The organism is Clostridium sp. CS001 (assembly GCF_020443565.1).
Lineage (GTDB): Bacteria > Bacillota > Clostridia > Clostridiales > Clostridiaceae > Clostridium_AD.
The window spans coordinates 173,014-230,684 of sequence record NZ_JAIZZN010000001.1 but is presented as its reverse complement, the minus strand read 5'-3'; the positions used below and the strand labels follow the sequence as shown (position 1 = coordinate 230,684).

Below are 57,671 nucleotides of genomic sequence, written 5' to 3'. Positions count from 1 at the left end.
TTTTGTAGTTTTTGATATAGAAACAACTGGTCTTTCCAGTGAGAATGATAGAATAACTGAAATTGGTGCAGTTAAAATTGAAAATGGTGTAATAGTAGATAATTTTAATGAATTTGTAAATCCAGAAAGAGATATACCATACAAAATTACTGAGCTCACAGGAATAACAAATTCTATGGTTGAAGATGCAGACACTATTGAAGCAATACTTCCTAGATTTTTAGAGTTTATAAAGGGTAGCGTTGTAGTAGCACATAACGCTGCCTTTGATACTGCGTTTATTAAAAAGAATTCTCAAAGATTAAATTTAAAGTTTGAAAATCCAATTATGGATACAATCCCTTTGGCTAAATACTTATTTCCAACTCTTAAACGATTTAAGTTAAATACAATAGCTAAGCATTTAGGTATATCACTGGAAAATCATCATAGAGCTGTAGATGATGCTAAAGCCACTGCAGAGATACTATTACATTGTTTCGGTTTATTAAAAGAAAAGAATATTTTAGATTTAAATACTTTAAATAACGAGTTTTTAGGTGACTTCGATATAAAAAAAGCAAATACTTATCATGTTATTATTCTGGCAAAAGATCTAGTGGGCTTAAAGAATCTTTATAAGCTTATTTCTATATCAAATTTAGAGCATTTCCATAGGAGACCAAGACTTCCTAAAACTTTAATTGAGAAACATAGGGAAGGTCTCATAATTGGATCAGCTTGCGAAGCGGGGCAAGTATATAAAGAGGTGCTTCAAGGAAGTTCTGAAGAAGATATCAAGGAAATTATAAAATTCTATGATTATTTAGAAATACAACCCTTAGATAATAATAAATTCATGATTAGAAATGGCACGGTAAAAGATGAAAGTGAATTGATGGAAATTAATAAAAAAATATGTGATTTAGGGGAAAAAAATAATTTGCCTGTAGTGGCAACAGGTGATGTGCATTTTCTAGAACCTTCTGATGAAGTTTTCAGAAGAATTTTAATGGCTGGAAAAGGCTTTTCAGATGCAGAGGAGCAACCACCACTATATTTTAAAACTACTAACGAGATGCTAAGAGAGTTTTCTTACTTAGGCGAAAAAAAGTGCAAAGAAGTAGTAATTTATAATCCGAATAAAATTGCAGATATGATAGAAGTGATAAAACCAATACCAGATGGGACATATCCACCTAAGATAGAGGGTGCAGAAGATGAAATTCGTGAAATGACATTAGCTAAAGCTCATTCTATATATGGTGATGATTTGCCAGAAATAGTTGAAAAAAGATTAGATAAAGAACTAAACTCTATAATAAATAATGGATATGCAGTACTTTACTTAATAGCTCAAAAACTTGTAGCAAAATCTCTTGAAGACGGTTATTTAGTAGGTTCAAGGGGGTCTGTTGGATCCTCATTCGTAGCCACTATGACTAATATAACAGAAGTTAACGGATTGCCACCTCATTATGTTTGTCCTAATTGTAGAAAAAGCGAATTTATTTTAGATGGATCTATTGCATCGGGTGCAGATTTACCTGATAAGGAGTGCCCAAGCTGTGGCTTTCAATATACAAAAGATGGTCATGATATACCATTTGAAACTTTTCTAGGTTTTGAAGGAGATAAAGAACCGGATATAGATTTGAACTTTTCGGGTGATAATCAGGCTGATATACATAGGTATACTGAGGTGCTATTCGGAAAGGGGTTCACTTTTAAGGCGGGTACTATAGGAACAATTGCAGATAAAACGGCTTATGGATATGTAAAAAAATATTTAGGCGAAAAAAACATTATAGTTCCCCAAGCTGAAATAGATAGACTGACCCAAGGATGTACTGGTGTCAAGAGGACATCTGGTCAGCACCCGGGAGGTATAATGGTTGTACCTAGTGATAATGAAATCTATAATTTCTGCCCTGTGCAGCACCCAGCAGATGATCCAAATTCAGATATTATTACAACACATTTTGATTATCACTCCATAAGTGGACGACTTCTAAAACTTGATATACTTGGGCATGATGATCCCACAGTGCTTCGAATGCTTCAGGATTTAACAGGATTAGACCCAAAGACCATACCACTGTCAGATCCTAAAGTTATAAGTTTATTTACATCACCAGAGGCCTTAGGACTTACCATTAAAGAATTAGGTTGCGAAGTTGGAAGTTATGGACTACCAGAGTTTGGTACAAAATTTGTAAGGCAGATGCTTTTAGATACACAACCTAAGTCTTTTTCAGACCTGGTTCGAATTTCAGGATTGTCTCATGGTACTGATGTATGGATTAATAATGCACAATACTATATTAAGGAAGGATTTACTACACTTAAAGATTGTATTTCCACAAGAGACGATATAATGGTATATCTGATATACAAAGGTCTTCCATCTAAGACGGCTTTTACTATTATGGAAAGTGTAAGAAAAGGTAAGGGATTAACGGAAGACCATGAGAATGTAATGAGAGAAAATGATGTGCCGGATTGGTATATAGGATCATGTAAAAAAATAAAATATATGTTCCCTAAGGGTCATGCAGTTGCATATGTAATGATGGCGGTTAGAATAGCCTACCATAAAGTTTATTATCCAAAGGAGTATTATGCCACTTACTTTACTGTAAGGGCAGATGACTTTGATGCTGATTTAATTGTAAAAGGTGAGGCAGCTATAAGACTTAAGATGGATGAACTAGAGGCACTTGGTAATGATATAGGAACAAAGGAAAAAGGACTTCTTACAACTCTTGAGTTATCCTATGAAATGTACAAAAGAGGGATAAAGTTACTGAATGTGGATCTTTATAAATCTGAGGATGTTAAATTTACAATTGAAAATGATTCCATAAGGCCACCACTTAGTAGTCTTGAAGGTGTTGGTGAAAATGCTGCTAAAAGTATAGTTTTACTTAGGGAGCAAGGAGAGTTCATATCTAAAGAAGATTTAAGAATTCGTTGCAAGGTTTCTAAAACAGTCATTGAAACATTAGATAAACATGGATGTTTAAAGGGGCTGCCCGACACAAATCAATTATCGTTTTTTTAGGAAATGTAATTAACCCTTGAAATAGCAAATTTTATATGATAGAATGATATATATTAGTTATGGATGATAATTGTATTGTAAGAGAGTAGGGTCGTCCTACTCTCTATTTATTGAAACGCAACTCATGGTTGCGTTTTAATTATAATATTATGATTAATTATAGTAATAATTGTAGAAGATATTAATAAAAGGAGGGTGTTAAAATGAAAAATGATACCTTGATACAAAAACTTAGAAAAATAACTGAGCCAATAGTAGAAAAATACAATTGCGAATTATATCATATAGAGTATGTAAAAGAAGCAGGAGAAAATTTCCTGAGAATTTATATAGATAGTTCAAATGGCATATCTTTAGAAGATTGTGAAAAAGTTAGTAGAGCCACAAGTGAAATACTAGATGTAGAGGACCCAATAACAGATAGTTACTTTTTAGAAGTTTCATCTCCAGGAATTGAAAGAATTCTATATGGTGATAATCATCTAGAAAAATACATAGGAAACAACATACTAGTGGATTTAAAAAGTCTATATGAAGGAAAGAAAAAACTTGAAGGTAATTTACTAGGATTTTCTGATGTGCAAATAGAAATTGAATACGATGGGAATAATATAGCTATTCCTAGAGAAAACATTTCTGTTGTGAGTTTGAAGCCAGTGCTGTAAGGAGGAAGTTAAAATGAATCAGGAATTTATTGAAGCATTGAGAGAAATTGTAGACCAAAAGGGCATCAGTGAAGAACTACTTTTTGAAACTATTGATGATGCATTAGTTGCAGCATATAAGAAGAATTTTGCTACTTTATCTAATAATAATCAAAGTGTAAAAGTATCAATGAATAGAGAAACAGGCGAAATACATGTGTATGGACAAAAAACAGTTGTAGAAGAAGTATTTGACGATTCTAATGAAATATCTCTTGAAGAATCTAAAGAATATAGTCCTAAATATCAATTAGGTGATGTTGTTGATATCGAAGTTACACCAAGAAAATTTGGAAGAATAGCTGCACAATCTGCAAAGCAAGTAGTTATTCAAAGAATTAAAGAAGCTGAAAGAAATATTATTTACAATGAATTTATCACTAAAGAATTTGATATTGTTACGGGAAGTGTTATAAGGAAAGATAGAGGAAATGTATTTATTGACTTAGGTAAAATTGAAGCTGTGCTTGGAGCTACTGAGCAAATGCCTGGCGAAGAATATAATTTTAATGAAAAGTTAAAGTTATATATTGTTGAGGTTAAAAATACAACTAAAGGTGCTCAGGTAGGAGTATCAAGAACTCACCCTGGTCTTGTAAAGAGATTGTTTGAACTTGAGGTACCAGAAGTTTTTGGTGGAGTTGTTGAAATAAAGAGTATTTCAAGGGAAGCAGGTTCAAGAACTAAAATTGCAGTATATTCAAATGATGAAGATGTTGATGCTATGGGAGCTTGTGTTGGACCAAAAGGGATTAGGGTTCAAAATATAGTTAACGAATTAAGGAATGAGAAAATTGATATTATAAAATGGAGCAAAAAACCTGAAGAGTATATATCTAATGCTTTGAGTCCTGCAAAAGTATTGAATGTAATGGTTGATGAAAATTCTAAATCTGCAAAGGTCATAGTAGAAGATAACCAATTATCTTTAGCTATTGGAAAAGAAGGCCAGAATGTTAGATTGGCAGCAAGACTTACAGGTTGGAAAATTGATATTAAAAGCAGAACCCAAGCTCAATATAAGATGGAAGAAATTGAAGTTACTCAAGAACAATTTGTTGAAACCATTACTAAAGAGTAGGTGATAGGTTTATGAAAGTTAAAAAAATACCTCAGCGCATGTGTACAGGTTGTATGGAAATGAAATGTAAAAAAGAGTTACTACGTATAGTTCGAAGCAAAGAAGGCGAAATCTCTATAGATTTAACAGGAAAAAAACCCGGTAGAGGTGCATATATTTGTAAGAATATAGAGTGCTTTGAAAAATCTTTTAAAACAAAAAGATTGGAAAGAAACCTAGGTGGAAAAGTAAGTGAAGAAATTTATGGAAGTCTTAAAGACCAGATAAATCAAGAGGAAAAGATAAATTATGAATAATAAATTTTTTCAATTTTTAGGGTTAACTAAAAAAGCAGGAAAAGTTATTGAAGGTTACAATATGTGTGAAGAAGCGCTTTCACATAGAAGAGGAACCCTTATAATTTTATCTGAGGAAAGCTCAACAAATACTAAAGAAAAGTTTCAAAGATTTAGTGTTAAGAATAACATACCTGTTATAGAAGGTGTATCTAATGAAGTGTTAGGTAAATGCTTAGGTAGAGAAGAAATTAACGTTTTATGTGTAAATGATAAAAAAATGAGTGATAAGCTACTTAGCTTATGGAATGAAGATAATGAATAAATTAAATTTCGGGGGTGAATGATTTGGCAAAAGTCAGAATATATGAATTAGCAAAAGAGTTAGATGTGTCAAGTAAAGAATTAATTAGTGTACTATTCGAAGAGTTTAGTATAAAGGCCAAAAATCATATGAGTGTGATTGAGGAAGAGGATGCTGAATTAATAAAGGAACTTTATAGCGATGAAAATTCAGGACTTAAAGATGACAAAAATGAAACGGTAGAACATTACGAAAACTTAGCAAACGAAGATGCTAACAAAGTTGTTATTAGAAAAAGAGGTAGAAAAGGCAGAGATGATAGTGGAAACGGCAACAATGGCGTTGAAGCCATAGATGATGAATTTGTAGTAATTGAAAACACTATAACAGTTAAAGATTTAGCTGATAAGCTTAAGAGGCCTTATGTTGAAGTAATAAAACAACTTATTTTCATTGGCGTTATGGCTGGAATGAATCAAGAAATTGATTTCAATACAGCTGAGAAAGTAATAGAAAAGTATGGTGCAACTGCAGTACTTAAAGATGAGGAAGAGGGAAAAATTGCTAAAGATGAGGACATTGACGTTGATTTAGGAACAGATAAGAAACCAGCAGTTGTTACAGTTATGGGTCACGTTGACCACGGCAAGACATCACTACTTGACTGTATTAGAAAAGCTAAGGTTACTGAAACAGAAGCAGGTGGAATTACACAGCATATAGGTGCTTATACTGTTAATATCAATGGAGAGAAAATTACATTTTTAGATACACCTGGTCACGAGGCATTTACATCAATGAGAGCAAGAGGCGCTCAAATAACAGATATAGTTATACTTGTTGTAGCTGCAGATGATGGTATTATGCCACAAACTAAAGAAGCTATAAATCATTGTAAGGCTGCAAAGGTACCAATGATAGTAGCTATAAACAAAATAGATAGACCAGGAGCTAATATTGATAAGGTTAAACAAGAATTAACAGAGTTTGGTCTTGTTTCAGAGGATTGGGGCGGAGACACAATTTGTGTTCCTGTATCAGCTCATACTAAAGAAGGTATAGATACTTTACTTGAAATGATATTGATAACAGCAGAAATGCTAGAACTAAAAGCAAATGCTAATAGAAGCGCAAAAGGAACGTTAATAGAATCTAAACTTGACAAAGGTCGTGGACCTCTTGCTACTTTATTAGTACAGAATGGTACACTTAAAACTGGCGATTCTATAATAGTTGGTTCAACTTATGGAAGAATAAGAGCAATGTTCGATGATAAGGGTAACAAAATAAGTACTGCAGGTCCTTCTATACCAGTTGAAATACTTGGGTTATCAGAAGTTCCAGCAGCTGGAGATAGATTTAATGTAGTTAAAGATGAGAAAACTGCAAGGATTATGGCAGAGGCTAGAAAAGCAAAATCAAGAGAAGAATATTTCCAAACTAGCAATAGAGTTTCTATGGAAAATCTATATAGCCAAATACAAGAAGGGTCTGTAAAAGAACTTGGGGTAATTGTTAAAGCTGACGTTCAAGGATCTGTAGAGGCTGTAAGACAATCTTTAGAGAAATTATCTACTGATAATGTAAAGGTAAGAGTTATTCATTCTGGAGTTGGAGCTATTTCTGAAACAGATGTTACACTTGCAGCCGCTTCAAATGCAATAATTATTGGATTCAATGTAAGACCAGACAATAACGCTGTCATTATCGGAGAAAGAGAAGGCGTAGAAATCAAAACTTATAGAATAATTTATGATGCTCTTGATGATATAAAATTAGCAATGCTTGGACTTTTGGACCCTGTATATAAAGAGGTTGTTTTAGGTAGAGTAGAGATAAGACAAATATATAAAGTTTCAAATGTAGGAACTATAGCAGGATCTTATGTTCTAAGCGGTAAAATCACTAGAAACAGTAGTGTACGTGTGCTTAGAAATGGAATAGTAATAACTGAATCAACACTCGCTTCATTGAAGAGATTTAAAGATGATGCAAAAGAAGTTGCTGCTGGATACGAATGTGGATTAAGCATAGAAAAATTCAATGATATTAAAGAAGGCGACATCATAGAAGCATTTATAATGGAAGAAATAAAACCAAAACTAACTTAATTAGAAGGAGTGGTGGGTTGTATGGTTAATTATAGAAACGGTAGAATAAATGAAGAAATAAAAAAAGAAGTAAGCAATACAATTCAAAACAAAATAAAAGACCCAAGACTTAGTGCTATGGTAAGTGTAATAAGTGTAGAGACAACAAAAGACTTAACCTACACAAAAGTATATGTTAGTATTTTTGGTAATGAACTTTCTAAGAAAGAAACTCTTCAAGCGCTTAAAAGTTCAACTAGCCTTATAAGGAAAGAAATAGGGCTTCATGTTAAACTAAGACATGTACCTCAAGTTATTATAGAGGTAGATGAAACTATAGAAAAAGCAATACATCTAGAGGGGCTCTTCAATCAGATAAAGGCAAAAGATAAGAATAAGGAAAAAACTGATGAAGAACTATACGAAGATGATGAAGAAGAATATGAAGATGATGAAGATAACAATGAAGATTAGTGATATTGTTAGTAGAATAAAGCTATTTAAAAAAATAGCTATAACTTTTCATACTTCTCCAGATGGAGATTCCATAGGTAGTGCATTAGCATTGCTTATGGGACTTAGAAAGATAAATAAGGAAGTATATATAATTTCAAAAGAAGTTATTCCAGAAGTTTTTAAATTTTTATCATGCTCAAATGAAATTAATGGTGAAATAAATAAACCATTAGAAGATACAGAGTGTGTAATAGTATTAGATTGTGGTGATTTTAAAAGAATTAATGCAGATTTATGTATTGATAATAAGAAATTTGAGCTAATTAATTTGGATCACCATTTATCCAATGAATTTTATGGAGATTTAAATTTTGTGGATACAAGCGCTTCAGCTGCTGCAGAGATTGTATATGAAGTTCTTAGACTTCTTGATGTAAAATTAGATAAGGAAATAAGTGCTTGTCTGTACACTTCATTACTTACGGATACCGGTTCATTTAGACATTCTAGCACTACAGCGGTAACTCATGCTATAGCAGGTGAGCTTATTAATGCCGGCATAGATTTCAGTAATATACATAGGATAATTTTTGAAAATAAAAAAATTGAAAAGATAAAGTTCTATGGAGAAGTTATTGGTAATATGACGTTAGAACTAAGTGGTAAGGTGTGTATTATGTATATACCAAAAGATCTCATTATAAAATATAATTTGATATCTGACGATACATCCGATGTTATTACTTTTGGGTCTTCAATAGAGACCGTTGAAGTTACAGTGCTTATAAAAGAAGCTGAAGATGGGGTTAAAGTAAGTTTAAGATCTAAGTCTTTAGTTAATGTAAGTAAAGTTGCAGAAGGATTTGACGGTGGTGGTCATATTAGAGCGGCAGGGTTTTTCACCAAAGGAAATTTTGCTGAAACTAAAGTGAAGTTGATTGAAATATTAGAAAAAGAGTTGATAAAATGAATGGCATAATAAACATATATAAACCTACAGGAATTACGTCGTTTGATGTAGTGCGTATGGTAAGAAAAATAAGCAATGTAAAAAAAGTAGGCCACGCTGGCACTCTAGATCCTGAGGCTAGCGGGGTTTTACCTGTTTGTATAGGGAAAGCAACTAAGGCTATAGACTATATAATGGGAGATTTTAAGATTTATGAAACTGAGTTAAAATTAGGAGTTATTACAGACACCTATGATAAAGAAGGCAAAATTTTAAAGGAAAGTGATGTTAATTCAAGTGAAGAGGAAATTATACAAGCTATTAACTCATTTGTTGGAGAGATAAAACAAGTTCCACCGATGTACTCTGCTCTAAAGGTTAATGGTAAAAAACTGTATGAGCTTGCAAGGGCTGGAATAGAGATAGAAAGACAGGCAAGACCTATAACAATTTACCAAATCGATATTAGTTCAATAAATATTCCCTTTGTAAAGTTTAAGGTTAAATGTTCTAAAGGTACATATATTAGAAGTCTTTGTTATGATATTGGAGAGCTTTTAAATTGTGGTGGTATGATGTGGAACTTACAAAGAATCGCTACTGGTCAATTTCATCTTGAAGACACTATAAATATAGAGGATTTAAATACTGAGAATATAAACGAGAATTTAATGCCTATAGAAAAAATCTTTCAAGGAAATACAAAGATAACCATTGAAGATAGATTCGTTAAATTCCTATTAAACGGTGTTGTAGTGAAGGACAAGGCACTAGTTTCTAAGTTTCAAGAGGATCTTATATACAGTATCTATAATAACGATAATAACTTTATTGGAATTGCAGATAAAAGTAATGAGGGTATAAGGCTAATAAAGTCATTTATATAGGAGCATATAAAAATGTTAATTATAAAAGATAACTTTAAAACAAAACTCGAGTCCCCAACATATATTGCGCTAGGAAACTTTGACGGCCTCCACTTAGGACATATGAGTCTCATAGATAAAACTGTGAAGCTTGCAAAAGAAAATAATGCTAAAAGTATGGTTTATATTTTTGAAAATCATCCTTTAACCATTATAAATCCGGAAATTTCGCCAAAACTAATAATGAGTAATAAAACCAAGATAAAGCTATTAGAAGATAGTGGTATTGATATTGTTAATTTAGTTAGTTTTGATAAAGAGTTTATGAAGATAACCCCAGAGGAATTCATAAAAAACATGGTTAATTTCTATAATGCAAAGGGTATAATTATTGGGTTCAATTATAGATTTGGATATAAGAACTTAGGTGATGTAGAAATGCTTCAAAGATATAGTAGCATATTAGGATATAAACTTTATATTTGTGAAGCAGTTAGTAAAAACCATGAAGTCGTAAGTAGTTCCAAAATACGTCATCTCATAGCTGAGGGGGATGTAGTTAAAGCAAGGTTGCTTTTGGGAAGGCCAATATCAGCTACGGGAGAGGTTATTAGAGGGAAACAACTTGGAAGGACAATTGGATTTCCAACCGTAAATTTAAATTATAATAAAGGATACATACTTCCTAAGGGAGGGGTATACTTTACTACAATTGAATACGATGGTGTTCTTTATAAAGCTATAACTAATATAGGATATAATCCTACTGTAGAAGGTGGAAAACTTTCAGTAGAAACATATATTTTGGGATTTGATAAACAAATTTATGATGAAGTAATAAAAATTAACTTTATAAAAAGAATAAGAGATGAAGTTAAATTTGATACTATTGAGAATCTAAAGAATCAACTTGAAAAAGATAAAAGGTATGTTTATAATCAAAAAATATAAAAAAATATAAAAATATGTGTTAAATACAAATATTAATTTACAATTTAATTTTAGTTTGTTATAATTGACTTGAACCTTATGCTAAGTTCACCGAATCGCCAACGGTGTACTTGGAATATGGGGATATTATTCGGAGGTGTTGTAAAATGCAAAAGGCTAGAAAACAGGAAATAATGGTTAAACATGCAAGACATGAAGGAGATACTGGTTCTCCAGAGGTGCAAATCGCACTACTTACAGAAAGAATTACAGAATTAACAGCGCATTTAAAAATTCATAAAAAAGATCACCATTCAAGAAGAGGTCTACTAATGATGGTTGGACAAAGAAAAGGTATGTTAGGTTACTTAAAGAACCAAGACATCGAAAGATACCGTGCAATTCTAGTAGAACTTGGATTAAGAAAATAATTCAGAGCGGCTTAGCCGCTCTATTATTTTAAGTATATTAAAACAGCATATACAATTGGATTAATAAAAATATGTATATTAGCAAATAATATTAGTATAAATTGAAGGGAGGCAAATACATGAATCATATTATTGAAACTACTGTAGCAGGTAGGACTCTTAAAGTTGAATATGGTAAAGTAGGAATGTTATCAGACTGTGCAATATTCATGAGTTATGGGGAAACAGTAGTTCTAGTTAATGCAAATGCATCAGAAAAGCCAAGGGACGGTATTGATTTTTTTCCTCTAAGTGTAGAATATGAAGAAAGACTTTATGCAGTTGGTAAAATTCCTGGAGGCTTTATAAAGAGGGAAGCAAGGCCATCAGAAAGAGCAATCCTAACAGCAAGGGGTATAGATAGACCATTAAGACCACTGTTCCCTAAGGGTTATAAGAATGATGTGCAAATTGTATGCACTGTGCTTTCAGTTGAACAAGATAACTCACCTGAGATACTTGCTATGAATGCAGCATCTATGGCATTATGCCTATCGAGTATACCTTTTACTGATGCTGTTGCAACGGTTTCAGTTGGTTTAGTTGAGGGCAAGTTTATATTAAGCCCTACTGTAGAAGAAAGAAATGCTAGTTCTATGAATCTTACAGTTTGTGCAACAAAAGATAATGTAACAATGATAGAAGCTAGCGGACAGGAAATACCAGAGGATGTAATGATAGATGCAATTGATTTTGCTTTTGAAGCATGTAAACAAATTGTAGCTTTCCAAGAAGAAGCTGTGGCTAAGTTTGGAAAGAAAAAAAACATCCCTGAATTATATAAAATAGATGAAGCGCTTCAAAATGAAGTTAGAGAATTCTCATTTGACATGGTGAAAACTGCCATGTACATAATGGATAAAGATGAGAGAAATGCAAAAGTAGATGAAATAAAAGAAAAAATAAATGCTGAATTCAGTGAAAAATATCCAGATAAAAAATCAGATATTGGTGAAATTTTCTATAACACTCAAAAAGAAATAGTTAGAAATATGATGTTAAATGAAAATAGAAGACCAGATGGAAGAGCATTTGACCAAGTTAGACCGATAACTTGCGAAGTAGGAATACTTCCAAGAACTCATGGAACAGGTCTTTTCACAAGAGGACTTACTCAAGTAATGGGAGTTGCTACACTTGGGGCACTAGGAGAAGTTCAAATGCTTGATGGAATAGGCGAAGAAGATTCTAAAAGATATATGCATCATTATAATTTTCCAGCTTATAGTGTTGGAGAAGTTAAACCAATGCGTGGACCTGGAAGAAGAGAAATTGGTCATGGAGCACTTGCAGAAAAAGCAGTGGAGCCACTTTTACCATCAGTAGAAGAATTTCCATATGCTATTCGTGTAGTATCAGAAGTATTAAGTTCTAACGGTTCAACATCTCAAGCTAGTGTAAGTGCAAGCGTTTTAGCACTACTGGATGCTGGTGTTCCACTTAAGAGACCTGCAGCTGGTATTGCAATGGGACTAATTACAAATGCTGACTTATCTAAAGAAAAAATATTGACGGATATTCAAGGTATAGAAGATTTCTTTGGAGATATGGACTTTAAAGTAGCAGGAACTGTTCAAGGTATTACAGCTATACAAGTTGATACAAAGCTTCATGGATTATCTAATTACTGCATTAAAACTGCAATTATGGATGCTCAAAAGGCTAGACTTCATATATTAGAAAAAATGAATGAGTGTATTTCTAAGGAAAGAAGTGAAATATCAATATATGCTCCTAGAATTTACACACTAAACATAGAACCAGATAAAATTAGAGATATAATAGGACCTGGTGGAAAAACTATAAAGAAAATTATAGCAGAAACCGGTGTTAAAATAGATACTTATGATGACGGAAAAGTTGTAATTATGTCAAGTGATAGCGTTTGTGCAAACAAAGCAGTAAAAATCATTGAAGAACTAACTAAATCAGTTAAAGTAGGAGAAATATATTTAGGAAAAGTAACCAAGATTGCTGCTTTTGGAGCATTTGTTGAAATACTTCCTAATAAAGAAGGCCTAGTGCATATTTCTAAACTTGATTTTGCTAGAGTAAATAAAGTAGAAGATATTGTAGCTGTTGGAGATGAAATATTAGTAAAAGTAATGGAGATAGATAACCAAGGAAGAGTAAATCTTTCAAGAAGAGATGCTATGAAAGACAGTGAAACTGAAAAAAAAGATAGTGAATAACAATAGAAGGGCTGAAATGCCTTTTTATTTTTTTAAATAATATTACCTTAAATTGCACATAGTAAATATAAAGTCTAATTAAGGAGGGCATATATGTATAACTTATTTAAATTAGATAATGGATTAAGAGTGGTAGTTGAGAATATTGGATATGTAAATTCCGTAAGTGTAGGATTGTGGGTTGAGAATGGTTCAAGAAATGAAAATGAAATAAACAGTGGAATATCACATTTTATTGAGCATATGCTTTTTAAAGGAACAATTCGCAGGACTGCAAAACAAATAGCTGAAGAGATTGAAGATGTAGGTGGACAAATAAATGCATTTACAGGTAGAGAAGCTACATGTTTTTACATTAAAGCTTTAGATACCCACCTAGACTTATCATTAGATATTCTTTCAGATATGCTTTTTAATAGCAATTTTTTAGAAGAAGAAATTGAAAAAGAAAAAGGCGTAATTGTTGAAGAAATAAATATGAGTGAAGATTCACCTGAGGATGTTTTATCAGATTTACACACAAAGGCAATTTGGGATACAGATTCTATTTCATTACCTATTTTAGGGACTATGGATACTGTAAAGTCTTTTAGTAGGAAAGATATAGTAGATTATATTGCTTCATATTATATACCAGAGAATTCTGTTATATCAATTTCAGGTAAATTTGATATGGATAACATAGAAAAATTAGTAGAAAAATATTTTGGAAAATGGAATTCTGAAAAGAAAAACATTACTAAATATAGCAGCCCTGAAATATCTAGACTACATTATTTTAGGAAAAAAGATATAGAGCAGCTCCATATAAGTCTAGGAATTCCCGGCGTAGGAATTGGAACAGATGATACATATACCTTAATATTGCTAAGTAATATATTAGGGGGTGGAGCATCTTCAAGGTTATTTCAAAAGGTTCGTGAAGAGCTAGGTGTATGCTACTCAATTTATTCTTATGTATCGGCTTTAAAAAATACAGGAATTGTAAGCATTTATGCAGGGCTTAGTCCGCAATATGCGAAAGTTGCTATTAATGCAATAGAAGAAGAGGTCAGTAATTTTGCTAAAAACGGAATTGATAATGAAAGATTAATTAAGGCTAAAGAACAGTTAAAGGGTAGTTATATTTTAGGGCTTGAAAGCACGAGTAGTAGGATGTTTAGCAATGGAAGGTCTGTAATGTTTACAGACAAAATAAATACACCAGAAGATGTACTGCAAAAAATTAATGCAATAGATAAATTTAAAATAAATGATGTAATGGAAAAGACTTTTAAAAAGGGTATAATAAATTCAGCATATGTAGGAAAAGAAAAAGAAATCATTAAAGATATTTTTAAAGGAAATATTATTTCTGTAGACAAATAAATTTCGGTGGAAGAGAAAATTTTTTATAATAATATGGAAATTATGCATAACTCCTTAATATATTCCATAGTATTTTAGGAATATGAAAATAAATAGCAAGTCAAAGATTTATGGATATGTTAAGGAGGATGCTTATATGGAAGATAATATAAAGCTATACAGTGAAATGGAAAGATATGAAATTATCAATATTAATGATGGTGATAAATATAGCAACTTAGGCAGTAATGATGTAGTTATTGATGAAAATGGTCTTTTGAAATTTTTAATTATAAATGAGGGCAGTTCTAAATTTAGCTTTTTTCATAACAATGATATAATAGAGGTGCCTTGGGAATATGTTAAAAAGATTGGCTCTAGAACCATAATAATAGACGTGGACAATGAGCTTTTAAAAAAATCTCATGTGTAATTTTGGAGGAAAGAAATGAAGATATTAGTGCAAAAATTTGGGGGCACGTCCGTTTCAAATAGAGAGAAGAGAAAGCTAGTAGTAAGTAAAGTTTTAAATGCAAAAGCCCTTGGATATTTCCCTGTGGTAGTGGTATCTGCTATGGGAAGAAAAGGAGAGCCTTATGCCACGGATACACTTCTATCCCTGATAGATGATAATTTCAAAGAGGTGAATCCACTAGCAGTAGATTTATTAATGAGTTGTGGTGAAATCATAAGTACTGTAATAATGTGCAATGAACTAACTAATGGGTCTATCAATGCGGTGCCTTTAACTGGCGGACAAGCAGGCATAAATACAGACTGTAATTATACCAACGCAGAAATACTTAATGTTGACACGAAAAGGTTATTAGATATTATGAAAGAAGGAAAGGTGCCTGTAGTAGCAGGATTTCAGGGACAAGATGGAAATGGGTATATTACAACAATAGGAAGAGGCGGAAGTGATGTTACCGCTGCAATACTAGGTGCAGCACTTAATGCAGTAGAGACTCAAATTTACACAGATGTAGATGGTATTATGACAGCTGATCCAAGGATAGTTTCCGAAGCAACTTTAATAAAAAAAATAAGTTATGATGAAATTTTTCAGTTTGCAGATCAAGGAGCAAAAGTAATACATCCAAGAGCAGTTGAAATATCTAAAAAATATAATATACCTTTAGTAATAAAAAATACTATGAATAATTGTGACGGGACTATAATCAGTAGTTTAGGAGTACAAGATTATGAAAATGTAATCACAGGCATTACACACATAAATAATCGAGTTCAAATAAAAGTGTGTAAAAATTCAGAACCTAGTTATGAGGATCTTTTTGATATTTTAGCAGAAAACCTTATAAGCATAGATCTTATAAATGTTTTCCCGAGAGAAAAAATATTTACTATTGATGAAAAGGACTTTAATAAGTTTGAGAATTTAGTAAAAGAGTTTAATATGTCTTATTCCTTTGTTAAAGAATGTAGTAAACTTTCAATTATAGGTTCAAAGATGAGAGGTATTCCTGGGGTTATGGCTAGAATACTTAAAGCATTAACTCGGCAAAATATCGAAGTTCTTCAAACAGCAGATTCTCATATGACAATTTGGTGTCTTGTAGAAACAATGTATGTTGAAAAAGCAATTAATGCTTTGCACAGAGAATTTAAATTAGGCTAAAAGATGTATATAGTTTCTCTTAATGCACAAAATAAAGATGGATTAGGAGGAATGCAAATGTCAAAATCAGAAAAAAATAAAGAAAAAGCAATAAAGCAAGAGAATAAAAAAGAAGAAAGTAAAGAAACTTCAAATGAGCAAATTGAAAATATCACTGAACTAGGGACTACTAACATCGCGACTCAGGATGATAAAATTCAGATTTTATCCATCATAGGTCAAATAGAAGGACATATGATGTTATCTCCTCAAACAAAAACTACTAAGTATGAGCATGTTATTCCTCAGCTTATAGCTATGGAGAGGGACGAAAAAGTAAAGGGTATTCTTATAGTTTTAAATACTGTAGGAGGAGATGTTGAGGCGGGCCTTGCAATTTCAGAGATGATTAGAAGTGTTAGTAAGCCAACTGTATCTTTAGTAGTTGGAGGAGGTCATTCAATAGGTATACCATTAGCAACAGCCGCTAAGTACTCATTTATTTCTCCATCTGCAACTATGATAATTCATCCTATAAGAATGAATGGACTTATAATAGGTGTACCTCAGACTTTTGAGTATTTTAATAAGATGCAAGAAAGAATAACTGATTTTATTATTCGAACATCTCGTATTGATAAGGAAACCGTACAGAGATTGATGCTTCAAACTGATGAGCTTTTGAATGATATGGGTACCATACTTATAGGGAAGCAGGCAGTGGATAATGGATTAATAGATGAGGTCGGTGGTATTAGTGAAGCATTATCAAAATTAAACGAAATGATAGATAATGCATAAAAATAGATATAAATAGGCGGTATAGCCTATTTATATCTATTTTATTGAAGTTTTGCCGAATTACATATAGTGCAATAAAAAAAATGAAAAGTATTAGTTTAAAATTCCTTAATAAATACATTGAAAGTTAAAGGAAATTTATAAAGTTTGTAGAAATACTAAGGATGGAGGTGATACTTTGGCTAGAAAAAAAAACAAATCTAAAGTTTTTAACAGTATGGATGCACATAATGAAATTCTGGGAATTGTATTAATAACAATAGGTATACTAATTTTGTTTAGCATTTTCTCTACTATGTTTTCAATATCAGTTGCTACATCAGGTACCATTGGTGATTTTATTAATCATATGTTTTTTACAATTTTAGGTGTGGGTGCTTATCTTTCTCCCTTTTTTATAATATTTATGGGGGTTTGTTATATTACTAAGAAAGGCAAAATAAATTTCAGTAAGAAGTTTTATGGAATAATAGTTTTTATGACTAATACATTATTATTTATACAAATGTTATCTTTAGATAAGTATTATAGTAAAGGCGAATTTTTTATGGGAATAAACAAGATATACAACTCGAAAAGTATTATGCACGGTGGCATTATTAGTTACTCAATTGATGTTCCAATGCATACACTTTTTGGCGCGGCAGGAAGTTATATAATCTTTGTTGCTATATATGTTATATGTTTAATTTTAATATTAAAAATATCTTTGCATGATACGTTTTCTAATATAAAAGGTAAGTTGAAAATTAAAAGTGAAAAGAGAAAGAATGATAATAAGGAATTACTTATAGAACATAATGATAAAGAGGAAGAGTTAATAATTTCAAATCAAGGGAAAAGTAAGTTTATTAAAGAAATTAGCAATAAGATAAAAATATTGGATTTCGTAAAATCTAATGAAATTGCCTCAGATACTGAGGAGTCTACGCAAGAAGAAACATTAGATAATCTTAAAAATGATGATGTAGGGCACCTAAAAGAGAAGCATATAGATAATTCTATCAAACAAGAATTAGAAAAAGAAATTGAGTTAAACAGTGTGAACATAAAACCAAACTATAACTATGAATGTCCTACTGTAGATTTATTAAATGAAAACACTGCATTAAAAATGAATAAGAATGATAAAAAGGAATTGCTTAATAATGCAAATAAGTTACAAGAAACATTAAGTAGTTTTGGAGTTGAAGCAAAGGTTATTCAAGTTACAAAAGGACCATCGGTAACAAGATTTGAGCTTCAACCAAGTGCTGGCGTTAAGGTTAGCAAGATTGTGAACCTTGCAGATGATATAGCATTAAATTTGGCTTCATCTGGGGTAAGGATTGAAGCTCCTATACCAGGTAAGGCTGCTGTAGGCATAGAAGTTCCAAACAAAGAGCTAAGTGCAGTATACCTAAGGGAAGTAATAGAGTCTAATGAGTTTTCAGCTTCAAATAAAAACCTATCCTTTTGTTTAGGAAAAGATATAGGCGGCAACTGTGTTGTTTCAGATTTATCTAAAATGCCACATCTACTGGTAGCCGGTGCTACAGGCTCTGGAAAAAGTGTTTGTATAAATACACTAATAATAAGCTTGCTATATAAGTATTCTCCAGAGGATGTTAAGCTATTACTAATTGACCCTAAGGTTGTAGAGCTTAATATTTATAATGGAATACCCCATCTCCTTATACCAGTGGTAACAGACCCTAAAAAATCTGCAGGCGCATTAAACTGGGCTGTAAATGAGATGTCAAGAAGGTATAAGGTTTTTGCTGAAAATAATGTGAGAAGTATTGAAGGCTATAATGACTTGGTTAATAAAGGCATGGTGGAAACCAAGTTGCCTTGGATTGTAATTATAATTGATGAACTTGCAGATTTAATGATGGTCTCTGCTAATGATGTAGAAGACTATATTGGTAGACTGGCACAAATGGCAAGAGCTGCTGGCATGCATTTAGTAATTGCCACTCAAAGGCCATCAGTTGATGTTATTACAGGTGTTATAAAAGCCAACATACCTTCAAGAATATCTTTTGCAGTTTCAAGTCAAATAGATTCAAGAACAATTTTGGATTGCGCTGGTGCAGAGAAATTATTAGGTAAAGGCGATATGCTTTTTTATCCTCTTGGAGAATCTAAACCACTTAGAATACAAGGCGCATTTGTATCGGAAGAAGAAGTTGAAAGGGTAGTTAATTTTATAAAAAACCAAAAAACAGAATTAAACTATGAAAAGGAAATAATAGACGAAATAGAAGGTAGTACAAGTAGCCAGGATGGCGGTGCTACTATTGATGAATTGTTAAATGAAGCAATTAGAATTGTTATTGAAAATGGACAAGCATCAACTTCCTTGTTGCAACGGAAGTTAAAAATAGGGTATAATAGAGCAGCGACAATTATAGAACAAATGGAGGAGCGCAGAATTATTTCAGGTAGAAATGGCAGTAAGCCCAGGGAAATATTAATAAGTAATGGTGAATTAGAGGATTGATACAATAATAAGTATTATCTACGAATAGAGATAAACAAGGAGGATGACTTGTGGCAAAATTAAAAGTTGGAGTTATAAATTTAGGTTGTGACAAAAATAGAATAGATAGTGAAATTATAATAGGTAGTTTGAGCGAAAGGTATGATATGACAAATGATCCTAAGTTAGCCGATATAATAGTGGTTAACACTTGTGGATTTATAGAATCCTCAAAACAAGAATCCATAGACACTATTTTGGAAATGTCAAAGTACAAGGAAAAGTATAAGTGCTCAGTGTTAATTGCCACGGGTTGCCTTACACAGCGTTACGGGGTGGAACTCATTGAACTTATGCCTGAGCTTGATATAATGTTAGGAGTTAACGACTATAACAAACTGTTAATTAGTATAGAAGAGGTACTAGAAAAGAATATTAAAGTGCAGCATACGAGTTATAGTGATAATAATATTAATGAAGGACAAAGAGTATTAACTACAGGAACTTACTCTGCTTATATTAGAATATCAGAGGGGTGTGATAATGCTTGTGCATATTGTGCAATACCCAACATTAGAGGAAAATATAGAAGTAGAAGAATGGAAAATATACTGCAAGAGGCTAAAGATTTAAGTGAACACGGTTGCAAGGAAATTATTTTAGTTGCTCAAGATACAACTAGATATGGAATAGATTTATATGGTGAAAAAAATCTACATAAATTAATACGTGAGATTTCTAAAATAAGTGGGATTGAATGGATTAGAGTACTTTACTGTTATGCTGAGGAAATTACCGATGAGATTATTAATGAAATATCAGTTAACGATAAAGTTTGTAAATATGTAGACATACCAATACAGCATATAAGTGACGATATTCTTAAGTCTATGAGACGAAAAGGAAGAAAGAGAATTATAACAGAAAACATAAATAAGATGAGAAAGAGCATTAATGGATTAAATCTTAGAACTACTTTAATTGTGGGTTTCCCAGGAGAAACTGAGGAAAACTTTGAAGAATTAAAACAATTTATTAAGGAAGTAAAATTTGATAAATTGGGAGTGTTTAAGTACTCAATGGAAGAGGGTACTGCAGCTGCGGAAATGGAAAACCAGATTGATGAAGAAATAAAAGTAAGGCGCGAAGAAGAGTTAATGATAATTCAACAAGGTATATCAAAAGAACTAAACAGTAAAAAGATAGGTAAAGTTTACAAAGTTCTAGTTGAGGGCTTTAATGGTAAAACATACTTTGGTAGGAATTATGAAATGGCGCCAGAAGTTGATGGAACTATTTTCTTTGAAGCTGATAAAGTTTATGATAGGGGAGAGTTTGTTAATATTAAAGTTACAGAAGCTTTAGAATATGATTTAATAGGAGTTGTGTGCTATGAATCTTGCTAATAAACTTACAATGTTACGAATCTTTTTAGTACCTATATTTTTAATATTTATAGCTGCTAGAGGAATACCTTATGGAAGAGAATTAGCTACCGCTATTTTCATAATAGCTTCTCTTACAGACAAATTAGATGGATATATTGCTAGGAGCAGAAATCAAATAACCAACTTTGGTAAGTTTATGGACCCCTTAGCAGATAAACTTCTAGTAACAGCTGCATTAGTTTCCTTAGTGGAGCTTCAAATTGTGCATGCATGGGTAGCCATGATTATAATTGCTAGAGAATTTGCAGTTTCTGGACTTCGAACAGTAGCTGCCTCAGAGGGAAAAGTAATTGCAGCTAGCTGGTGGGGAAAAATTAAAACGGTTATTCAAATAGTAGCTATAATTGCAGCGCTTTTAAACCTAACATATGTAAATCCAAATTTAACTATAATAACTGATGTGATTATGGCAGCAGCAGTAATTATTACAATAATATCTGGTGTAGACTATTTTGTGAAAAATAAAGGAACTATTAGAGTTGATAAGTGATTAAGCTTTTAAAAGTTGTTAATAATAGAAATAAAGTACTTTCTACTATGGAAGATAATTTCTTGTTTGGAGAAAGTATTTCTATTATGTAAATAAACGGATATTTTCATTTTGTATGTTGACCGCACAAAATAAATGATGTATACTTAAGTTAGAACAAATGTTCGTTAATAAAGGATGGTGAACCCGAAGGGGAAGTTTATGAATAATGAAAAGTTAAAAGCATTAGAAGCGGCTATGGGTCAAATAGAAAAACAATTTGGTAAAGGTTCTATAATGAAACTAGGAGATCATAGTACTTTAAATTTAGATGCTATTTCCACCGGTTGCTTGGGATTAGATATTGGTCTAGGAATAGGTGGCGTACCTAGAGGTAGAATTATTGAAATTTTTGGACCTGAATCTTCAGGTAAAACAACAGTTTCACTTCATATTATTGCAGAAGCACAAAAGAATGGTGGTACAGCTGCATTTATAGATGTAGAGCATGCATTGGACCCTATTTATGCAAAAGCACTAGGAATTAATATAGACGATTTAATAGTTTCTCAACCGGATACTGGGGAGCAAGCATTAGAGATTACAGAGGCACTAGTTCGTTCAGGAGCTATAGATATTATAGTTTTAGACTCAGTAGCTGCATTAGTTCCTAAAGCTGAAATTGAAGGCGAAATGGGGGACTCTCATGTAGGATTACAAGCAAGACTTATGTCTCAAGCTTTAAGAAAACTTGCGGGTTCTATAAATAAATCAAAATGTGTTCTTGTGTTCATAAATCAGCTAAGAGAAAAAGTGGGAATAATGTTTGGAAATCCAGAAGTAACCCCTGGTGGAAGAGCATTAAAATTTTATTCTTCTGTTAGATTAGATATTAGAAAAATAGATACAATTAAACAAGGCGATCAGTTTATGGGAAATAGAACAAGAATAAAAATAGTTAAAAATAAAGTAGCTCCTCCGTTCAAACAAGCTGAATTTGATATTATGTATGGTGAAGGTATATCTAGAGAAGGCGATGTTTTGGATATAGGAGTTAAAGAAGAAATTGTACAAAAGAGTGGTGCATGGTTTGCCTATGGAGATATAAGACTTGGGCAAGGAAGAGAAAATGCAAAAGTATACTTCAAAGAAAATCCGCTAGTTATGTTAGAGGTAGAAAATTTAATTAGAAAAAAATATGATTTGCCATTATACCAAAATCCTGAAGTTAATAAAGGTACTGAAATTAATAAAAAACAGGAAATGGATAAGAAACCAGAAGTTAATAAGAAAGAATCATAAAAGCAAGTTTTTACTTGCTTTTTTCTTTAAAGTATTGCAAGTTATTATTTAATGCTCTGTTATTTAAAGTAGTTTTAGAGCTCAAAGGTATATTAAAGGGATATATAAGGAATATTAATAATATGCTAGAAAATGTAGACTATTATATTGCACTATACTAAGAGTTTGTATAATTTTTATATAAAATAGAATCAAAATAACTTATTTGATTCTTATAATCTTGACATTAATTGAAAAGTAATATAAAATAAATACAAATACTGGTTTAGCATAATCAAGTTGCTACCAATTGAATAAATATTGCACCTTTTCTAGCTTTCGTATTTACTCTTAAATAGATTCGAAAATAAGCGAAGGAGGTGTTGATAATCAATGGATGCTAAAAATCAAATGATGATTGTAATAGTTTCGGCTATTTTGGTTGTCGTTTTAGTAGGTATTTTTGTTGTAATTTATACTAGAAAAAATATATCTCAAGCAAATATTTCAAAGGCTGAAAAAGAAGCTAAAAGGATTCTTGATGAAAGTGAAAAAGAAGCTGAAACAAAGAAAAAAGAAGCCATTTTAGAAGCCAAGGAAGAAGTTCACAGACTTAGAACTGATTTAGAAAAAGAATCAAGAGAAAGACGTAATGAGGTTCAAAGGTTAGAAAGAAGAAATATCCAAAGAGAAGAATCTTTAGATAAAAAAGGTGACGTGCTAGAGAGAAAAGAAGAAAATCTTAATAAAAAACAACAAGGAATTGAAGAATTAGAAGCAAGTGTACAAGATTTATACACTAAGCAAAGAGAAGAATTAGAAAGATTATCAGAATTAACATCTGAAGAAGCGAAACAAGTTTTGTTAGACGAAATTAGAAAAGAAATTAAACACGATGCAGCAATTATGATTAAAGAAATTGAAACTAAAGCAAAAGAAGAAGCTGATAAAAAAGCAAGAGAAATTATTACTTATGCTATTCAAAGATGCGCAGCTGATCATGTGGCGGAAACAACAGTTCATGTGGTTTCTCTTCCTAATGATGAGATGAAAGGAAGAATAATAGGTAGGGAGGGTAGAAATATCCGAACTTTAGAAACGCTTACAGGGGTAGATTTAATAATAGATGACACACCTGAAGCAGTAATTCTTTCTGCCTTTGATCCAATAAGGAGAGAAGTTGCTAGAATCGCCCTTGAAAAACTAATAGTGGATGGAAGAATTCATCCTGCTAGAATTGAAGAAATGGTAGAAAAGGCTAAAAAAGAAGTTGATAGTGATATAAGAGAAGAAGGGGAGCAAGCAACTTTCGAAACTGGAGTGCATGGTCTTCATTCGGAAATCATTAGACTACTAGGAAGACTTAAATACAGAACAAGCTATGGTCAAAATGTATTAAAGCATTCTATAGAGGTTTCATATTTAGCTGGACTTATGGCTTCAGAACTTGGAATTGACCCAACACTTGCTAAGAGGTGTGGATTACTTCATGATATAGGAAAAGCTGTAGATCATGAAGTTGAAGGACCGCATGCACTTATAGGTGCAGAAATAGCTAAAAAATATCATGAATCTCCTGTTGTAGTTAATGCTATAGGGGCCCATCATGGTGATATGGAATTACTATCTCTTGAAGCAATATTAGTTCAGGCAGCAGATGCAATATCCGCTGCAAGACCAGGTGCAAGAAGAGAAACTTTAGAAGCTTATATTAAAAGATTAGAAAAATTAGAAGAAATAGCGAATTCATATGAAGGTGTAGAAAAATCCTATGCTATTCAGGCTGGAAGAGAAGTTCGAATTATCATTAAACCGGACATAATTGATGATGCAGGTGCTATAGAAATGGCAAGGAATTTAGTTAAAAGAATTGAAAATGAACTAGAATACCCAGGTCAAATCAAAGTAAATGTAATCAGAGAAACAAGGGCTATTGATTATGCCAAATAAAAAAACATAACTTAGAATCCTCTTAAAGTTTAGAAAATTTGTAAACTTTAAGAGGATTTTTATTGTATTTGTAGAATAGTATAAATGTAGCAATTAAATGTAGTAATGGGGGGTTCATTATGGAAGTATTAAAAGTCTCAGCAAAATCAAGTCCAAATTCAGTAGCAGGAGCCTTAGCTGGAGTTCTTAGAGAACAGGGAGTGGCAGAAATTCAGGCAATTGGCGCTGGTGCAATTAATCAAGCAGTTAAGGCTATTGCTATAGCAAGAGGTTTTGTTGCACCAAGTGGTGTTGATTTGGTTTGTATTCCTGCATTTACGGATATCATAATTGATGGGGAAGAAAGAACAGCAATTAAATTAATAGTTCAACCTAGATAACCAGCATACAAAGGGCTTGTAGGACAAGCTCTTTATTTTTTTGTGCAAATTAGATATATGTATTTTATAATAATTTAATTAAAGGTAATGTGCTACCGCTATTTACATTACAAGAAAAAAATGATATATTAAAGACATATGAATTATATCCTTCATTTTTGTAAATAAAGCTAATATTCAATTGTATTATTTTCATTAAATTTATGCAAGGATATATAAATAATGCAAATATCGGAGGTAAGAAAAATGATATTATCTAAAAAAGCGAAACAAATATCACCATCTTTAACATTAGATATAACTGCAAAGGCAAAGAAGATGAGGGCTGATGGTTTAGATGTAATAGGATTTGGTGCTGGTGAACCTGACTTTAACACACCAAAGAATATTCAAGATGCAGCTATAAAAGCAATAGAGCAAGGAATGACTAGATATACAGCTGCTTCAGGTATTATTGAATTAAAACAGGCCATAGTGAAAAAGTTAAAAGAAGAAAATAACTTAACTTACATACCATCTCAAATTATAGTTTCAACAGGTGCAAAACAATGCTTAGCAAATGCTTTTCAAGCAATATTAAATCCAGGAGATGAAGTCTTAATTGGAGTTCCATATTGGGTTAGCTATCCAGAACTAGTTAAGTTAGCAGATGGAGAACCTGTATACGTAGAAACAGAGGAGATACATCAATTTAAGTTAACTGTTGAAAGTCTTAATAATGCGTTAACTTCTAAAACGAAAGCAATAATATTAAATAGTCCAAATAACCCTACAGGGACAGTATATTCAAAAGAAGAGCTTATGGAAATTGCTGATTTCGCGAAAATAAACGACTTAATCATAATATCAGATGAAATTTATGAAAAGTTATTATACGGAAATTCTAGCCACATTAGTATAGCTAGCCTTTCAGAAGATGCATATAATAGAACCATTGTAATTAATGGTGTTTCTAAAGCTTATGCTATGACAGGTTGGAGAATAGGATATGCGGCTGCTAGTAAAGAAATAGTGGCATTAATGTCTAACATTCAAAGTCATACAACATCAAATCCCAATTCAATTGCTCAATATGCGTCAGTTGAAGCATTAAACGGACCACAGGAAGATGTACACAAAATGGTTGAACAGTTTAGGCTTAGAAGGGATTACATGGTAGACAGAATTAATAGTATTAATAATTTATCATGCATAAAACCAGAAGGTGCTTTTTATGTTATGGTTAATATAAGTAATGTTTTGAATAAATCTATAGATGGAACAGTTATAAAGGATTCTCTTGTTTTTTCGGAACTACTTCTTAATAAAGAAAAGGTTGCAGTTATACCAGGTATAGCATTTGGAGTAGATAACTTCATTAGGTTATCCTATGCAACTTCAATGGAAAATATAAAAAATGGGCTTGATAGAATAGCAAAGTTTGTTGAAAGTATTTAAAATTGATTTACTTGCTTTTTAATGATATTATAGTAGCATGAGTTAATATTGTAGCATTTTAGAAAATAATTTAGCTCATGCTATTATTAAGTTATAGAGGTGAAGTGAAATGTTAACAAAAGAAGTTATGGTCAGTAATCCTAAAGGATTACATGCTAGACCAGCTACATTATTAGTAAGGAAAGCAGCGTCTTTCAAATCAGATATAGGTATAGAATATATGGGAAAAAGAGCTAACATAAAGAGCTTAATAGGTATTTTATCACTAGGAGTTGGCCCCAATAACAGTGTAAACGTTATAGCTAATGGTGCTGATGAACAATTAGCACTAGAAGAGATAGTAAATCTAATTAAATCTCTAAAAGAATAACTTGCTTAGAAGAGTGATTAGGATTACAAAAAAATAACATGCCACTGATATATTATGGTCGTATATTTTAAAAAGCTGCTAACTTACTGTTTGCAGCTTTTTAAAATATATGGAAACTTATAAAATATTAAAGGAGAATATAAATGCTAAATAATATTATAGAAATCAATCATGATTCAGATCTAATTTTGCAAAACAAACACTTTATATGTTATTTTATTGAGATTAAATCCAGAAAGAGTATTTATACTTCTAAAAGCTATGAACGTGATATCAAAGATTTTTTTTGTGTGGATTCAATTTCTGAAATTACAATTGAAGATATTAAAAGGGTGTCTATAGTGCATACGCAAAATTATATAACAAAGCTTATGGATAAAAATATGTCCTCGGCCACTATAAACAGAAAGATATCCTCTTTAAGTTCGTTATATAATTGGTTACTAAAATACCAAGATAATTCCAATGATATACATATAATTAAATATAATCCCTTTGGAAATTTAAAAGAAGAGAAACCAGTTGTTAATAACAAGGAAACTGAGTTTTTAACAAAAGAAGAATGCAAAATCCTACTAGATAGCATAGATACTTCCACTATATTAGGCTATAGAAATAAAACTATATTAGCACTTGCTTTAACTACTGCATTAAGAAAATCTGAGATTATAAATATTCAATTAAAGCACATTACTACTTATACAGGTTACGACGTAGTAAAAGTAATAAGAAAAGGTGGTAAAGAAGACATAGTCAAGCTTCAAGAAAATGTACTTGCTATGATTAATGAATATGTTAAATTAACCAAAAGAAATAAATCGGATAACTTTGAAGAATACTTATTTATTGGTCATGGAGTTAATGGTAACAATAGACAAAAATTAGATTCAAGTACTTTAAATTATATGATAAAAAAAGTATGTAAAAATGCAGGTATTGATAAAGAATTGAGAGTCCATTCTACAAGACATACAGCCATTACCCTTGCTATTTTGGCAGGGGCTACAGTAGAGAAAGTTAGGGACTTTGCAGCGCATAAAAATTTAGCTACTACCAATAGATATATTCACTCCATAGACAAACTTAAAAATAATGCTGGAGACTTAATTGATGTATTTTAAATAGGAGTATGGTAATTCCCTTAAAAAAGAACTTGAAAGTTCTTTTTTAAGGGAATTTTTATGTTTTATTATAAAGCTGAATTTAATAAAGGTGTCATATCTAAGAATAGTATTACAACTTTTGGAAATAATATTTACAAAGGGATGATATAGTGGTATTATATGGAATATATTACCAAATACTTAGCATAGTTATTTTAGCTACTATTACTTAATGCTATATGAGTTGTAGATTAAGTGATAACTGACTAAAGTTTAGATTGTAATTGCTTAAGTAGTTTAAATAGAAGGAGATGCAATAATGAGAAAAAATAAAATCAACCTATTAACAGGAATTTCAACTATATTAGTAGTAGTTATTTTTATATTTTCATTTACAATAACCAAAAGAATCAAAGCAAGCATAAACCCCAATGATTACAAAACCACTGAAAAAGTTATTTTGGGGGCTGTTAATTATAAAGGAAAGTGGGGATTTATAGATAAGGATGGCAAGTGGGCTATTAAGCCTAAGTTTAGCGCTGTAGGAAAGTTTTCAGAAGGCCTTGCAAGTGCTGAATATGAAAATAAATATGGATATATAAATGCTGATGGTGAATGGATCATTAAGGCAAACTTTGATAGTGCATTTGATTTCTCGGAGGGGTTGGCATTAGTAACAGTAAACGATAAATATGGATATATAGATAAAACAGGTAATATGATTATAGAACCAAAGTGTAATGTAACATCCCTTGGAAGCTTCATAGAAGGATTGGCAGTGGTTTGTTACGATGGGAAATGGGGATGTATAGATAAGATTGGCAATTTCAGAATTCAACCTAAATTTAATGATATAGGGAATTATTCTAGAAATTTTGAAGTTTTAAAGTTCTCAGAGGGCTTAATACCTGCATGTTATAATGAAAAATGGGGCTACCTTGATAATAAGGGTATGTTCATAATAGAATCAAAATTTAATAATGCACAGAATTTTTTTTGCGGACTGGCTTTTGTGCAAGACGGAGACAAATGGGGCATTATTGGAAAAGATGGCAAGTATTTAGTTGAACCAAAGTTTGACGATGTGGTAGATTTTTCAGATGGGTTAGCTGCGGTAAAGATTAATAATAAATGGGGAATAATAAATACAAAAGGGGAATTTATAATAGAGCCAAAATTTGAAGTTAGTCCTTTCTTTAGGTTAAAGTATTCAGAAGGATTAGCACTAATTCAAAATAATAATAAATGGGGCTATATGGATGATAAAGGCCAATGGGTTATTAATCCAACATTTGATTCAGCTTCGGATTTTTCAGAAGGTGTGGCAGCAGTTAAAATTGATGGCAAGTGGGGGTTTATAAATAAAGAAGGGAACTTTGTTATAAAACCAAGGTTTGATAATGTATTTGATTTTTAATTAATTTATATTTAAATTTAGTTTAATATACAGTAATATAGGGGTAGGAAAGTTATTATACTTTCTTGCCCTTTATTATATGTTTAAAGGATTTATGTAACAATAAAATTTATGCAGGAGGAAAATATGAAAATAGGATATGCATGTATACCACTAACCGTGGATGCAAGAACAAATAGGAGATTAACACTTAAAAACTTTTCAAAAGAGATGTTTTTGCAGGTGCTAGAGCAAAATTTAATAGATTTAAGAATAATACTCGAGAATAATGATAAGTATAACATAAAGTTATTTAGGATAAGTTCAGATATAGTGCCGCTTGGAAGCCATAGTATTAATAAAGTAGACTGGCAAAAGTGTTTTGAAAATGAATTAAATGCAATAGGCGAATACATAAAAGAACGTGGAATGAGGGTCTCTATGCATCCAGGTCAGTATACAGTGCTAAATGCTCAAAAGGAGGACATTGTGGCAAAGGCAGTGGAGGATCTTGAATACCATAGTAAATTCCTTGACTCATTAGGTGTGGATACATCAAACAAAATCATACTTCATATTGGTGGTGGTTATGGAGATAAGGGTGCTGCCATAAATAGATTTATTGAGAATTTTAAAAAATTATCCCCATCAGTTAAGAATAGGCTTGTAATTGAAAATGATGATAAAATATTCAATATTGATGATCTACTTTATATTAGTCATGAAATTAATATACCAGTAATATTTGATAACCTTCACCATGATTGTAATCATAAAATAGATATGCCAATAAAAGAAATAATGACGGAGGTAGCGAAGACCTGGCGGAAGAAAGATGGAGCCATAAAAGTACATTATAGTCAGCAAGACCAAAATAAAAAGATAGGATCTCATTCAAATAGTATAGTAGTTGAAAAGTTTATAGAATACTACGAAGAGATAAAAGAGTTTAATGCTGATATTATGCTAGAGGTAAAAGATAAGGATATTTCAGCTATCAAATGTAATATTGTAACTACTAATAACATTAGTGAAAAATCAAAAATAGGACTTATAGAAAAGCAATGGGCAAAATATAAATATGTATTGATGGAAAGGAATTACAGATATTATAAACATTGCAGTAAACTAGTTAAAGAAAATTGTAGTATAGAAGAATTTTATAAATATACTGATAGCATAATAAGTTTGGATGTAGACAATGGAAGTTTCATAAATACTGCAGAACATGTTTGGGGATATATTAAAAACGATGCTTCAGATAGAGAACAAATGCATTTTAAAAAACTTCTTTTAAATATAGAAAAGAAAGAAAATATTAAGAGTTATTTAAAAAAATTATGCGATAAGTATAATGCGGAGTATATGCTTAACTCCTACTATTTTAACTATTGATTATTGCTTCGGATTCAAAATTTGATGCCTTTGAAAAAATAATAAATTTAATGTTCTAAGAATTTTACGTTAGGGGGATATCCAAATGTCTTATAGTATTGAAGTAATTAGAAAGAAACAGCACAAAACAAGTAATTGGTCTGGTGGTACAACAACTGAGCTGTATATTTACCCTGAAGATGCAGTATATAGCAAGCGGAATTTTAAATGGAGGCTAAGTTCTGCAAAGGTTGAAGTAGAAAAATCTACATTTACTTTGTTACCGGGGATATCTAGGCTTATTATGATTGTTGAAGGAGAGCTAATTCTTGAACATGAGGGACATCATAATGCTACATTAAAGGAATTTCAGCAGGATAGTTTTAGTGGCGATTGGACAACTACGAGCTTTGGCAGGGTTACTGATTTTAATTTAATGATAACAGAAGGTTATAAAGGAAATCTTGAAGAAATTTTAATTAAGGCATTAGAATTTAAAGATATATTCCTATGCAATAATACAAATAATGCTCTAAGGTTTTCTCAAATTGTAGAAGCGTTTTACATTGTAAAAGGTGATGTAGAAATGGACATGATGACAAGTGGCAAGATAAATTTAAATGAAGGTGATTTAGTATTAATAACTAGAACAGGAAAAGAAATTGATTGTGAACTCAAGATTCATAGTAGTAGTGGGGAAGGAACTAGAATTATAAAAGCTTCAATACTATTAAAAATTTAATTTCAAATAATCCTTTTTATAAAAAACTCTTACTTTTCTTGACTAAGTCCAGGAAAGTGAGAGTTTTATTGTTTATCAGCTAAAAAACAAAAAAAAGCAAACATTCGTTTGTATAAAATATAATTAAGTTGTCAATAATTTAAAAAATAATTAAATTAAAAGGAGCGATATTATGAATAATGTATCTTTAATTGGTAGAATAACAAGAGAATTAGAACTTAAAGAGTATAATGAAGGAAAAGGATTTTATACTAGGTTTACACTGGCTATTAATAGGGTATCACACAAGGATTCACAACCAGAAGCTGATTTTATAAATATTGTTGCATGGAGTGGGCTAGCGGAGACGTTATGTAAACATTTAAAAAAGGGAAGTCAAATCGCTATAACTGGAAGACTTTGTAGTAACAGCTATATGGATAAGGATGGAAATAAGAGGTATAGCACAGAGGTTATAGCGGACAGTTTTAAATTTTTGGATAGTAAACAACAAATAGTATAATTTCATAAAGATATTGTTATGATATAATAGAGAAAGATTAACAATACAAAAAAAGTGGGGTGCTTTAATGAAAGATATTGTTGTAGCAGGTGGGTGCTTTTGGGGTGTAGAAGCTTATATGTCAAAAATAAATGGAGTTACTGAAACTAAGGTTGGATATGCTAATGGTACAAAGGTTAATCCTTCATACAATGAGGTTTGTCTTGGAAATACTGGGCATACAGAAGCTTGTTCAATAAGTTATGATGAATCTATTGTATCGCTTGAAAAGATATTAGCAAAGTTTTGGGGAATAATTGACCCTACAGTTTCTAATAGACAAGGACCTGATGTTGGTAGCCAATATAGAAGCGGAATTTATTATAGTGATAATATAGATTTAGATATAATATTAAAAACTAAGGATGAAGTGCAACGTAGATATGACAAGCCAATAGTTACAGAGGTGCAAGTACTTACTTGTTTTTATGATGCAGAAGAATATCATCAAAAGTATTTGCAAAAAAATCCAGGTGGCTACTGTCACATTAATCTAGATGATGATTAAATTAATATTATTAAAATTATAAGGTTACTAATTTGACCATTGAAAACTCCTTTTTCAAGGAGTCTTTTTTGTGCATAAATATTAGTGATAGTTAAAATTATAGTAAGAGTTTTCAAGAGAGAGTTGCTTTAAGGAATTAGACAAAATAAATAGTAATGGGTATAATTAAATAAAATTATATCATAATTCTATGAAAGGGGAGGATTTATTTGGTGGTTAAAAAGCTGATTGGTAATGATGAAGATATAACAAAAAAGTGGGAATTATTTGTTTCAGAGGGAACTTTAAATAAAAGTGGACTTCGGGATATTATCTCGGAGTCTTGGGAAAGAAGTAAGTTATATGGTATAGATCCATTTAAAGATGATTTTTCAATTGAACTTAGTGAAGATGATCTAGAAAAGAAGTACAGGGAATTCCTACCCCTATTAGAGACAGGTAAACCATTTATGCAAACGCTGTACAACTTGATACAAAATTCAGATTTTATTATTCGATTAACTGATAGAGATGGATATGTATTAGAACATATTGGGGAGGATAGCTTAATACGGCAACATAATTTTATGCTGCTGAAATATGGATATAACATAAAAGAAGAAGTGATAGGAACTAACGCTATTGGGCTCTCATTAATAACAGGTGAACCAATACAGGTACTTGGAGCAGAACATTATTTACATAAGTATCATAACTGGACTTCATCTGCTTGCCCTATAAAAGATGAAAAGGGTGAGCTTTTAGGAGTGCTAAGTATTACAGGCAACTATGAATTCGTACATCCACATACTTTAGGAATGGTAGTAGCTGCAGCAAAGGCTATAGAAAAGGAAATGAAATTAGAAGATTCTAATAAAAAGTTAAAAATAGTTAATGAGCAATTTCACCAGATTACAGAATCAATTTCAGAAGGCATTATTAGAATTAATAATCAAGGACATGTAACTAGTATTAATAGATTTGCAAGAAAATTATTGGGGTATAGTATAAAAGATAGTCAAAACATTCATATAAATAATATTTTATCTGCTAGTAGTCAAAAGGATATTATAAGTGATTTAAATAAAGGAAAAGAGTATCAGGAGGAAGAGATAGATTTTATTACAAAAATGGGTAGAAACAAAACTTGTGTAGTTAATCTTACGCCTATAAAGCTTTTTAGTTCAACAGGATTAGGTGGGGGAGTAATTACTTTTAAAGAAAATAAAGTAGTGCTAAGCATGATTAATAAAATTGTTGGAGCTAATGCAAGATTTACCTTTGCGGATATACTTGGGAAAAGTAAAAATATTGAGCGTTCAATAAAACTTGCAACAATTGCTTCCAGGACTGATGCCACTATACTTTTGCAAGGAGAGAGTGGCACGGGTAAAGAAATGTTTGCACAAGCTATACATAATGCTAGTAGGAGAAAACATAGACCATTTGTATTTTTAAATTGTGGTGCTATTCCTCGAGATTTAGTTTCTAGTGAACTTTTTGGTTATGTAGAAGGTGCTTTTACTGGAGCTAGAAGAGGTGGGCATCCAGGGAAATTTGAACTTGCAGATGGAGGAACAATATTCCTTGATGAAATAGGAGACATGCCACTAGATGCTCAGATAAGTTTACTTAGGGTTTTAGAAGAGCGCATGGTAGTTAGAGTTGGAGGTCATGATGTTATACCAATAAATGTTAGAGTTATAGCAGCCTCAAACAAAGATTTGAAAAAAGAGGTTGATTTAGGAAAATTCAGAAGTGATTTGTTTTACAGAATAAATGTTATGCCAATTTATATATCTTCTCTTAGAGAAAGAAGAGATGATATTAAGATATTTATTGACTATTTTTGCGAGAAATTTGCTGAATATAATGATAAACATATAAAAAAAGTTAGTCAAAGCTTTTATGAAGGTATGATTAATTATAATTGGCCAGGAAATGTTCGTGAACTTCAAAATATTATGCAGCTTGTATTAAATGTAGCTGAAAATAATAGTATACTTACAAGTAAAAATTTACCAGGATACATAAGTGAAAAGGAAGATGTTGGAGAAGTAAGTAATGGGAAACAACTGCTTACCTTAGAGCAAGTTGAAAAAAATGCTATTATGCGAACATTGATTGAGGTAAATGATAATATGGCAGCGGCTTCTAGAGTATTAGGTATAGGGAGAAGTACATTGTATAGAAAGATGGAAAAATATAAAATTAGTTAATAAACCAGTTAATTTAACAATGAAATAATGATTAACGCAAAACGTAGTATGTAATACTAGTTTATATAATTATCGATTCTGTACCAATATGAAACATGTGTATCAGTACGACACATATAATTTTTTAATATAATAAAATAGTGTATCAATTTGATGCAATTATAACTCTGTATTTATAGTTTTCTATAAAATTCCACTTAAAATAAAAAAAGTCAAGTTTCTAAACCATTGAAAATCAATGGTTTAGAAACTTGACTTTTTTCGCAATAAAGATTTTGGCATGATTATTGCTAATTAGTATGTAAGTAAGGTAAGAAGAGAATTTATAGGAGGATTTTTAAAATGAATTATAAGATTGTATGGGTATATCTATTATTTTGGATAGTTTTATCAGAAAATGTTAAAGCTCAAACTCTTTGTATTGGTATAATAATAAGTTTATTAGTTACAATTTTAAATAAAAGTTCAATGTGTAAAAATAGACAACTGAATTTTAGAAAAAATATTTTAAATTGGATGTTTTACATAATTATGTTGATAAAAGAAGTACTAGTTTCCAATCTTAATGTAGCAAAGATAGTTTTAAACCGTGAAATATCAATAGCACCACAGATAGTAACAATTAAAACAAAAATAAAATCTGATTTTCATAAAACAATTTTTGCTAATACAATAACATTAACTCCAGGAACTTTAACTATTTCAGTGGATGGAGATAGAATTGCAGTGCATTGTTTAAATGGTGAATTTGCAATGGGATTAACTAATTCAGATTTTGAAAAAATAATTTTGAAAGTTGAGGAAGACAGCTATGAGTAAACTATTAACTTTTTCTATTTTGTTTTTATCAGCTACAATTTTTATATGTATGTTTAGAGCAGTCAAAGGTCCCAGTGCGGCAGACAGGCTTATTGCTATTAATGTTATAGGTACTAAAACCATTGTACTTATTATCATAGTTTCATTTTTACTTAACGAGACTTATTTTGTAGATGTAGCTATAGTATATGCTTTGATTAGTTTTTTATCATCTATTGTAATAGCTAAATATATTGAGAGTTCAGGAGGGAAAAAGATATGAGAGATATTTTTGTAACTATGTTTCTCTTTGGTGGGTTATTCTTTTTCATGGTTGGAACATTAGGTATCATAAGATTTCCAGATGTGTTTACGAGGGCGCACAGCGCTGCTAAATGTGATACCTTAGGGGCTGTGCTATGTTTATCCTCGCTAGTTATATTAAAAGGATTTAGTATGGGCAGTTTAAAAATTTTATTAATTCTTGTATTTGTATGGATTGCAAATCCAACAGCTACACACTTAATTTCAAAGGCAGAGTATATAAGGCAAGCTTCTTTAGAGAAAATAAATGGGGTGAAGAAACATGAAGATATTTAGTGTGATAATGTTGATGTTTTTAATAGGATCAGCAATAGCCGTTTCCACTATAAAAAACTTACTTGGAGCAATAATAGTATTTATGGTTTATAGCCTTATCATGACAATTCTATGGCAACAACTAAATGCTCCAGATTTAGCAATAACGGAAGCGGCAGTAGGAGCAGGTATTACTACAATTTTATTTATACTTGCGCTAAAAAGGATTAAAGGAGTAAAAAAATGAAAAAGCTTTTATCAGTTGTAATTACAATAAGTTTAATTATGATCTTACTTTTGGGAGTTAATGAACTTCCAGAGTTTGGACAATATGATAACCCTGCTAATAATGAAGTATCACATTATTATATAGAGAAAACAACAGAAGAAACTGGTGCAATGAATATCGTCACAGGTATTATTTTAGATTACCGTGCTTTTGACACCTTTGTTGAAGCAAGTGTATTATTCACTGCCTCAATTGTAGTTTTATTACTTCTAAAAAAGGAAGGTAATTCAGAGTATACGGGTGCTGATGAGATTATTATAAAAAGTACTATTTTAAAAGAGGTAAGTAAAGTACTAATACCTTGCATTCAGATTTTTGGAATTTATATAATTTTTTATGGACATCTAAGCCCAGGTGGTGGATTTGCAGGTGGAACAATTATAGGCACAAGTTTTATTTTATATAGAATAATTCATGGTAAAAAATTTACAGATAAAAAGTTACCCTATTCAAGTTTGATAACCTATCTCTGTGGGGCCATTATGTTTTATGGATTACTAAAGGGATATAGCTTTATAACTGGTGGAAATCACTTAGATATGCCGCAACCAAGTTTAGGAATTCCAGGGAATATACTCAGTGGCGGATTTTTATTGCCATTAAACATATTAGTAGGACTTATTGTGGCAATTACTATATACTTTTTCTTTACTTTATTTGACAGAGGAGAAATTTAATTATGGAAGGACTAATAAATAACTATTATGAGACTGGAGCAATTATACTGTTTGGAATAGGGTTTGCAATACTATTGTTACACAACAATTTAATAAAAAAAATAATTGGTATGAATATAATGGATACAGCAATCTTCTTGTTTTTTATTGCAAAAGGATATATTTTAGGACTTGATGCCCCCATTATTATTGGGGCACATAAAGGTGTTCAAAGCTACATTAATCCAGTCCCTTCTGCACTTATGCTTACCGGGATAGTGGTAGCAGTTAGTACAACAGCATTTGCTCTTGCACTAACAATAAAGTTGTATGAAGCATACGGAACCATTGAACTAGATAAAATTATGAAAATGAGGAGTGATTAAAATGAGCCTAATTGAAAGTTTTCCACTTGCTACTATATTGATTTTATTTATTACGGCATTTATGATGCCACTTATTAGAAACACAAAGGTTGTTAAGGGTATTAGTTTAGTATCAATGACTTTTGTAATGATTTTAGCAATAGTTAATTTAAAGTTTGTTATTAATAAGGGAGAATATTTGTATAGAATTGGTCATTTTAATGCGCCTTATGGCATTGAGTTTCGAATTGGAATAATTGAAGCTATGATGGGAGTCCTTTTTACCTTTGTTGCACTTATGATAATTTGGTATTCAATTTATAGTATAGAAAAGGAAATTAAACAATCGAGGCTAGCTTTATATTATTTACTTATAAATATTTTAATAGGTTCTTTATTAGGAGTGGTATATTCTAATGATTTATTTAACTGTTTTGTATTTATAGAAGTGGGAACCCTTGCATCCTGCGGTACTATTATTGTTAAAGACAAAAAAGAAAATATAAAAGCAACTATAAAATATTTGATTATGAGCTGTTTAGGATCGGGTCTTGTACTTATGGGAATTGCCTATTTATATTCAATGACTGGGCATTTAAACATAAACTATATACATGAAGAATTAATTAAAATTCATTTAAATTATCCAAATGCAGTACTAATTGCTATAGTTTTATTTATTGTTGGTCTAGGAGTTAAAAGTGCGATGTTTCCACTGCACAACTGGCTTCCAGATGCTCATTCAAGTGCACCTAGCTCCTCAAGTGCGATTTTATCATCATTAGTCTTAAAGGCTTTTGTATTGCTTTTGATTAAGATACTATATAGAGTTTTTGGAATAAAGATGCTTAATCACTTTGGAGTCTTGAATATTATGTTAGTGCTAGGTAGTTTAGGTATGATAATGGGTTCGATTTTTGCAATATTTCAAAAGGATATAAAAAGAGTTATCGCCTATTCTACTGTGGCCCAAATGGGATATATATTTTTAGGAATAGGTCTTGGAACACATGCAGGAGTTTCAATTGCTATATTTCATATTATCGGACACGCTCTAACTAAATCAGCCCTATTTTTATCAGTAGGGTCAATGATAGAACAAACAGGACATAAAAGCTTAGAAAAGCTAAAGGGAATAGGGAAAGAAATGCCAATAACCTTAGGACTATTTTCTATAGGTGCGTTATCTATGATAGGAATTCCAGTGTTGCCTGGGTTTATAAGTAAGTGGCATTTATCCTTAGCATCTATAGCAGCTGGAGATATAATTTTAATCCTAGTTATATTGCTTAGTAGTTTGTTAAATGCAGTATATTATTTTCCCATTGTTATAAATGGTTTTTTTGGAGAAGAAAATTTGGAAGGTAAAGTATATAAATCTAAAAGCAAACCGTTAAAAGAATTAATGCCAGTAATTTTTCTGATGTTTTCCATGATTTACGTGGGAGTGGCATCCAGAGGCATTATAAATCTAATTAGTTTAGGACTTAAGTAGAGGAGGAAATTATAAATTGAATAATAGCATAATAATACTCCCCATTGTATTTCCATTTATATTGGCGATACTTATAGCAACTATAAAATTTGATGAAAAGCAAAGAAATATTTTTGTCAGCATAGGTGTTATATTAAATTTAATTTTTCTAATTATTATATCTTATTTATTTGGGGAAAGTAGAGTTCATCTATTTAAATTAAATGAATTCTTAGATATTTCTTTTAGAATAGATAAGTTAAGTATACTTTTTTCTTTGTTGGTTGCAATTTTATGGATATTTACTGCTTTCTATGCCATGGAATATATGAAGCACGAAGGAAAGGAAAAAAGATTTTTCATTTTTTTTCTTGCAACACTTGGAGTAACCATGGGAATTGCTTTTTCAGGAAATCTTATAACACTGTATGCTTTTTATGAGTTTCTTACTCTATCAACTTTTCCCCTTGTAATACATACAGATTCAAAAGAAGCACTAAAAAGCGGAAAAAAATATCTAATATACTCTTTTGTAGGTGCTACGTTGGTTTTGCTTGGAATGATTTTATTATTTAGTGTTACTAAGGATACAACCTTTAATGCTCATGGTATTTTATCAGCACTAACAAATGATAATAGAAACATATATATAATTAGCTATGCTTCTATGTTTTTAGGGTTTGGAGTTAAAGCTGCTCTTGTGCCTTTTCATTCATGGTTACCAGCAGCAATGGTTGCACCAACACCAGTTAGCGCACTTCTTCATGCGGTTGCAGTTGTGAAGTCAGGGATCTTTGCTATTATACGGATGAGTTATTTTATCTTTGGAGCAGAAATAATTAAGCAGCTTCACGTAAATGTATTTTTGAGTATTCTCATAGCACTTTCAATTTTAATGGGTTCATTTTTAGCACTTCATCAAGAAAATTTGAAAAAGAGATTGGCTTACTCAACCATTAGTCAATTAGGATATGTACTACTGGGTATAGTTCTTTTAAATGAAGAGGCATTTGTGGGAAGTCTCCTTCATTTAATTAATCATGCAGTAATTAAAATTGTTCTTTTTTTCTGTGTTGGAGCCATAATGTACACCACACACAAAACAGATATTAGCCAGATTAGAGGTATTGGCAAACAGATGCCAATAACAATGGGATGCTTTGCTATAGCTTCTATATCATTAATTGGAATCCCCCCAACAAACGGTTTTGTTAGTAAGTGGTATTTAGCTCAAGGTGGACTTACATCTGGAAAAATGATTTTTCCTGCAATATTGCTTTTTAGTGCATTATTAACTGCTTTATATCTTCTTCCAGTTATAACAGAAGCTTTTTTTAAAAAAGGAGAAAACACTATAGTTAAGGAAGCGCCAATAAAAATGTTAATACCGATAGTTATGATAACCATCCTAGTTGTTTTGCTTGGATTATTTCCTAATATGGTTATCTCATTTATACAGAAAATTGCTAGCGAGGTATTGTAAGAAAGGAGGAAATTATATTGAAATCAACCATGTATTTACTATTCATTTTGATAGCTCCATTAATTGGTTCTTTCCTGGGTTATATTATAGGTAGGAAAAATGAAAGATATAGGGACATTTTTAATATTGTAATGACAGCCCTTGTATTTGCTACAACATCTATACTGTATAAATATGTTGCATCAAGTCCTATAGAGCTATCAATACCTTATGTTATGGGTACTGGTGTTCATTTAAAATTAGATATGTTTAGGTATATCTTTGTTTGGCTTACAACTATGGTGTGGTTCTTAACTACATTGTATTCAACACAGTATTTAATAAATTATAAAAATAGGAATAGATATTATTTATTTTTTATGCTAACCCTAGCAAGTACTATTGGAATTTTTATATCTGAAAATTTTTTAAATTTATTTACATTCTTTGAAATTATGTCTTTTACATCCTATGCATTAGTAATTAACGATGAGGATGATTACTCCCATGATGCAGGCAATACTTATATTATAATGGCAGTTACCGGTGGACTTATACTGCTTATGGGATTATTTTTGCTATATAATTATACTCAAACATTAGATATCAGTGAGCTTAGAGTTGCAGTAAGTAGTTTAGGAGATATAAAGTATCTTATTGTAGCTTTAATGATTATAGGATTTGGTGTAAAAGCAGGGATGGTACCATTACACATATGGCTACCAAAGGCATACCCTGCAGCGCCAACACCTGCAACTGTTGTACTATCTGCGATTTTAGCTAAAACGGGGATATTTGGAATCATATTAACGATTGAAGTGATTATGAATGGAGATTTTATAATATCTATTATTATTTTAATAATAGGTTTTTTAAATATGTTTATTGGTGGGTTTCTAGCCATGATGCAAAGAAATGTAAAGAGAATACTTGCATACAGTAGCATGAGTCAAATTGGTTATATTCTTGTTGGAATAGGACTCATAGGAATTTTGAAAGAGCATAGAACTATAGCTATTTACGGTACTTTGTATCATGTTATAAATCATGGTATTTTTAAAGCTTTACTATTTATGGGTACAGGAACTATATATTTGGTACTAAATGAGCTTAGCATAAATAAAATTGGTGGTTTTGGGATTAAGAAACATGTATTAAAGATAATATTTTTTATAGGAGTTCTATCGGTTATAGGAATGCCTGGTTTCAATGGATTTACCAGTAAAACTATGTTACATGAGGCAATTATTGAAGCGAGGCATATGTATGAGGGTGCATTTTTTAAAATATGCGAAATTGTGTTTGTAATAAGTAGTAGTTTTACCGTAGCTTATTTGATGAAAATATTTGTAGCTGTATTTATAGAAAAAAGTAATCATGATATTGAAAAGGTAAATGCAAGGATAAGCAAAAGAGCCCTTTTACCAATGGTTATATTTAGTGTAATGAGCATTTATATTGGATTTAATCCTAATGTGGTTTTACATGTGTTAGATAAAGCGTTAAAACCCTTTGGAAATCCAAGCACTTTAGCAGTAAGTTTCTACACTTTTAATAACATTAAAAGCTCCATGGTTATAATATTAATTGGTGTATTAATTTATATGGTATTTATACGAGGAGTTTTAAAAAAAGGTGAAGGCGATGATTGGTATTATGTTAATCCAACTTTAAATTGGATAAGCTTAGAGAAGCATATATATAGGCCTTTAGGGAAGGGAATAATTTTTATTAGCTCAGCTATTTTTCGTATCATTGATGGTGCAGTAGTTAATAGTGTTACTTTTGTAGTTAACGGCATTGAATCAATTAGTAAAATGGAAATTAATTATGGAAAGTCTATATTAACAGGAATGAGAAGTGGAATTATTAATTTATTTAAGATTAAGGATATTGCTAAACGAGAAATAAGTAATCATGAAGAAAGTAGAGGAATAGTAAATATCAAAGAGAGAGCGGAAGAAATAGCTCATAATATGAATAGTTTAACTTATTCACTATTTATATTTGGAATCCTACTCATATTATGCCTATTATTTTTAATATTTTAAAAGAGAAGATTGAAAAATGGTTATTATTAGAAAGTTTATAATTTCAAACTATCATTATAAATTTTAAGGATATCTTCTCTTTTTACAACACCCGGATGGTTTTTTAATTTATCACTATTTATGGCCATTTTATCAGTATATGAACATAGGTCCTTATAACTCACACTATTTACATGCCCAAGCATAGAGTTTAAAAAATCACCAAGCTCATCTAAGTTCTCTAATGTTAATAAATATAAAATCTTTCTAACTTTATTTCCATCAGCACAAAACTCTAAGTATGACTTTAAAAGTACGCCATTAGCTTTTCCGTGTGGTACATTGTGAAAGTATGTAAGAGGATATCCCATTCCATGTGGAAGAGATGTACCGGCTTGTGAGATTACCATACCAGCTATAGTAGATGCTACCATTAGCTTTTCTCTTATATGGTAGGAAAAGTCTTTTTCTTTTAGCATAGTTAGACATTCACCAAATAATTTCAAGCCTTTTTCAGCTAGTGCATCGCTTAAGGTATTTGCATTAGAAGATAAGTAACCTTCTATTAAGTGTGATAATGCATCAACTGAAGTATTTATAGTTATATCGTCAGGTAAGAACATTAGATATTTCACATCTAGGAAAGCAATTTCCGGAAATACCTTTTGACATATACCTCTCTTTGTTTGGGCGTGGTCATCAGTAAGTATAGCATAGGGGGTTGTTTCAGTGCCAGTTCCTGCTGTGGTTGGAACTGCAATAACTGGTAATGATTTTAAATGTGGACTATTAAATAAGCTATTTCTTGTAGCTGTAGGATTATTAATTAATATTCCAGCTGCCTTTGCAGCATCGATTGGAGAGCCACCACCAATTCCAATAATAAAATTGGACTTTTTTGTCCTCCCTAGCTCTGCTATATTTTCTACTGTTTGTAATGATGGGTTCTCCTCCACATGGTTAAAGATATCATAGCTAATTCCTTCTTTTTTTAATGCATTTGTAACATCGTTTAATGATCCGTTTACAATTGATGAAGTCTTGCCTGTTATAATTAAAGCTTTTTCTCCATAAGTAGCAAATAGCATACTATTGTTTATTATTACATCCTTATCTAATAAGAACCTTGTTGGCATATAGTAGTTTATAAAATCCATGATTTTTCCTCCTCTTTGATGCAAGTTTAAGTGAGTTATTATTTTCTTTTATAGTGTACACTATACATTATAACATTAAGCCTATTTTTCGGTAGTGATAATAAAACTAAAATGTATTACATATATTTCCAAGGAAATATATTTCAAAAGCATTTGAAGTATATTTAATTTATTAATAGTATTATAAAAATAAGATAAAATTTACTGCAAATGATTTTTTTATAGTATACTTATATAAATCTTAATAAAAACTGATTTATAAATTTACTTAATATCTAAAATAACATTAGGAAGTGGTATAGTGGAAGAACGATTACAAAAATTTATGGCAAGATGTGGTGTGGCTTCACGAAGAAAATGCGAAGAATTTATTACTATGGGAAGGGTAAAGGTAAATGATTCACTTGTTGTAGAGCTTGGGTATAAAGTTGAACCTGACATAGATAAGGTTTACGTAGATAATAAAATAATTAGTTTAGAAGAAAATAAAGTATACATTGCATTAAATAAACCAGAAGGAATAGTATCTACTGTAAAGGATGAAAAGGGTAGAAAAACTATTTTAGATTTAGTAGAAGTGAAAGAGCGTATATATCCTATAGGACGATTAGACTATGAAACATCTGGCTTAATTATACTAACTAATGATGGTGATATATACAATAAAGTAATTCACCCAAGAGAGGTAATAAATAAAGTTTATATGGCTTTGCTAGAGGGTTTACCAACAGATGAAGAAATCTCTAAATTCTGTAATGGCGTTGATATTGACGGATATATAACAGCAGAGGCAGACCTTCAAGTTTTAAAAAGAGTGGGAGTAAATTGCAGTGCTAAAATAACTATACATGAAGGTAAGAATCGACAGATAAGGAAGATGTGTGATGCTATAGATCATTCTGTTATTAACTTAAGAAGAGTTTCTGTGGGTGAAATACTTTTAGGTGATTTAGAAAAAGGAAAATGGAGAAATCTAACCAATAAAGAGGTAGAATATTTAAAGAATTTATAAATTATGAATCTATTTTACTGTAGAAATATAAATGCTAAGTTTATAAGAGTAATTATGCACTGACTGTGTACTAAAGTAATAAAATATCAAAGATTGGTAAGGCGATTTATCAATTTATACTAACAATAGAAAAAATATTGTAAAAAATGAATAATTTATTGAAGTTGTGTTCAATAAATGATAAAATGAAATAAATATTTCATTTTATCATTTATTGAACATTTTTATTTCATTTGCTTGAATTAATATAGAAAGGATTGAGTTGATTATGGAAAATAACAAACAAGATTTAATGAGGGCTATTCAAATCAAGTTTCCACGCTTAAGTAAAGGTCAAAAATTAATAGCAGAATATATTTTAAAACATTATGATAAGGCAGCTTTTATGACGGCAGCAAAGTTAGGAATAAGTGTAGGTGTAAGTGAATCTACGGTTGTAAGATTTGCTAATGAACTAGGGTTTAGTGGTTATCCAAAGCTTCAGAAATCACTTCAAGAATTAATCAAAAACAAATTGACCACTGTTCAAAGAATTGAATTATCTAATGATTTTATTACTCAAGAAAATGCATTAAAGGGTGTTTTAAAGGCTGATATGGAAAACATTAGAGCCACTCTTGAAAAAATTAATCATAAAACCTTTGATGATGTAGTAAATTCACTATTTAAAGCCAAAAAGATATATATAATCGGACTTAGGAGTTCATCAGCACTAGCAGAATTCTTAGCCTTTTATTTAAATCTTATTTTAGATAATGTTAAGGTTGTTGCATATGGTGTAAGTGATATATTTGAACAAATGATTAATGTTTCCGAGCATGATGTAGTTATTGGAATAGGGTTTCCAAGATATGCGGCAAGAACAATCGAAGCTTTAGCCTTTGCTAAAAGTAGAAATGCCGATGTTGTAGCAATTACAGATAGTCTATTGTCTCCACTTGCAGCTAAGGCGGATAGTACATTAATAGCTCAAAGTAATATGGCATCTTTTGTTGATTCATTAGTAGCACCACTTAGTGTAATAAATGCATTGATTATTGCTGTTGGCTTAAGAGAAAAAGAGAAAATTTCAAGCACATTTACTGCGCTGGAAGAAATATGGGAAGAATATGAAGTTTATTCCTATAAAGATAAAGATGAAAGATAATTTTAACAAATTATCTTTATGTAAATGCTTACTTCTTTATTAAAAAAATAAAAATAAATTTTAAATATAAAGAAGGAATAATGGAAAGTATATAGAATATAGTATAGTGTAAAGCAATTTAGTATGCATTTGCATATTAAAATGAAATAAATCATTCATTTTTAGGAGGGTATAATTTATGGAAACTAAAGCTTATATTCAACAGGTATTAGAAAATGTTAAAAAAAGAAATGCAAATGAGCCTGAGTTTTTACAAACAGTTGAAGAGGTATTAGGATCTTTAGCACCAGTTCTAGAACAACACCCAGAGTATATGGACGCAAATATCCTAGAAAGATTCTGTGAACCAGAAAGACAAATTATGTTTAAAGTGTCATGGGTTGATGATGCAGGTGTTACACAAGTTAACCGTGGATTTAGAGTACAATTTAACGGATGCATAGGACCATTTAAAGGTGGATTAAGATTTCATCCTTCAGTAAACGTTTCAATAGTTAAATTCTTAGGATTTGAACAAATATTAAAGAACTCATTAACTGGACTTCCAATAGGTGGAGGTAAAGGTGGTTCTGATTTTGATCCAAAAGGAAAATCAGATGCTGAGATAATGAGATTCTGTCAAAGCTTTATGACTGAACTTTACAGACATATAGGACCAAATGTTGACGTTCCAGCTGGAGATATTGGTGTTGGCGGAAGAGAAATTGGTTATTTATATGGACAATATAGAAGAATTAGAGGATCTTTTGATAATGGAGTTCTTACAGGAAAAGGATTATCATATGGTGGAAGTTTAGTAAGACCAGAAGCTACAGGTTTTGGTATAGCTTATTTCTGTCAAGAAATGCTTAAACATGAAGGAACAGACTTCAAAGGTAAAACAGTAGCTTCTTCAGGTTTTGGTAATGTTGCTTGGGGACTTTGTAAAAAGGTTCAAGATTTAGGTGGTAAAGTAGTAACACTTTCTGGTCCAGACGGATACATATATGATCCAGCTGGAGTACTTGGTGAGAAAATTGATTACTTAGTTGAAATGTTACGTGTAAACAAGGGATCAAGAGTTAAGGACTATGCTGATAAGTATGGTTGTGAATTCCACGCTGGAGAAAAGCCATGGGGTGTAAAAGTTGACATAGTAATACCATGTGCAACTCAAAACGATATTCATATTGAGCATGCTAAACAAATAGTTGCAAACGGAATAGAAATGGTTTGTGAAGGAGCTAACATGCCTTGTACTAATGAAGCAGTTGAGTACTTCTTAGAAAAAGGACTTAAAGTAGGTCCATCTAAGGCTGCAAATGCAGGCGGAGTTGCTACATCAGCACTTGAAATGAGCCAAAACAGCATGAGATTATCATGGTCAGCTGAAGAAGTTGATGCTAAATTACATGGAATTATGGTTAATATATATAACAACTGTAAAAATGCATCAGAAAACTTTGGATTTGGATACAATCTAGTTGCTGGAGCTAATATTGCAGGATTTGCTAGAGTTGCAGAAGCTATGCACGCTCAAGGAAATTATTAATTTTAAAATAAATATTTTAAAGAGAATCCTTTAATTAGGGTTCTCTTTTTTTAATTACATAGGAAACAGCGTGCGGAAGTTACTGTGGATAAAATCTATACGCTATAGGTTGTCACTTTTGCCACTTGCCACGTGCCACGTGGGTGGCACTAATATTAAGCTATGTGTTACAATAGAAACGGGAATTTAGTTAAATTACTTTATTTATTTTTAAATAAGGTTGAATAAATTTAGGTAATATATTAAATTATAATAGTAAGTATTATAAGGGAGTGATTTGGTGGCAAAAGTTATTGTTATTGGAGGAGGACCTGCAGGTATGATGGCAGCTATTTCGGCTTCATCTAAACATGAGGTGGTACTCATTGAGAAAAATGAAAAATTAGGAAGAAAACTTTTTATAACTGGCAAGGGTAGATGTAATATTACAAATGGCAAGGATATTGGTGATTTTTTTGAACATATACCATGTAATCCTCATTTCTTATATAGTTCCTTATATTCTTTTACTAATGAAGATACAATGATCTTCTTTAAAGCGCTAGGAGTTGACCTTAAAGTTGAAAGAGGAGATAGGGTATTTCCACAGTCAGATAAGTCTTCAGATATTATAAAGGCTTTTACTACAGAATTACATAATAAAAATGTTAGAGTAGAGTTAAACTCAAAGGTGAAAAAAATAATTAGAAATAATCAGCATATCCTTGGAGTGGAACTTGCTGATGGCACTAGTGAATATGGGGATTATTTCATATTATGTACTGGTGGATTATCATATCCTCAAACGGGTTCCTCAGGTGAAGGATTAACTTATGCAAGGATGCTTGGACATGATATAATTAAACCTAAGCCTTCGTTGGTTCCCATTGAAATTGAAGAAGAGTGGATTAAAGATTTGCAGGGTCTGTCCTTAAAAAATGTAGAACTTAAAATTGTTAATAGCAAAAATAAAAGTATATATAAAGAATTTGGAGAAATGCTTTTTACTCATTATGGCGTTTCAGGGCCTATTGTTTTAAGTGCTAGTAGTTTCGTAAAATCAGAAGAAAAATTTAAAGCTTTCATAAACTTAAAACCAGCTTTAAGTGAAATACAACTTGATAAGCGAATTCAAAGTGATTTCTTAAAATATGCAAATAAAACTTTTAAAAACTCATTGAATGATTTGCTTCCTAGCAAGTTGATTAATACAATAATTCAGTTATCAAATATAGATGAGAATAAACAAGTAAACTCTATTACCAAAGAAGAAAGAAAAACATTAGTAAGCTTACTTCAAAACTTGCCGCTTACCATAAAGGGACTTCGTCCAATAGACGAAGCTATTATAACTAGTGGTGGAGTTGATACACTACAAATAGATGCATCTTCTATGAAATCAAAGGTTATAGATAATCTTTATTTTGCAGGTGAAATGATAGATGTAGATGCATATACAGGTGGTTATAACCTACAAATAGCATTATCAACGGGATATTTGGCCGGAACGAATGTAGGAGAGGATTAGGGAGGAAAAAATTAAATGGACATTTCTGTTGCAATAGATGGACCTGCAGGTGCAGGAAAAAGTACAATAGCTAAAATAATAGGTAAGAGATTCAACCTTATGTATATTAACACAGGATCAATGTATAGAGCGGTTACGCTAAAGGCAATGGATGCAAATGTATCAGAAAAACAGGTAGCTGAATTAGTTAAAATAGTGGAATCTTTGGAGATGCATTTTGAAGAGGATCATTTATTTGTTAATAAGGAAGATTTGACGGATATTATAAATATGCCAATTATAAGCAATAATGTTTCAAGATATGCAGCTGTACCTGAAATAAGAGAAATTCTTGTTAGACTACAACAAAACATAGCTAAAAAGTTTAATGTGATTATGGATGGAAGAGACATAGGAACTGTCGTCCTTGTAGATGCACCCTTTAAATTTTACTTAACTGCTAGCAGTGAAGAGAGGGCAAAGAGAAGATATGAAGAATTAAAATCTAAAGGTATAGAAGTTGATTACAATACCATTTTAAGTGAAATTGTAAAAAGAGATTATATTGATACTCATAGAGAGATTACTCCTTTAGTTAAGGCGTGCGATGCTATAGAAATAGATTCTTCTGCTTTAGATATTGATGGAGTAGTTGAAACAATTGTAGGGTATATTAATTCAAAGAGTAAAACCAACTAATGTACCTTATTTAAGGAGGTAACAGTATGGATAGAATAACACTTGCTTCTAGTGCTGGTTTTTGTTTTGGAGTTAAAAGAGCAGTAGATATAGCTTTAACCATGAAAGAAAAATATAATAGTAAAGTATACACATTAGGACCACTTATCCATAACAATGATGTGGTGGATTTCCTAAAAGAAAACTTAATATTTCCTATAGAACTTGATAGCGTTTCATGCCTAAAAGAAAATGATACTATTATTATTAGATCACATGGAGTATCGGAAGAAACATTAAATTTTTTAAAGAAAAATAACTTTAATATAGTAGATGCTACATGCCCTTACGTAGAAAACATTCACAAGAAGGTGGAGAAATACTACAAGTTAGGATACGGCATAATTATTGTAGGAGATAAAAATCACCCTGAAGTTATTGGGATTAATGGCTGGTGTGATGATTCAGCATTAATATTTAAGAGTGGTGAGGAAGTTGTAAACGTACCAAGAAAGGTATGTGTAGTATCTCAAACAACTGAAAGAGAATCTACCTGGGAAGAAGTATTAGCTAAGATTATAAGTAACAGTAAAGAAATAGTTGCATTTAATACTATTTGCAGTGCAACGCAAGTGCGTCAAGAATCTGCAGAAGAACTCTCAAAAAAAGTTGATGCTATGGTTGTTATTGGGGGTTTTAATAGTTCTAATACTACAAAGCTTTATGAGATATGTAAGAAAAGTTGTGAAAATACAATACATGTAGAAAATTTATTAGGTATTCCAGATGATTTTATAAAAAGTGAAAGAATTAGAAGTATAGGAGTTACAGCAGGGGCTTCAACGCCAGATTGGATTATTAAGGAGGCAATTTCAAAAATGAATGACAATACTTATTTAACTAAAGAAGAAAATCCAACAAAATTACTTAAAGAAGCATTTGAAAGTAAAAATCCAATTTCGGTTATAGTTAAAGAGGTTGTAAATAGTGGATTGATATGTAGTTTAAAAGGATTAAGGGTTTTTGTGCCTGCGTCACATATAGAATTAGACTACGTAGAGAATTTAGATAGTTATCTAGGAAAAGAACTCGAGGTTACAATAATAGAATTTGATGATAGTAACCGAAATGTGAAGATTGTTGGTTCTAGAAGACTAATATTGCAAAAGAAACTAGAAGAAAAGCAGTTAAAAGTTTGGGATGATTTAGAGAAAGGACAGATTGTAGAAGCTATTGTAAAACGGTTAACTGACTTTGGAGCCTTTGTATCAGTTGATGGCATAGATGGATTAATACATGTTTCTGAGATTTCCTGGGCCAATGTTAACAAACCTAGTAACTATTTACATATAGGCGATGTAATAAAGGTTTATATATTAGAGGTAGATAAACAAAATAAGAAGTTATCTTTAAGTATGAAAAAACTTATTAAAAACCCATGGATAGATTTATTAGATAAATATCCATTGGGGAGCATTGTTAGATGCAAGGTGGTTAGGTTTACTAATTTTGGAGCTTTTGTTGAACTAGAACCCGGAGTAGATGGATTGATTCATATTTCTGAAATAAGCCATAAACATATTGAAAAAATAAGTGATATTTTGAAGATTGGTCAAGAAGTAAAAGCTAAAATAGTAGAAGTAAATGAAGAAATGAAAAAGATATCTTTAAGCATAAAACAAGTTATTGAAGTGTAATATTATAATAAGGTTATAATTAATCAAACCTAAAAATAATAATTAATGGAGTAAATCTAAATGTATAAATTAGCAAACTTAACTTTGAAAAGCATTAACAGTTTCAGAAAAATTAATCAATATAACACTGTATTTAGCTTATCTAACAAGAATTTTTTTAAGGACTATGATAATAGTAACATTCTTCAGAAAATATTTTTAAGAAAAAATGTAAAACTATTATTTGAAGAAAAAGGAGAGAGGTTAGAACGTAATTATATAGGTTACATATGGTTTGAGAAGCATAGTAAAGATTATAGTTCCATTAATTCAATAAATGTAGTAAGTGGCGATGATTTAGTTAATGGTTACAGAACTTTAATTAGTCCTATTGCTAACAGTAAGTTAATAACCTATGAATGTATAAGTAATGATGTAAATGAAGATATATTAAATAAGTTAGAATTCAAGAAAACTAAGGGAATTATTGAACTTGAAAAACAATGTGCAGAATATAAAAAGGTTGATGTGCCTAAAGATGTTACTTTTTCTATAATAGAGAAGAATAAAGATGAAGAGCTACGATGCAATGTTCAAAACGAGATATTTAAAAGTAATAACAGAATACCAATAAACGTTGAAGATATCTATTTTGATGAAGCTCAAGGATACTACTTAAATGATGCCTCAGTATTTATTAATCTATATGGTGAACCAATTGGATATGGACAAATTATTGTTGAAGATAATGTTGCAAGTATAGTAAACTTTGGAATTATAGGAAAGTATAAAAGAGAGGGATATGGTAAAGTACTATTAGGTTATTTGCTTAATTTGGCTATGGATAATGACTTTAAAAAAGTATCTTTAAAAGTAGACTCTAGTAATACGCCTGCTTTAAATTTGTATCTTTCTTTGGGGTTTGAAGTTAAAAGTGAATTATATTCCTTTGAAAAACATAAAAGAGTAGCTAGATGAATTATAATCTAGCTACTCTTTTATGTTGATTATTTATTTAGCGTGTTGCTTCATACTTATTTAAAAGCTTTACGAATAACTCAGGAACCTTTTCCATGTTTTCTGGAGTTTCTACAAATGCGATACGCATCTGAGTGCTTCCTGGATTAAATTCACTTGGTTTAATATCATAGAAACCTTTCATCGGTGCTACTAAAAGAGTTGTTTCCACTCCATTTAAGTCCACTGAGCCTTCATTTGCGCAGTACATAACAAAGTCCACTGAATCAAATCCTGGCTTTACAACATTTCTAACGTCAATTACTGAATATATAGCGGAATCAGGGCTAGAAACAATCAGACCAGGGTCTAGTTCCTTCACGCCGTTATAGAATTTAAACATAATTTTTTTGTAATACTCACGAATACCATCGCACCATTCATTAATCTGCGTTTTGCTTTCATGAGCAAGTGCTCCGAAGATATACTGACCGATTACATTTGCGCAAAGGTTAGCAGTATATTCAGCTACTGACTGTGTATGGAATTCTTCACTATCAGTTATTAAAGCTCCTATTCTTAAACCGCAGGCACTCCATACTTTTGATGCGGTTTCTATACTTATTCTCCTACCTTCTATGCCAGGTACATCTGCATTAGTGATTCCCCAGATGCTTACAAGGCTACTATCAGTATAATACAGTTCACGATAAGCTTCATCACTGATCATCCACATATTATATTTTACACATAGTTTAGCAAGATCTTTAAGCGTTGCGTAATCGTAGAGCTGTCCTGTAGGATTGTCATATGGTATTACAAGAAGTGCACCAGGATTATGCTTTTTAATGGTTTCTTCAATCTTGTCCATCTCTGGAAGGCTGAACTTGCCATCATCGCCTAAATTACGTTTTACTGTAACAGTTTTACGTCCCACTCTTTCTGCGAAAGCAATATAATTTGTATAGGCTGGGTCAATCATCATAAGAGGTTTATCATTAGTGCCTGCATCTCCGCAAACACCCAGTAATAACAGCTCCATACCAGTTGAACCACCATCGGTTACCTGAACGAATAACTTACTAGTATCAAAACCTTCGCATCTTAGAATGTTTTTAAATGCTTCTTGAGCCTCGTCTACACCAGCAGTGCCTGAATATCTTACAACACCTTTTGCAAATGGGCTTTCAGGTGCATCCAACGAAAACATCCTTTTTTGCATAGCAGGGTTTGTTGGAAGTGAAACATTTCCAATTGCTACATTAACTAATGCAGGTTTAATTTTACGTTCCCCAAATTTGATCTGTCCAAGTCTAACATCTGATGGCATCCTTTTTTTGAAATGTTCTGACATTACTGGTTTGTTCATAAAAATACCCCCTAAAAATATAATTATAATTTATAAAATATCTATACTCTTATAATATTATATCATACTAAAACCCTTATTAGATAGTGGAATATGGACTATAATAAGAGAATTCAAATAACTAAAAGTTATTTGAATTCTCTTATTATAGTTTCAACAGGTACATAAGATACTTTTATATCGACCATATTACTATGCTTGCACATATAAAAATAGCTTCGATCAACTATACAGTCATATTGTAATTGTTTATTGACAAGATTCTCATTTTTTTTCGCATCATACATTATAATCACTCCTCTTTGATAGCTTACCCTAAAAACAGAAAATTAATATAAAAACTAAAAAAAATGAATTTTAAATCTAAATATGTTCAAATAGTAAAAATGCCTTTTAAAAAACTAGTATATTATATATAATAGACAAGTGATAATACTTTTTTATAAAGGAGAATAAACTAATGAATGAAATACTTAAATATTATATAGAAACATGGGGTTGTCAGATGAATGAGGAGGATTCCGAGAAGTTATCTGGTTTACTAATACCTATGGGTTATAAAAAAACTTCAGATAAACAAACTGCTGATATAATTATATTTAATACTTGTTGTGTAAGAGAGAATGCAGAGCAAAAGGCTGACGGGAACATAGGGGCTTTAAAAACTTTAAAAAAGGAAAATCCAAACCTTATAATAGCTGTTACTGGATGTATGATGCAGCAAGAAGGTATGGCAAAACATATAATAACTAAATTTCCCTTTGTAGATATTATTATTGGAACACATAATGCTTATAAATTTCCAGAGTACTTAAAAAGAATACAAGGTGGAGATTCATCTATAGTTGAAATTTGGGATAAAGAAGAAGACATTGTGGAAGGAATTCCAATAGATAGGGAAAGTAGCATAAAAGGGTTTGTTACTATTATGTATGGCTGCAATAATTTTTGTACTTATTGCATAGTACCATATGTGCGTGGAAGAGAAAGAAGTAGAAATCCAGAAGATATCATAGCTGAAATAGAAACTATGGTTGCACAAGGTTACAAAGAAATAACTTTACTTGGCCAAAATGTTAACTCTTACGGAAAGGGATTAATTCCGCAAATAGACTTTGCAGAATTACTTAGAAGAATTAACACTATTGAGAATTTAGAGCGAATAAGATTTATGACATCTCATCCAAAGGATTTATCTTTAGAGGCAATAGAAGTAATCGCTGAAGGTGAGAAACTTTGTGAGCAAATTCACTTGCCAGTACAATCAGGTTCAACGAACCTTTTAAATAAAATGAATAGACATTACGATAGAGCTCAGTATTTGGAATTAGTTAAAAACATTAGAAAGACAATGCCAGATGTTGGGTTAAGCACAGATATAATTGTTGGATTCCCAGGAGAAACAGAGGAAGATTTTGCAGAAACTCTAAGTCTTATGGAAGAAGTAAGATTTGATTTAGCCTTTATGTATATTTACTCTAAAAGGAAAGGAACTCCTGCAGATGAAAGATTAGATCAAATACCAGAAGATGTTAAGCATGAGAGATTTAATAGATTAGTTGAAGTTGTTAATAGAATTTGTGCAGAGAAAAACAAAGAATATGAGGGAAAGATTGTAGAAGTGTTAGTTGAGGGTTTTAGTAAAAATGACGAGAGCAAATTAATGGGAAGAACTAGAACTGGAAAACTGGTAAACTTTGATGGCAACAGTAAGGCTATAGGAGAACTGGTATCTGTTCAAATAACAAAGGCATTCTCTTTTTCACTCATAGGTGAAGAAATATAAATTACACTTTTCAAGATATATTGCAGCACCGCAGGTGATGATTTAACAGGTGTAGGGTAGGTAACAATTACAATGTTACCTACATGAACAGAAAAGCAAGGGGGCAATACAATTGGCATTAACTCCGATGATGGTACAATATTTTGAAATAAAAGACAAATGTACGGATTGCATATTGTTTTTTAGATTAGGTGACTTTTATGAAATGTTTTTTGAAGATGCGGAGGTTGCATCCAAAGAATTAGAACTAGTGCTTACAGGGCGTGATTGTGGACTTGAAAAAAGGGCACCTATGTGTGGGATACCTTATCATGCTGCAAATAACTACATAGGCAGGCTAATTTCAAAAGGATATAAGGTTGCTATATGTGAACAAGTAGAAGATCCAGCACTTGCAAAAGGTATAGTTAAAAGAGATATTATCAAAATAGTTACACCAGGTACCTACACTGATTCTAACTTTTTAGAAGAAAGTAAGAATAATTATATAATGAGTCTATTTATTGACAATGAAACTAACTTTTGTGGAATGTGTTTTTGTGATGTGTCAACAGGTGAATTTAGTTGTACGGACACTAATCTAAGCCTAGTTACTATACTAGATGAAATATCAAAGTTTAGCCCAAAAGAGATTATTATATCAGAGGAAATGCCAGAAGATATATTAAAGGCTACAAAAGAAAGATTTAATGTATCCTATTCTGCTTACAAAAGAGACTTCTTTGTTATGAAAGATGATACTTTAATAAAAAATCAATTTCATAATTTTTCAGAGGTCACACTGTCACAAACTTTACTAAGCAGTGTTTTTGGGCTGCTTAGTTATATTATGGATACACAAAGGAATTCACTGTCTCACATAGACACTATAGAATATTATAGTATTTTTAATTATGTAAGTTTAGATGCAAATTCCAGGAGAAACTTAGAGCTAACAGAAACATTAAGAGATAAAACTAAGAGAGGTTCCCTGCTTTGGGTATTAGATAGAACTAATACTGCTATGGGAGCTAGAAGGCTCCGTAAGTGGTTAGAACAACCTTTAATTAATAAGAGTTTAATAGAGGAGAGATTGGAAGGGGTAGAAGAATTAAAAAGTAATATATCCTGCCACGAAGATCTAAAAGACGTACTTACAGATATTTATGATATAGAAAGACTTGTAGGAAAGATTTCTTCGAAAAATGTTAATGCAAAAGAACTGATGTCTCTTAAATGCTCTATAGAGAAGATACCAAAGCTCAAATCTATTTTGTCAGCACTCAATAGTAAGTTAATGAAAAAAATATATTTAGAGCTAGATGACTTAGAGGATATATATAATACCTTAGATAAGTCTATAATTGAAAATCCGCCTATCTCTATTAAAGAGGGGAATATTATCAAAGCAGGCTTAAATAGTGAAATAGATGAGTTGCGTCTTGCTAAAGCACATGGCAAGGAATGGATAGCAACATTAGAAAATGATGAAAAAAGCATAACTGGAATAAAGTCGTTAAAAGTAGGATATAACAGAGTATTTGGTTATTATATTGAAATAACAAAATCCAATATTGCATCTATTCCCGAGGGAAGGTATATAAGAAAGCAAACCTTGTCTAATGCAGAGAGATACATAACCCCTGAACTTAAGGAAATGGAAGAAAAGATTTTAGGAGCAGAAGAAAAGTTAGTAAGCATTGAGTATGAAGTATTTACTGGTATACGAGAAGAGATTGAAAATCACATAGACAGAATGAAAAATACTGCGAAACTAATATCAGAAATCGATTGTTTAAGCTCTTTAAGCACAATTGCTATAGAAAACAATTATAATAAACCTAAAATAAATACTAAAGGTATCCTTAATATTAAAGGGGGAAGGCACCCTGTAGTTGAGAAAATGCTACCTACAAACACTTTCATTGAAAATGACACATATATGGATACAAAAGATGATCAGCTCCTATTAATAACTGGCCCAAATATGGCAGGTAAGTCTACATATATGCGCCAAGTTGCTCTAATAACTATTATGGCTCAAATAGGAAGTTTTGTTCCTTGCTTATCCGCAGATATATCTATATGTGATAAAATATTTACACGAATTGGAGCTTCAGATGATCTTGCTGGTGGTAAGAGTACCTTTATGGTAGAGATGTGGGAAGTATCCAATATATTGCAGAATACAACAAACAAAAGCCTTGTTTTACTTGATGAAGTGGGTAGGGGTACTAGTACCTACGATGGACTCAGCATTGCTTGGTCAGTAATTGAGTATATGTGTAAGAATGCAAGTTTAAGAAGTAAAACATTATTTGCTACTCATTATCACGAGCTAACAAAGCTTGAAGGAATAATTAAAGGAGTTAAAAATTATTCTGTAGATGTACGAAAAATTGAAAATGAAATTGTGTTCCTTCGAAAGATTGTACCTGGTGGAGCTGATGAAT

At 31.3% G+C, this 57,671-nt stretch carries 51 protein-coding genes and 1 pseudogene (2 of these 52 only partly in view); 49 read left to right on the top strand and 3 right to left on the bottom strand.

Features of this window, described 5'->3' with window-relative positions; translation table 11 throughout:
* The 40 genes and pseudogenes from LGK97_RS01075 to LGK97_RS00880 form a co-directional block, all read left to right on the top strand.
* Positions 1 to 3,043, top strand: partial view of a PolC-type DNA polymerase III gene (locus LGK97_RS01075; RefSeq protein ID WP_413228402.1) — the 3' portion only. 1,286 nt of this gene lie to the left of the window's left edge; the window shows 3,043 of its 4,329 coding nt (coding positions 1,287–4,329); its start codon lies off the left edge, out of view; the stop codon is at positions 3,041 to 3,043.
* A 203-nt stretch (positions 3,044 to 3,246) separates the two neighbouring features.
* A complete protein-coding gene (gene rimP, locus LGK97_RS01070; RefSeq protein ID WP_226257881.1) occupies positions 3,247 to 3,708 on the top strand; it encodes a ribosome maturation factor RimP in 462 nt (153 codons plus the stop codon).
* Positions 3,709 to 3,721: 13 nt separating this feature from the next.
* A complete protein-coding gene (gene nusA, locus LGK97_RS01065; protein ID WP_226257880.1) occupies positions 3,722 to 4,828 on the top strand; it encodes a transcription termination factor NusA in 1,107 nt (368 codons plus the stop codon).
* Between the two features lie 11 nt (positions 4,829 to 4,839).
* Positions 4,840 to 5,124, top strand: a complete 285-nt coding sequence (rnpM, locus tag LGK97_RS01060; RefSeq protein WP_226257879.1) for an RNase P modulator RnpM — start codon at positions 4,840 to 4,842, stop codon at positions 5,122 to 5,124.
* Entirely contained in the window at positions 5,117 to 5,428 is a 312-nt protein-coding gene (locus LGK97_RS01055; protein ID WP_226257878.1) for a ribosomal L7Ae/L30e/S12e/Gadd45 family protein, read from the top strand. Before rnpM ends, LGK97_RS01055 begins: the two co-directional genes overlap by 8 nt.
* A gap of 23 nt (positions 5,429 to 5,451) precedes the next feature.
* A complete protein-coding gene (gene infB / locus LGK97_RS01050; RefSeq protein ID WP_226257877.1) occupies positions 5,452 to 7,518 on the top strand; it encodes a translation initiation factor IF-2 in 2,067 nt (688 codons plus the stop codon).
* A 21-nt stretch (positions 7,519 to 7,539) separates the two neighbouring features.
* A pseudogene (rbfA, locus tag LGK97_RS01045) lies at positions 7,540 to 7,893 on the top strand (30S ribosome-binding factor RbfA); the annotation flags it as partial.
* A gap of 67 nt (positions 7,894 to 7,960) precedes the next feature.
* Positions 7,961 to 8,923, top strand: coding sequence for a DHH family phosphoesterase (locus LGK97_RS01040; protein WP_226258000.1), 963 nt, complete (start codon positions 7,961 to 7,963; stop codon positions 8,921 to 8,923).
* Positions 8,920 to 9,789 carry a tRNA pseudouridine(55) synthase TruB gene (truB, locus tag LGK97_RS01035; protein ID WP_226257876.1) on the top strand — a complete coding sequence of 290 codons (870 nt, stop codon included), beginning with the start codon at positions 8,920 to 8,922 and terminating at the stop codon, positions 9,787 to 9,789. The genes LGK97_RS01040 and truB overlap by 4 nt, the downstream gene beginning before the upstream one ends.
* A 12-nt stretch (positions 9,790 to 9,801) precedes the next feature.
* Complete coding sequence (locus LGK97_RS01030) at positions 9,802 to 10,719, top strand: bifunctional riboflavin kinase/FAD synthetase (protein ID WP_226257875.1); 918 nt, start codon at positions 9,802 to 9,804, stop codon at positions 10,717 to 10,719.
* A gap of 146 nt (positions 10,720 to 10,865) precedes the next feature.
* Positions 10,866 to 11,129 carry a 30S ribosomal protein S15 gene (rpsO, locus tag LGK97_RS01025; RefSeq protein WP_226257874.1) on the top strand — a complete coding sequence of 88 codons (264 nt, stop codon included), beginning with the start codon at positions 10,866 to 10,868 and terminating at the stop codon, positions 11,127 to 11,129.
* Positions 11,130 to 11,248: 119 nt separating this feature from the next.
* The gene (locus LGK97_RS01020; RefSeq protein WP_226257873.1) at positions 11,249 to 13,360 is read left to right on the top strand and encodes a polyribonucleotide nucleotidyltransferase; all 2,112 of its coding nucleotides are present in this window, start codon (positions 11,249 to 11,251) and stop codon (positions 13,358 to 13,360) included.
* A 93-nt stretch (positions 13,361 to 13,453) separates the two neighbouring features.
* A complete protein-coding gene (locus LGK97_RS01015; RefSeq protein ID WP_226257872.1) occupies positions 13,454 to 14,728 on the top strand; it encodes a M16 family metallopeptidase in 1,275 nt (424 codons plus the stop codon).
* Positions 14,729 to 14,864: 136 nt separating this feature from the next.
* Positions 14,865 to 15,140 carry a YlmC/YmxH family sporulation protein gene (locus tag LGK97_RS01010; protein WP_226257871.1) on the top strand — a complete coding sequence of 92 codons (276 nt, stop codon included), beginning with the start codon at positions 14,865 to 14,867 and terminating at the stop codon, positions 15,138 to 15,140.
* A gap of 15 nt (positions 15,141 to 15,155) precedes the next feature.
* Positions 15,156 to 16,346, top strand: coding sequence for an aspartate kinase (gene dapG, locus LGK97_RS01005; RefSeq protein WP_226257870.1), 1,191 nt, complete (start codon positions 15,156 to 15,158; stop codon positions 16,344 to 16,346).
* A gap of 57 nt (positions 16,347 to 16,403) precedes the next feature.
* On the top strand, positions 16,404 to 17,126 hold the full coding sequence (locus tag LGK97_RS01000) for a ClpP family protease (RefSeq protein WP_226257869.1): 723 nt from the start codon (positions 16,404 to 16,406) through the stop codon (positions 17,124 to 17,126).
* 178 nt (positions 17,127 to 17,304) lie between these two features.
* Positions 17,305 to 19,611 (top strand): FtsK/SpoIIIE family DNA translocase, encoded by a 2,307-nt coding sequence (locus LGK97_RS00995; protein WP_226257868.1) that lies wholly within the window; start codon positions 17,305 to 17,307, stop codon positions 19,609 to 19,611.
* 50 nt (positions 19,612 to 19,661) lie between these two features.
* Complete coding sequence (rimO, locus tag LGK97_RS00990) at positions 19,662 to 20,996, top strand: 30S ribosomal protein S12 methylthiotransferase RimO (RefSeq protein ID WP_226257867.1); 1,335 nt, start codon at positions 19,662 to 19,664, stop codon at positions 20,994 to 20,996.
* On the top strand, positions 20,983 to 21,528 hold the full coding sequence (pgsA, locus tag LGK97_RS00985; RefSeq protein WP_226257866.1) for a CDP-diacylglycerol--glycerol-3-phosphate 3-phosphatidyltransferase: 546 nt from the start codon (positions 20,983 to 20,985) through the stop codon (positions 21,526 to 21,528). The genes rimO and pgsA overlap by 14 nt, the downstream gene beginning before the upstream one ends.
* 201 nt (positions 21,529 to 21,729) lie before the next feature.
* Entirely contained in the window at positions 21,730 to 22,809 is a 1,080-nt protein-coding gene (gene recA, locus LGK97_RS00980; RefSeq protein ID WP_226257865.1) for a recombinase RecA, read from the top strand.
* Between the two features lie 372 nt (positions 22,810 to 23,181).
* The gene (gene rny / locus LGK97_RS00975) at positions 23,182 to 24,738 is read left to right on the top strand and encodes a ribonuclease Y (RefSeq protein ID WP_413228401.1); all 1,557 of its coding nucleotides are present in this window, start codon (positions 23,182 to 23,184) and stop codon (positions 24,736 to 24,738) included.
* A 119-nt stretch (positions 24,739 to 24,857) separates the two neighbouring features.
* Entirely contained in the window at positions 24,858 to 25,118 is a 261-nt protein-coding gene (locus LGK97_RS00970) for a stage V sporulation protein S (RefSeq protein WP_226257864.1), read from the top strand.
* Positions 25,119 to 25,364: 246 nt separating this feature from the next.
* Positions 25,365 to 26,555 carry a pyridoxal phosphate-dependent aminotransferase gene (locus LGK97_RS00965; RefSeq protein ID WP_226257863.1) on the top strand — a complete coding sequence of 397 codons (1,191 nt, stop codon included), beginning with the start codon at positions 25,365 to 25,367 and terminating at the stop codon, positions 26,553 to 26,555.
* 109 nt (positions 26,556 to 26,664) lie between these two features.
* Positions 26,665 to 26,925, top strand: a complete 261-nt coding sequence (locus LGK97_RS00960; RefSeq protein WP_226257862.1) for an HPr family phosphocarrier protein — start codon at positions 26,665 to 26,667, stop codon at positions 26,923 to 26,925.
* A 143-nt stretch (positions 26,926 to 27,068) separates the two neighbouring features.
* Positions 27,069 to 28,046 carry a tyrosine-type recombinase/integrase gene (locus LGK97_RS00955; protein ID WP_226257861.1) on the top strand — a complete coding sequence of 326 codons (978 nt, stop codon included), beginning with the start codon at positions 27,069 to 27,071 and terminating at the stop codon, positions 28,044 to 28,046.
* Between the two features lie 301 nt (positions 28,047 to 28,347).
* Positions 28,348 to 29,445: a WG repeat-containing protein gene (locus LGK97_RS00950; RefSeq protein ID WP_226257860.1), complete on the top strand. Its 1,098-nt coding sequence runs from the start codon at positions 28,348 to 28,350 to the stop codon at positions 29,443 to 29,445.
* A gap of 126 nt (positions 29,446 to 29,571) precedes the next feature.
* Positions 29,572 to 30,819 carry a UV DNA damage repair endonuclease UvsE gene (gene uvsE / locus LGK97_RS00945; RefSeq protein ID WP_226257859.1) on the top strand — a complete coding sequence of 416 codons (1,248 nt, stop codon included), beginning with the start codon at positions 29,572 to 29,574 and terminating at the stop codon, positions 30,817 to 30,819.
* An 85-nt stretch (positions 30,820 to 30,904) separates the two neighbouring features.
* Positions 30,905 to 31,540 (top strand): HutD family protein, encoded by a 636-nt coding sequence (locus tag LGK97_RS00940; RefSeq protein ID WP_226257858.1) that lies wholly within the window; start codon positions 30,905 to 30,907, stop codon positions 31,538 to 31,540.
* A gap of 172 nt (positions 31,541 to 31,712) precedes the next feature.
* Positions 31,713 to 32,042: a single-stranded DNA-binding protein gene (locus tag LGK97_RS00935; RefSeq protein WP_226257857.1), complete on the top strand. Its 330-nt coding sequence runs from the start codon at positions 31,713 to 31,715 to the stop codon at positions 32,040 to 32,042.
* A 67-nt stretch (positions 32,043 to 32,109) separates the two neighbouring features.
* Positions 32,110 to 32,589, top strand: coding sequence for a peptide-methionine (S)-S-oxide reductase MsrA (msrA, locus tag LGK97_RS00930; protein ID WP_226257856.1), 480 nt, complete (start codon positions 32,110 to 32,112; stop codon positions 32,587 to 32,589).
* Positions 32,590 to 32,801: 212 nt separating this feature from the next.
* Positions 32,802 to 34,787: a sigma-54-dependent Fis family transcriptional regulator gene (locus LGK97_RS00925; protein ID WP_226257998.1), complete on the top strand. Its 1,986-nt coding sequence runs from the start codon at positions 32,802 to 32,804 to the stop codon at positions 34,785 to 34,787.
* A 342-nt stretch (positions 34,788 to 35,129) separates the two neighbouring features.
* On the top strand, positions 35,130 to 35,606 hold the full coding sequence (locus LGK97_RS00920; protein ID WP_226257855.1) for a Na+/H+ antiporter subunit E: 477 nt from the start codon (positions 35,130 to 35,132) through the stop codon (positions 35,604 to 35,606).
* Positions 35,599 to 35,868 carry a monovalent cation/H+ antiporter complex subunit F gene (locus tag LGK97_RS00915; protein ID WP_226257854.1) on the top strand — a complete coding sequence of 90 codons (270 nt, stop codon included), beginning with the start codon at positions 35,599 to 35,601 and terminating at the stop codon, positions 35,866 to 35,868. Before LGK97_RS00920 ends, LGK97_RS00915 begins: the two co-directional genes overlap by 8 nt.
* Positions 35,865 to 36,185 carry a monovalent cation/H(+) antiporter subunit G gene (mnhG, locus tag LGK97_RS00910; protein ID WP_226257853.1) on the top strand — a complete coding sequence of 107 codons (321 nt, stop codon included), beginning with the start codon at positions 35,865 to 35,867 and terminating at the stop codon, positions 36,183 to 36,185. Before LGK97_RS00915 ends, mnhG begins: the two co-directional genes overlap by 4 nt.
* Complete coding sequence (locus LGK97_RS00905; protein ID WP_226257852.1) at positions 36,172 to 36,411, top strand: hydrogenase subunit MbhD domain-containing protein; 240 nt, start codon at positions 36,172 to 36,174, stop codon at positions 36,409 to 36,411. The genes mnhG and LGK97_RS00905 overlap by 14 nt, the downstream gene beginning before the upstream one ends.
* On the top strand, positions 36,408 to 37,130 hold the full coding sequence (gene mbhE, locus LGK97_RS00900; protein WP_226257851.1) for a hydrogen gas-evolving membrane-bound hydrogenase subunit E: 723 nt from the start codon (positions 36,408 to 36,410) through the stop codon (positions 37,128 to 37,130). Before LGK97_RS00905 ends, mbhE begins: the two co-directional genes overlap by 4 nt.
* A 2-nt stretch (positions 37,131 to 37,132) precedes the next feature.
* Positions 37,133 to 37,495, top strand: coding sequence for a sodium:proton antiporter (locus LGK97_RS00895; RefSeq protein ID WP_226257850.1), 363 nt, complete (start codon positions 37,133 to 37,135; stop codon positions 37,493 to 37,495).
* 1 nt (position 37,496) lies between these two features.
* Positions 37,497 to 38,969, top strand: coding sequence for a complex I subunit 5 family protein (locus tag LGK97_RS00890; protein WP_226257849.1), 1,473 nt, complete (start codon positions 37,497 to 37,499; stop codon positions 38,967 to 38,969).
* Between the two features lie 16 nt (positions 38,970 to 38,985).
* Positions 38,986 to 40,431, top strand: coding sequence for a complex I subunit 5 family protein (locus tag LGK97_RS00885; protein WP_226257848.1), 1,446 nt, complete (start codon positions 38,986 to 38,988; stop codon positions 40,429 to 40,431).
* A gap of 17 nt (positions 40,432 to 40,448) precedes the next feature.
* Positions 40,449 to 42,461 (top strand): complex I subunit 5 family protein, encoded by a 2,013-nt coding sequence (locus tag LGK97_RS00880; RefSeq protein WP_226257847.1) that lies wholly within the window; start codon positions 40,449 to 40,451, stop codon positions 42,459 to 42,461.
* Positions 42,462 to 42,496: 35 nt separating this feature from the next.
* On the opposite strand, the gene LGK97_RS00875 is transcribed toward LGK97_RS00880, so the two are convergent.
* Positions 42,497 to 43,597 (bottom strand): iron-containing alcohol dehydrogenase family protein, encoded by a 1,101-nt coding sequence (locus tag LGK97_RS00875; RefSeq protein WP_226257846.1) that lies wholly within the window; start codon positions 43,595 to 43,597, stop codon positions 42,497 to 42,499.
* A gap of 301 nt (positions 43,598 to 43,898) precedes the next feature.
* Here LGK97_RS00875 and LGK97_RS00870 point away from each other — a divergent pair, with 301 nt between their 5' ends.
* The 7 genes from LGK97_RS00870 (at position 43,899) to LGK97_RS00840 (ending at position 52,105) form a co-directional block, all read left to right on the top strand.
* Positions 43,899 to 44,609: a pseudouridine synthase gene (locus tag LGK97_RS00870; protein WP_226257845.1), complete on the top strand. Its 711-nt coding sequence runs from the start codon at positions 43,899 to 43,901 to the stop codon at positions 44,607 to 44,609.
* Between the two features lie 268 nt (positions 44,610 to 44,877).
* Positions 44,878 to 45,756: a MurR/RpiR family transcriptional regulator gene (locus LGK97_RS00865; RefSeq protein ID WP_226257844.1), complete on the top strand. Its 879-nt coding sequence runs from the start codon at positions 44,878 to 44,880 to the stop codon at positions 45,754 to 45,756.
* 178 nt (positions 45,757 to 45,934) lie between these two features.
* Positions 45,935 to 47,287: an NADP-specific glutamate dehydrogenase gene (gdhA, locus tag LGK97_RS00860; protein WP_226257843.1), complete on the top strand. Its 1,353-nt coding sequence runs from the start codon at positions 45,935 to 45,937 to the stop codon at positions 47,285 to 47,287.
* Between the two features lie 280 nt (positions 47,288 to 47,567).
* Complete coding sequence (locus LGK97_RS00855; protein ID WP_226257842.1) at positions 47,568 to 48,794, top strand: NAD(P)/FAD-dependent oxidoreductase; 1,227 nt, start codon at positions 47,568 to 47,570, stop codon at positions 48,792 to 48,794.
* A gap of 15 nt (positions 48,795 to 48,809) precedes the next feature.
* Positions 48,810 to 49,472: a (d)CMP kinase gene (cmk, locus tag LGK97_RS00850; protein ID WP_226257841.1), complete on the top strand. Its 663-nt coding sequence runs from the start codon at positions 48,810 to 48,812 to the stop codon at positions 49,470 to 49,472.
* Positions 49,473 to 49,498: 26 nt separating this feature from the next.
* On the top strand, positions 49,499 to 51,148 hold the full coding sequence (locus LGK97_RS00845) for a 4-hydroxy-3-methylbut-2-enyl diphosphate reductase (protein WP_226257840.1): 1,650 nt from the start codon (positions 49,499 to 49,501) through the stop codon (positions 51,146 to 51,148).
* 60 nt (positions 51,149 to 51,208) lie between these two features.
* The gene (locus LGK97_RS00840) at positions 51,209 to 52,105 is read left to right on the top strand and encodes a GNAT family N-acetyltransferase (RefSeq protein WP_226257839.1); all 897 of its coding nucleotides are present in this window, start codon (positions 51,209 to 51,211) and stop codon (positions 52,103 to 52,105) included.
* 37 nt (positions 52,106 to 52,142) lie between these two features.
* On the opposite strand, the gene LGK97_RS00835 is transcribed toward LGK97_RS00840, so the two are convergent.
* Together LGK97_RS00835 and LGK97_RS00830 are read right to left on the bottom strand one after the other, a co-directional pair.
* Complete coding sequence (locus LGK97_RS00835) at positions 52,143 to 53,453, bottom strand: pyridoxal phosphate-dependent aminotransferase (RefSeq protein WP_226257838.1); 1,311 nt, start codon at positions 53,451 to 53,453, stop codon at positions 52,143 to 52,145.
* Positions 53,454 to 53,581: 128 nt separating this feature from the next.
* Positions 53,582 to 53,740, bottom strand: coding sequence for a hypothetical protein (locus LGK97_RS00830; protein ID WP_226257837.1), 159 nt, complete (start codon positions 53,738 to 53,740; stop codon positions 53,582 to 53,584).
* A 173-nt stretch (positions 53,741 to 53,913) separates the two neighbouring features.
* Between LGK97_RS00830 and miaB the strand changes: the two genes are divergently transcribed.
* Positions 53,914 to 55,239, top strand: a complete 1,326-nt coding sequence (gene miaB, locus LGK97_RS00825; RefSeq protein WP_226257836.1) for a tRNA (N6-isopentenyl adenosine(37)-C2)-methylthiotransferase MiaB — start codon at positions 53,914 to 53,916, stop codon at positions 55,237 to 55,239.
* Positions 55,240 to 55,351: 112 nt separating this feature from the next.
* On the top strand, positions 55,352 to 57,671 hold the 5' portion of the coding sequence (gene mutS, locus LGK97_RS00820) for a DNA mismatch repair protein MutS (protein ID WP_226257835.1). The gene runs 386 nt beyond the window's last position; only the first 2,320 of its 2,706 coding nucleotides appear in the window; its start codon is at positions 55,352 to 55,354; its stop codon lies beyond the right edge, outside the window.

Excerpts from the sequence above, each read along its gene's own strand:
- LGK97_RS00905 (WP_226257852.1), top strand. The coding sequence starts at position 36,172 with ATGAAGATATTTAGTGTGATAATGTTGATGTTTTTAATAGGATCAGCA.
- rimP (WP_226257881.1), top strand. The coding sequence starts at position 3,247 with ATGAAAAATGATACCTTGATACAAAAACTTAGAAAAATAACTGAGCCA.
- LGK97_RS00965 (WP_226257863.1), top strand. The coding sequence starts at position 25,365 with ATGATATTATCTAAAAAAGCGAAACAAATATCACCATCTTTAACATTA.
- LGK97_RS01010 (WP_226257871.1), top strand. The coding sequence starts at position 14,865 with ATGGAAGATAATATAAAGCTATACAGTGAAATGGAAAGATATGAAATT.
- LGK97_RS00915 (WP_226257854.1), top strand. The coding sequence starts at position 35,599 with ATGAGTAAACTATTAACTTTTTCTATTTTGTTTTTATCAGCTACAATT.
- mbhE (WP_226257851.1), top strand. The coding sequence starts at position 36,408 with ATGAAAAAGCTTTTATCAGTTGTAATTACAATAAGTTTAATTATGATC.
- LGK97_RS01015 (WP_226257872.1), top strand. The coding sequence starts at position 13,454 with ATGTATAACTTATTTAAATTAGATAATGGATTAAGAGTGGTAGTTGAG.
- LGK97_RS00950 (WP_226257860.1), top strand. The coding sequence starts at position 28,348 with ATGAGAAAAAATAAAATCAACCTATTAACAGGAATTTCAACTATATTA.
- cmk (WP_226257841.1), top strand. The coding sequence starts at position 48,810 with ATGGACATTTCTGTTGCAATAGATGGACCTGCAGGTGCAGGAAAAAGT.
- LGK97_RS00890 (WP_226257849.1), top strand. The coding sequence starts at position 37,497 with ATGAGCCTAATTGAAAGTTTTCCACTTGCTACTATATTGATTTTATTT.
- LGK97_RS00865 (WP_226257844.1), top strand. The coding sequence starts at position 44,878 with ATGGAAAATAACAAACAAGATTTAATGAGGGCTATTCAAATCAAGTTT.
- LGK97_RS00920 (WP_226257855.1), top strand. The coding sequence starts at position 35,130 with ATGAATTATAAGATTGTATGGGTATATCTATTATTTTGGATAGTTTTA.
- uvsE (WP_226257859.1), top strand. The coding sequence starts at position 29,572 with ATGAAAATAGGATATGCATGTATACCACTAACCGTGGATGCAAGAACA.
- LGK97_RS00935 (WP_226257857.1), top strand. The coding sequence starts at position 31,713 with ATGAATAATGTATCTTTAATTGGTAGAATAACAAGAGAATTAGAACTT.
- rnpM (WP_226257879.1), top strand. The coding sequence starts at position 4,840 with ATGAAAGTTAAAAAAATACCTCAGCGCATGTGTACAGGTTGTATGGAA.
- truB (WP_226257876.1), top strand. The coding sequence starts at position 8,920 with ATGAATGGCATAATAAACATATATAAACCTACAGGAATTACGTCGTTT.
- pgsA (WP_226257866.1), top strand. The coding sequence starts at position 20,983 with ATGAATCTTGCTAATAAACTTACAATGTTACGAATCTTTTTAGTACCT.
- LGK97_RS00895 (WP_226257850.1), top strand. The coding sequence starts at position 37,133 with ATGGAAGGACTAATAAATAACTATTATGAGACTGGAGCAATTATACTG.
- LGK97_RS01000 (WP_226257869.1), top strand. The coding sequence starts at position 16,404 with ATGTCAAAATCAGAAAAAAATAAAGAAAAAGCAATAAAGCAAGAGAAT.
- gdhA (WP_226257843.1), top strand. The coding sequence starts at position 45,935 with ATGGAAACTAAAGCTTATATTCAACAGGTATTAGAAAATGTTAAAAAA.
- recA (WP_226257865.1), top strand. The coding sequence starts at position 21,730 with ATGAATAATGAAAAGTTAAAAGCATTAGAAGCGGCTATGGGTCAAATA.
- miaB (WP_226257836.1), top strand. The coding sequence starts at position 53,914 with ATGAATGAAATACTTAAATATTATATAGAAACATGGGGTTGTCAGATG.
- LGK97_RS00875 (WP_226257846.1), bottom strand. The coding sequence starts at position 43,597 with ATGGATTTTATAAACTACTATATGCCAACAAGGTTCTTATTAGATAAG.
- rny (WP_413228401.1), top strand. The coding sequence starts at position 23,182 with ATGGATGCTAAAAATCAAATGATGATTGTAATAGTTTCGGCTATTTTG.
- msrA (WP_226257856.1), top strand. The coding sequence starts at position 32,110 with ATGAAAGATATTGTTGTAGCAGGTGGGTGCTTTTGGGGTGTAGAAGCT.
- LGK97_RS01040 (WP_226258000.1), top strand. The coding sequence starts at position 7,961 with ATGAAGATTAGTGATATTGTTAGTAGAATAAAGCTATTTAAAAAAATA.
- dapG (WP_226257870.1), top strand. The coding sequence starts at position 15,156 with ATGAAGATATTAGTGCAAAAATTTGGGGGCACGTCCGTTTCAAATAGA.
- LGK97_RS00960 (WP_226257862.1), top strand. The coding sequence starts at position 26,665 with ATGTTAACAAAAGAAGTTATGGTCAGTAATCCTAAAGGATTACATGCT.
- rpsO (WP_226257874.1), top strand. The coding sequence starts at position 10,866 with ATGCAAAAGGCTAGAAAACAGGAAATAATGGTTAAACATGCAAGACAT.
- LGK97_RS01055 (WP_226257878.1), top strand. The coding sequence starts at position 5,117 with ATGAATAATAAATTTTTTCAATTTTTAGGGTTAACTAAAAAAGCAGGA.
- LGK97_RS01020 (WP_226257873.1), top strand. The coding sequence starts at position 11,249 with ATGAATCATATTATTGAAACTACTGTAGCAGGTAGGACTCTTAAAGTT.
- LGK97_RS00940 (WP_226257858.1), top strand. The coding sequence starts at position 30,905 with ATGTCTTATAGTATTGAAGTAATTAGAAAGAAACAGCACAAAACAAGT.
- LGK97_RS00835 (WP_226257838.1), bottom strand. The coding sequence starts at position 53,453 with ATGAACAAACCAGTAATGTCAGAACATTTCAAAAAAAGGATGCCATCA.
- mnhG (WP_226257853.1), top strand. The coding sequence starts at position 35,865 with ATGAGAGATATTTTTGTAACTATGTTTCTCTTTGGTGGGTTATTCTTT.
- LGK97_RS00970 (WP_226257864.1), top strand. The coding sequence starts at position 24,858 with ATGGAAGTATTAAAAGTCTCAGCAAAATCAAGTCCAAATTCAGTAGCA.
- LGK97_RS00830 (WP_226257837.1), bottom strand. The coding sequence starts at position 53,740 with ATGTATGATGCGAAAAAAAATGAGAATCTTGTCAATAAACAATTACAA.
- LGK97_RS00955 (WP_226257861.1), top strand. The coding sequence starts at position 27,069 with ATGCTAAATAATATTATAGAAATCAATCATGATTCAGATCTAATTTTG.
- LGK97_RS00840 (WP_226257839.1), top strand. The coding sequence starts at position 51,209 with ATGTATAAATTAGCAAACTTAACTTTGAAAAGCATTAACAGTTTCAGA.
- LGK97_RS01030 (WP_226257875.1), top strand. The coding sequence starts at position 9,802 with ATGTTAATTATAAAAGATAACTTTAAAACAAAACTCGAGTCCCCAACA.
- LGK97_RS00845 (WP_226257840.1), top strand. The coding sequence starts at position 49,499 with ATGGATAGAATAACACTTGCTTCTAGTGCTGGTTTTTGTTTTGGAGTT.
- nusA (WP_226257880.1), top strand. The coding sequence starts at position 3,722 with ATGAATCAGGAATTTATTGAAGCATTGAGAGAAATTGTAGACCAAAAG.